At 52.3% G+C, this 48,963-nt stretch carries 48 protein-coding genes, 1 tRNA gene, 1 pseudogene and 1 riboswitch; of the genes and pseudogenes, 38 read left to right on the forward strand and 12 right to left on the reverse strand.

Annotated features, from left to right (window positions below):
* Nucleotides 1–418 precede the first annotated feature (418 nt).
* From DEP07_RS16640 to DEP07_RS16730, 19 genes are all read left to right on the forward strand, one after another.
* The gene (locus DEP07_RS16640; RefSeq protein ID WP_122964690.1) at nt 419–1,864 is read left to right on the forward strand and encodes a YfcC family protein; all 1,446 of its coding nucleotides are present in this window, start codon (nt 419–421) and stop codon (nt 1,862–1,864) included.
* A 15-nt stretch (nt 1,865–1,879) separates the two neighbouring features.
* Complete coding sequence (locus tag DEP07_RS16645; protein ID WP_122964691.1) at nt 1,880–3,031, forward strand: M20 metallopeptidase family protein; 1,152 nt, start codon at nt 1,880–1,882, stop codon at nt 3,029–3,031.
* 175 nt (nt 3,032–3,206) lie between these two features.
* On the forward strand, nt 3,207–3,857 hold the full coding sequence (locus tag DEP07_RS16650; protein WP_122964756.1) for a VOC family protein: 651 nt from the start codon (nt 3,207–3,209) through the stop codon (nt 3,855–3,857).
* 89 nt (nt 3,858–3,946) lie between these two features.
* A complete protein-coding gene (locus tag DEP07_RS16655) occupies nt 3,947–4,816 on the forward strand; it encodes a LysR family transcriptional regulator (protein ID WP_217022282.1) in 870 nt (289 codons plus the stop codon).
* A gap of 249 nt (nt 4,817–5,065) precedes the next feature.
* Nucleotides 5,066–6,061, forward strand: a complete 996-nt coding sequence (locus DEP07_RS16660) for a histidinol phosphate phosphatase domain-containing protein (protein ID WP_287102763.1) — start codon at nt 5,066–5,068, stop codon at nt 6,059–6,061.
* 233 nt (nt 6,062–6,294) lie between these two features.
* The gene (locus DEP07_RS16665; protein ID WP_280648512.1) at nt 6,295–7,350 is read left to right on the forward strand and encodes a putative 2-aminoethylphosphonate ABC transporter substrate-binding protein; all 1,056 of its coding nucleotides are present in this window, start codon (nt 6,295–6,297) and stop codon (nt 7,348–7,350) included.
* Between the two features lie 53 nt (nt 7,351–7,403).
* On the forward strand, nt 7,404–8,462 hold the full coding sequence (locus DEP07_RS16670; RefSeq protein WP_122964695.1) for a putative 2-aminoethylphosphonate ABC transporter ATP-binding protein: 1,059 nt from the start codon (nt 7,404–7,406) through the stop codon (nt 8,460–8,462).
* 1 nt (nt 8,463) lies between these two features.
* Nucleotides 8,464–10,164 (forward strand): putative 2-aminoethylphosphonate ABC transporter permease subunit, encoded by a 1,701-nt coding sequence (locus DEP07_RS16675; protein ID WP_280648511.1) that lies wholly within the window; start codon nt 8,464–8,466, stop codon nt 10,162–10,164.
* Between the two features lie 18 nt (nt 10,165–10,182).
* Nucleotides 10,183–10,977, forward strand: coding sequence for a phosphonoacetaldehyde hydrolase (phnX, locus tag DEP07_RS16680; protein ID WP_122964697.1), 795 nt, complete (start codon nt 10,183–10,185; stop codon nt 10,975–10,977).
* A 3-nt stretch (nt 10,978–10,980) separates the two neighbouring features.
* Nucleotides 10,981–12,093, forward strand: coding sequence for a 2-aminoethylphosphonate--pyruvate transaminase (phnW, locus tag DEP07_RS16685; RefSeq protein ID WP_173599215.1), 1,113 nt, complete (start codon nt 10,981–10,983; stop codon nt 12,091–12,093).
* 9 nt (nt 12,094–12,102) lie between these two features.
* The gene (locus tag DEP07_RS16690; RefSeq protein WP_122964699.1) at nt 12,103–12,888 is read left to right on the forward strand and encodes a DeoR/GlpR family DNA-binding transcription regulator; all 786 of its coding nucleotides are present in this window, start codon (nt 12,103–12,105) and stop codon (nt 12,886–12,888) included.
* Nucleotides 12,889–13,064: 176 nt separating this feature from the next.
* Entirely contained in the window at nt 13,065–13,454 is a 390-nt protein-coding gene (locus DEP07_RS16695) for a BMC domain-containing protein (RefSeq protein WP_122964700.1), read from the forward strand.
* 2 nt (nt 13,455–13,456) lie between these two features.
* Nucleotides 13,457–13,735, forward strand: a complete 279-nt coding sequence (locus DEP07_RS16700; protein WP_122964701.1) for a BMC domain-containing protein — start codon at nt 13,457–13,459, stop codon at nt 13,733–13,735.
* Nucleotides 13,736–13,804: 69 nt separating this feature from the next.
* Nucleotides 13,805–15,283, forward strand: coding sequence for an acetaldehyde dehydrogenase (acetylating) (locus tag DEP07_RS16705; protein WP_217022284.1), 1,479 nt, complete (start codon nt 13,805–13,807; stop codon nt 15,281–15,283).
* A gap of 13 nt (nt 15,284–15,296) precedes the next feature.
* Nucleotides 15,297–15,584, forward strand: coding sequence for a BMC domain-containing protein (locus DEP07_RS16710; protein WP_122964703.1), 288 nt, complete (start codon nt 15,297–15,299; stop codon nt 15,582–15,584).
* 10 nt (nt 15,585–15,594) lie between these two features.
* Nucleotides 15,595–16,380 (forward strand): phosphate propanoyltransferase, encoded by a 786-nt coding sequence (pduL, locus tag DEP07_RS16715; protein WP_122964704.1) that lies wholly within the window; start codon nt 15,595–15,597, stop codon nt 16,378–16,380.
* Between the two features lie 4 nt (nt 16,381–16,384).
* Nucleotides 16,385–17,194 (forward strand): hypothetical protein, encoded by an 810-nt coding sequence (locus DEP07_RS16720; RefSeq protein WP_122964705.1) that lies wholly within the window; start codon nt 16,385–16,387, stop codon nt 17,192–17,194.
* A gap of 12 nt (nt 17,195–17,206) precedes the next feature.
* Nucleotides 17,207–17,482, forward strand: a complete 276-nt coding sequence (locus DEP07_RS16725) for a EutN/CcmL family microcompartment protein (protein WP_122964706.1) — start codon at nt 17,207–17,209, stop codon at nt 17,480–17,482.
* Between the two features lie 70 nt (nt 17,483–17,552).
* A complete protein-coding gene (locus DEP07_RS16730; protein WP_122964707.1) occupies nt 17,553–18,419 on the forward strand; it encodes a DMT family transporter in 867 nt (288 codons plus the stop codon).
* Between the two features lie 65 nt (nt 18,420–18,484).
* Here the strand turns inward: DEP07_RS16730 and DEP07_RS16735 are convergent, their stop codons facing one another.
* Nucleotides 18,485–19,681 (reverse strand): saccharopine dehydrogenase family protein, encoded by a 1,197-nt coding sequence (locus tag DEP07_RS16735; RefSeq protein ID WP_173597604.1) that lies wholly within the window; start codon nt 19,679–19,681, stop codon nt 18,485–18,487.
* A gap of 382 nt (nt 19,682–20,063) precedes the next feature.
* Between DEP07_RS16735 and DEP07_RS16740 the strand changes: the two genes are divergently transcribed.
* The 3 genes from DEP07_RS16740 to DEP07_RS16750 all read left to right on the forward strand — a co-directional run bounded on the left by DEP07_RS16740 (nt 20,064) and on the right by DEP07_RS16750 (nt 22,806).
* Complete coding sequence (locus tag DEP07_RS16740; RefSeq protein WP_063230021.1) at nt 20,064–20,585, forward strand: MgtC/SapB family protein; 522 nt, start codon at nt 20,064–20,066, stop codon at nt 20,583–20,585.
* Nucleotides 20,586–20,714: 129 nt separating this feature from the next.
* Nucleotides 20,715–21,827 carry an aminopeptidase gene (locus DEP07_RS16745; protein ID WP_287102764.1) on the forward strand — a complete coding sequence of 371 codons (1,113 nt, stop codon included), beginning with the start codon at nt 20,715–20,717 and terminating at the stop codon, nt 21,825–21,827.
* Between the two features lie 94 nt (nt 21,828–21,921).
* Nucleotides 21,922–22,806, forward strand: coding sequence for an NAD(P)-dependent oxidoreductase (locus DEP07_RS16750; protein ID WP_173597606.1), 885 nt, complete (start codon nt 21,922–21,924; stop codon nt 22,804–22,806).
* 66 nt (nt 22,807–22,872) lie between these two features.
* Here the strand turns inward: DEP07_RS16750 and DEP07_RS16755 are convergent, their stop codons facing one another.
* Nucleotides 22,873–23,934, reverse strand: a complete 1,062-nt coding sequence (locus DEP07_RS16755; RefSeq protein ID WP_063230024.1) for an AI-2E family transporter — start codon at nt 23,932–23,934, stop codon at nt 22,873–22,875.
* 126 nt (nt 23,935–24,060) lie between these two features.
* Between DEP07_RS16755 and DEP07_RS16760 the strand changes: the two genes are divergently transcribed.
* The 3 genes from DEP07_RS16760 to DEP07_RS16770 are packed head-to-tail and all read left to right on the forward strand — an operon-like array spanning nt 24,061 to nt 29,493.
* Nucleotides 24,061–24,741, forward strand: a complete 681-nt coding sequence (locus DEP07_RS16760; RefSeq protein WP_217022287.1) for a response regulator transcription factor — start codon at nt 24,061–24,063, stop codon at nt 24,739–24,741.
* Nucleotides 24,738–26,522: a sensor histidine kinase gene (locus tag DEP07_RS16765; RefSeq protein ID WP_287102765.1), complete on the forward strand. Its 1,785-nt coding sequence runs from the start codon at nt 24,738–24,740 to the stop codon at nt 26,520–26,522. The genes DEP07_RS16760 and DEP07_RS16765 overlap by 4 nt, the downstream gene beginning before the upstream one ends.
* 52 nt (nt 26,523–26,574) lie before the next feature.
* Complete coding sequence (locus tag DEP07_RS16770; protein ID WP_173597609.1) at nt 26,575–29,493, forward strand: WG repeat-containing protein; 2,919 nt, start codon at nt 26,575–26,577, stop codon at nt 29,491–29,493.
* A gap of 78 nt (nt 29,494–29,571) precedes the next feature.
* Here the strand turns inward: DEP07_RS16770 and DEP07_RS16775 are convergent, their stop codons facing one another.
* The gene (locus tag DEP07_RS16775) at nt 29,572–29,748 is read right to left on the reverse strand and encodes a hypothetical protein (protein ID WP_167470308.1); all 177 of its coding nucleotides are present in this window, start codon (nt 29,746–29,748) and stop codon (nt 29,572–29,574) included.
* Between the two features lie 87 nt (nt 29,749–29,835).
* Between DEP07_RS16775 and DEP07_RS16780 the strand changes: the two genes are divergently transcribed.
* Nucleotides 29,836–30,321, forward strand: a complete 486-nt coding sequence (locus DEP07_RS16780; RefSeq protein ID WP_217022290.1) for a GNAT family N-acetyltransferase — start codon at nt 29,836–29,838, stop codon at nt 30,319–30,321.
* Nucleotides 30,322–30,406: 85 nt separating this feature from the next.
* Nucleotides 30,407–32,026 carry a peptide ABC transporter substrate-binding protein gene (locus DEP07_RS16785; protein ID WP_287102766.1) on the forward strand — a complete coding sequence of 540 codons (1,620 nt, stop codon included), beginning with the start codon at nt 30,407–30,409 and terminating at the stop codon, nt 32,024–32,026.
* Nucleotides 32,027–32,104: 78 nt separating this feature from the next.
* Here the strand turns inward: DEP07_RS16785 and DEP07_RS16790 are convergent, their stop codons facing one another.
* Nucleotides 32,105–32,623, reverse strand: a complete 519-nt coding sequence (locus DEP07_RS16790; protein WP_122964716.1) for an acyl-CoA thioesterase — start codon at nt 32,621–32,623, stop codon at nt 32,105–32,107.
* A 180-nt stretch (nt 32,624–32,803) separates the two neighbouring features.
* On the opposite strand from DEP07_RS16790, the gene DEP07_RS16795 reads away from it, so the two are divergent.
* The 5 genes and pseudogenes from DEP07_RS16795 (at nt 32,804) to DEP07_RS16815 (ending at nt 37,061) form a co-directional block, all read left to right on the forward strand.
* Complete coding sequence (locus DEP07_RS16795; protein WP_173599208.1) at nt 32,804–33,013, forward strand: hypothetical protein; 210 nt, start codon at nt 32,804–32,806, stop codon at nt 33,011–33,013.
* A gap of 118 nt (nt 33,014–33,131) precedes the next feature.
* Nucleotides 33,132–33,260, forward strand: a complete 129-nt coding sequence (locus tag DEP07_RS16800) for a hypothetical protein (RefSeq protein WP_255679161.1) — start codon at nt 33,132–33,134, stop codon at nt 33,258–33,260.
* A gap of 119 nt (nt 33,261–33,379) precedes the next feature.
* Nucleotides 33,380–33,931: pseudogene (locus tag DEP07_RS16805) on the forward strand (GNAT family N-acetyltransferase); the annotation flags it as partial.
* Nucleotides 33,932–34,120: 189 nt separating this feature from the next.
* Nucleotides 34,121–35,866, forward strand: a complete 1,746-nt coding sequence (spoIIP, locus tag DEP07_RS16810; protein WP_122964719.1) for a stage II sporulation protein P — start codon at nt 34,121–34,123, stop codon at nt 35,864–35,866.
* Between the two features lie 328 nt (nt 35,867–36,194).
* On the forward strand, nt 36,195–37,061 hold the full coding sequence (locus DEP07_RS16815) for a pentapeptide repeat-containing protein (protein ID WP_122964720.1): 867 nt from the start codon (nt 36,195–36,197) through the stop codon (nt 37,059–37,061).
* A 104-nt stretch (nt 37,062–37,165) separates the two neighbouring features.
* Here DEP07_RS16815 and DEP07_RS16820 read toward each other — a convergent pair whose 3' ends face one another.
* Complete coding sequence (locus DEP07_RS16820; RefSeq protein WP_287102768.1) at nt 37,166–37,936, reverse strand: ANT(4')-I family aminoglycoside nucleotidyltransferase; 771 nt, start codon at nt 37,934–37,936, stop codon at nt 37,166–37,168.
* Between the two features lie 237 nt (nt 37,937–38,173).
* A complete protein-coding gene (locus tag DEP07_RS16825) occupies nt 38,174–38,581 on the reverse strand; it encodes a DUF6173 family protein (RefSeq protein WP_122964722.1) in 408 nt (135 codons plus the stop codon).
* A gap of 536 nt (nt 38,582–39,117) precedes the next feature.
* Here DEP07_RS16825 and DEP07_RS16830 point away from each other — a divergent pair.
* Entirely contained in the window at nt 39,118–40,140 is a 1,023-nt protein-coding gene (locus tag DEP07_RS16830; protein WP_287102769.1) for a hypothetical protein, read from the forward strand.
* Nucleotides 40,141–40,373: 233 nt separating this feature from the next.
* Here DEP07_RS16830 and queF read toward each other — a convergent pair whose 3' ends face one another.
* From queF to queC, 4 genes are read right to left on the reverse strand one after another with little or no spacing between them, the layout of a single operon-like run.
* The gene (gene queF / locus DEP07_RS16835) at nt 40,374–40,868 is read right to left on the reverse strand and encodes a preQ(1) synthase (RefSeq protein WP_173599202.1); all 495 of its coding nucleotides are present in this window, start codon (nt 40,866–40,868) and stop codon (nt 40,374–40,376) included.
* A gap of 60 nt (nt 40,869–40,928) precedes the next feature.
* A complete protein-coding gene (gene queE / locus DEP07_RS16840) occupies nt 40,929–41,651 on the reverse strand; it encodes a 7-carboxy-7-deazaguanine synthase QueE (protein WP_255679159.1) in 723 nt (240 codons plus the stop codon).
* Nucleotides 41,648–42,136: a 6-carboxytetrahydropterin synthase QueD gene (queD, locus tag DEP07_RS16845; RefSeq protein WP_122964725.1), complete on the reverse strand. Its 489-nt coding sequence runs from the start codon at nt 42,134–42,136 to the stop codon at nt 41,648–41,650. Before queD ends, queE begins: the two co-directional genes overlap by 4 nt.
* Complete coding sequence (gene queC, locus DEP07_RS16850; RefSeq protein ID WP_173597616.1) at nt 42,136–42,804, reverse strand: 7-cyano-7-deazaguanine synthase QueC; 669 nt, start codon at nt 42,802–42,804, stop codon at nt 42,136–42,138. Before queC ends, queD begins: the two co-directional genes overlap by 1 nt.
* A gap of 96 nt (nt 42,805–42,900) precedes the next feature.
* A riboswitch (PreQ1 riboswitch) is annotated at nt 42,901–42,944 on the reverse strand.
* Between the two features lie 279 nt (nt 42,945–43,223).
* Between queC and DEP07_RS16855 the strand changes: the two genes are divergently transcribed.
* Nucleotides 43,224–44,231: an asparaginase gene (locus tag DEP07_RS16855; protein ID WP_287102772.1), complete on the forward strand. Its 1,008-nt coding sequence runs from the start codon at nt 43,224–43,226 to the stop codon at nt 44,229–44,231.
* Between the two features lie 72 nt (nt 44,232–44,303).
* Nucleotides 44,304–44,996: a copper homeostasis protein CutC gene (locus DEP07_RS16860; protein WP_287102773.1), complete on the forward strand. Its 693-nt coding sequence runs from the start codon at nt 44,304–44,306 to the stop codon at nt 44,994–44,996.
* A 28-nt stretch (nt 44,997–45,024) separates the two neighbouring features.
* Here the strand turns inward: DEP07_RS16860 and DEP07_RS16865 are convergent, their stop codons facing one another.
* Nucleotides 45,025–46,137, reverse strand: a complete 1,113-nt coding sequence (locus tag DEP07_RS16865; protein WP_173597619.1) for a GerAB/ArcD/ProY family transporter — start codon at nt 46,135–46,137, stop codon at nt 45,025–45,027.
* A gap of 177 nt (nt 46,138–46,314) precedes the next feature.
* Here DEP07_RS16865 and DEP07_RS16870 point away from each other — a divergent pair, with 177 nt between their 5' ends.
* Complete coding sequence (locus DEP07_RS16870; RefSeq protein ID WP_287102774.1) at nt 46,315–47,115, forward strand: serine hydrolase; 801 nt, start codon at nt 46,315–46,317, stop codon at nt 47,113–47,115.
* A gap of 93 nt (nt 47,116–47,208) precedes the next feature.
* Here DEP07_RS16870 and DEP07_RS16875 read toward each other — a convergent pair whose 3' ends face one another.
* Entirely contained in the window at nt 47,209–47,505 is a 297-nt protein-coding gene (locus tag DEP07_RS16875) for a Fur family transcriptional regulator (protein ID WP_173597621.1), read from the reverse strand.
* Between the two features lie 235 nt (nt 47,506–47,740).
* On the opposite strand from DEP07_RS16875, the gene DEP07_RS16880 reads away from it, so the two are divergent.
* Nucleotides 47,741–48,610 (forward strand): YitT family protein, encoded by an 870-nt coding sequence (locus tag DEP07_RS16880; RefSeq protein WP_122964732.1) that lies wholly within the window; start codon nt 47,741–47,743, stop codon nt 48,608–48,610.
* A 172-nt stretch (nt 48,611–48,782) separates the two neighbouring features.
* A tRNA-Thr gene (locus DEP07_RS16885) sits at nt 48,783–48,858 on the forward strand.
* The last annotated feature ends 105 nt before the right edge of the window (nt 48,859–48,963 follow it).

Consider the following 48,963-nt stretch of genomic DNA (forward strand, 5'->3'; position numbering starts at 1 on the left):
AATCCGCGAAAGCTCTTTGGGATACCGACCGAGGTTCCGAGGAAAAAGCGAAACACGGTTTTAAGCGTCAACGTGCGCCCGCTTTCCGTGAGCTACTGCTTTTGACGCGGTTTTGCTTTTTCCCCGGAGCCGTGCAGTCTAGACCCACAGGGGGTATCCCAAGAAGCTACAGCGATTCGTCTCTTTCCTCGCCACATCTAAAGTATCGATGACGTAAACTGCAAAGCGCTACCCAAGCCAGCTTTTATGTACTTGCCTTTGACACTTTCCTTGAAACCCGCTTCAAAAGTACCGATGAAGCAACCTGCAAAGCGCTACCCAAGCACTTCATTCACTCTCGCCCCGTCTCCTTCCATAATGATTTGAAATGCCATACATATGACTTTGTAATTTTTTCATTATTTCAAATGGTGCTACTATGAAAACGAATACACCATGGCAAGAGACAAAGAGAGGGCAAGGGGGGCGAGCTGTCTTGAAGCAAAAAGCGTTAAGCAGATTGACGGAAATCAATGTATTCGTGCTGTTGCTAGGAATTTTGGCTGTCTGTGTTCTTTTTACCTATTTGATCCCCGCAGGCGAATATGCCCGAATCGACGTGAATGGACGCAGCGTCGTTCAGGCGGATTCTTTTCAGTACACCGCATCATCGCCGATTGGCTTCATGGGCTTTTTGAACAGCATTCATACCGGAATGGTTGATTCCGCCAGCATCATGTTTTTCGTGCTGATTATCGGCGGTTCGTACGGCATTCTCAGTGCGACAGGGGCGATGGAGGCGTTCATTTATTCCTTGACGAAAAAGCTTGGCAACAAGGAAAAATGGCTGATCCCATCGATGATGCTGTTTTTTGCCGCAGGTGGCTCGTTGATCGGGATGTTTGAAGAGACGCTGCCGTACATCGCCATTTTGGTTCCGCTCTGTGTGGCGCTCGGATTCGATGCGATGACAGGTGCTGCCATTGTGCTGGTGGGGGCTTCGGTAGGTTTTACTTCGGCTATCATGAATCCGTTTACGATCGGGATCGCGCAAGGAATTGCCGAGCTGCCGCCTTTTTCGGGGATCGGCTTTCGCATCGGAGTGTTTGTGGTCATGTATGTGGTGGCAGTTATTTTTGTCTACCGCCACGCGATGAAAGTGAAAAAGAATCCGGAGCTTGGCATTTACGGTTTCTACAACCGTGAGAGTGTCCGCGACATGTTTGGCGGAAATGTGGTTTTTGAGCAGCGCCACAAGCTGATCCTGGCTTGCTTTTTGCTCAATCTCGTCACGATTGCCGTAGGCGTGATCGAGTTTGGCTGGTACATCACGGAAATTGCCGGCTTGTTCATCCTGCTCGGGGTCATCGTCGGATTGATTGGCCGTCTGAGCGCCAATGAAATGGTGGACGCTTTCATGAAAGGTGCATCGTCCTTGCTCGCGGGGGCGATGATTATCGGCGTGGCGAGAGCGATTGTCGTCGTGCTGAACGACGGGCAGATCATGGACACGATCCTGTACTATTCGGCAGCGGTCATCCAGGACCTGCCGCCTTCCTTGACAGCTGTTGGTATGCTGGGTTTCCAAACAGTTTTGAGCTTTATTATCCCATCGGGAAGCGGAATGGCTGCTCTCACCATGCCGATCATGACTCCGTTGTCCGAGTTGGTAGGCATCACTCGTCAGACCGCTGTGCTGGCTTTCCAGTTCGGAGACGGCATTTCCAATATCGTGATTCCTGGCATTGCAGTAGCGGGAGTCGGGATGGCGGGCATTTCTTACTTGAGCTGGATCAGATGGCTGTTCCCGCTTTTGCTCATGCAATACGGCATTGCAGTCGTCGCCGTCATATTGGCGCACGCGATTGGCTATGGACCATTTTAAGGAGGAGTGAAACATATGCGGACAATTGTGGAAACAAATCTTACCGAGTGGGCTGTCGCTCACAGACGCCATTTGCATGCTTATCCTGAGCTGTCTGGGGAAGAGTATCAGACTTGCGCCTATATCCGGGGCGTGTTGGAAGAACTGGGCATCGAGATTCTCGATTTTCAGCCGCCGAATCTGGTCGGCTATTTGAAAGGGACAGATGGGCACAAGACGATTGCTCTGCGTGCCGATATTGACGCATTGCCGATTGACGAAGAAGGAGACAAGCCGTATTTGTCGACAGTGCCTGGAGTGGCGCACGTTTGCGGACATGACGGACACACGGCTATTTTGCTTGCTGTAGCAAAGTGGATGGCGGAAAACCGGGACGCGGTCAAGGCGAATATTCTTTTCTTGTTCCAATCGTCAGAGGAGATGTCTCCGAGCGGGGCAAAGGCCTTGGTTGAGCAAGGCGCGATCGAGTCGGCGGATGCCGTATTTGGCCTGCATTTGATGTCAGCTCTGCCAAAAGGGAAGCTCGGTTATTCGCATGGCGCGATGCTCGCTTCCTCCGATGATTTTCGCATCACGATCAAGGGGCAAGGCGGGCACGGCTCATCCCCGCACGAAACAGTCGATCCGACGTATATCGCAGGGCATTTGTTGATTGGTCTGCAATCGATTGTCAGCCGGAAAATCAATCCGGTAGAACCTGCTGTCATTTCAGTCGGACAAGTGACCGCTGGATCGAACTACAACATCATCCCGAATGAAGCGGTGATCACAGGCACGATTCGCACGTTTTCCGAAGAGACGAGGCAGTACATTTTCCGGGAAATGAAAAAGCTGGTAGAAGGAATGTGCCTGACGTTCGGGGGAGCGGGAGAAGTCGACTACATTTTGGGAACACCGCCGCTCATCAATGATAAAAATCTCGGTTTGTTTGCGGAAAAAGTGATTCGCGAAGTGTATGGAGACGAAGTGGCGACGAAAGTAGAGCCAGTTATGGGGGCGGAAGATTTTGCGTTTTACGCGCTGAGCAAGCCGAGTGCGTATTTGCTGGTCGGAATGGGCGGCGCAAAGAGCGCTTTTCCCCATCATCATCCCGAGTTCGACATTGATGAAGAAGAAATCGGGACGGCCATCGACCTGTTCCTGAACTTGGTGAAGCGATTCGCCTGAGGCGACAAAGCACATATGCGGCAAGGCAAGCTATTCTCGTTTGGATAGCTTGCTTTTTTATACAGATAAGAATGTATAAGATGCTTATTCAGTACAAGTGCAGCCAAGTTTTCTAATGCTTGCCGTGGCTTTTATCCGGCATGCTAATATGGAAGGGAAAGGAAGTGAGCTGACAGTGAAATGGCAAAAAGTCACGCTAACGACAACCATGCTGGAAGAGATGCTGGCCTTTTATACAAGCGTCTTGCAAATGCCGCTTTCCGAGCGTTCGGAGCACTCCTTTTCTGTACGGGTGGGCGACGCTCTGCTCGTTTTTGAACAGGTAGCGGAAAAGCCGTTTTACCACTTTGCCTGCGGGATTGCCGAGACGGCCTTTGACGCTTTAGCCAAAGTGATCCAGCAGCGCGGGCTTGTTTTGCGCGGCAAAGACGGGCAAGAGATCATGCAGTCCTACACATGGAAAGGCAAACAGCTCTACTTTTTGGACCCTGAGGGCAACATCCTGGAAATGCTGGCTTTTCCGAGCGAAGCGAAAACTAGCTGGCTGTCGATCCAGGAAATCGGGATGCCTGTACCTGATGTTCCGACGTACACAGCTTTTTTACAATCAATACCCATTCCGAATGCATTCGAGCCGGAATCAACCACTTTTCGTTTCTACGGCGACCAGGATGGGGTTCTCGTGCTTGTCAAAGAAAGCCGTCCATGGTTCCCGACAGACAGGGGAGCTTCCATTCATCCGATCTCGGTGGAGGCGGCAAGCGATCCAGGTCAGCCAAGACATTTTCAGTCGCACCCGCAGCTTCCTTACCGAATCACCTGCTGAGTGCTGACTGGTCGATTCGTTCCAAAAGACAGGAGAGCGGCGCTGTGGTACGATGAGGGAAATCTTTTTCAAGAAAGTGTGTTGGACAGATGGAATTGCGTCACCTCCGAACGTTCCAGGTGGCAGCCGAGCAGTTGAATCTGACGAAAGCGGCTGAGCAGCTCGGGTACAGTCAACCAGGAATCACGCTGCAAATCAAGGCACTGGAAAAAGAGATCGGCCGACCGTTGTTCACACGGGTGGGCAGGCAAAACTACCTCACGCCCGCGGGAAAGCTGCTGAAGCATCATGCGGATCGTCTGCTCGCCGTCATGGGGGAGCTGGATGACGACTTGCGGAAGCTGGATATCCCGTATGGCCCGCTGGTCGTCTCCAGCCCGGAGTTTTACTGTACGCGTTACATGCCCGGCATTATTGGGCGCTACTTGAAAGACTACCCGCAAGTTCGCTTGCAAATGATCTCCTGCAACAGTGTGGAGACGACGAAGCTGGTTTGTGCCCATCAGGCGGATGTGGGAATTATAGCGGGCGACTGCCTCAACCCCGATCTGGAAGTCGTCCCGATCGGAGAGGAAGATTTTGTGCTGCTGGCAGCGCCTGAACTGCTTGCAGGGCGCGATAAGCAAACGCTGCTCCACACCGTTCCGTTCCTCAAAGACGGGATGGTCGAAAAGATCGGCGGCAATCTGTATGCCGAAATCGACTTCAAGCCGACTACGATTATCGAGTTCGGCAGCGAAGCAGGGATCAAGCAAGCCGCTCTGAGCCAGACCGGGTGCTGTGTATTGGGCGAGGCGATTGTCGAAGAAGAAATTGCGGCTGGCAAGCTGGTCGTTCTCCACCGTTTTGCCAAAAAACTGCGCACGTCTTTGATCTATTTGAAGGAACGCAATCAGGAAGCAGCGATTCGGGCGTTTGTCGCCATGACGCAGGAGATGTGGGATGACCCGAAAACGTAGCAACGCAACCGGAACGCCATGGGAGCTTTCCGGTTTTTTGTTTGCCCAGCATTTTACGCGAAAACAATTGTATGGCAGCGGGGCAGATTTTATAATAAAGAAAATCAATGAAAAAGCACAAAAAAACTACTTTTCAAAATAAAAACAAACAAAAACAACAAAGGCGGAACTTTCACCAAAGCGCCAGCAGCAGCTTGCGTGGCAAGCTTGGAGCAGTTCGAGACGCAAAGTTCCCGGGGAGGAAGCCAAATGAAAGTCGATTATCACGTCCATCTGGAAGAAGGGCCGTATTCTTTGAGGTGGCTCACCCGCACAGCAGAAGCGTTGCTATTTTTTCAGCAGCCGGACTCTCCCAGACATTCGCTTGCCTGGATGGAGGAAATGGCAGCGAGAATGGGCAAAAGAGTCGCGCAAGGCGCGTTCTCCCGCGAGTGGCTGGATTTGTATCGCGTGCGGGCCAAGCAGCTCGGCTTGCAGGAAGTCGGCGTGGTCGATCACCTGTATCGTTTTCGAGAGTTCAAGCCGTACTTCGAGCAGCACATGCATCTCGCGGATGACGAGCTGGGCCGATTGCAGCGCGAGTGGCTCGATCAGGTGTGCACTACCTCGATCGACGAGTTTGTCTCGTTTATTCTCTCCCAGCAACCAGTCTGGGCGGAGGACGGGATCGCTCTGCGCCTTGGCATCGAGGCCGACTACTTTTCCGGGGGAGAAGAGGTGCTCGCTCCGCTCGTTGCCAACTATCCGTGGGATCATGTGATTGGCTCGATTCATTTTGCCAGCGGCTGGGGCTTCGACAACCCGCAGACGCAGGAGTGTTTCCTTGCGATGTCTTTGCTTGATTTGTACGAGGAGACGTTTGCGGTGGTCGGGCAGGCGGTAGCCAGCGGACTTTTTGACATCGTGGCGCATTTGGACAACTTGAAAGTGTTCGGTCATCGGCCGCCAGAAGCCGAGCTTGTTCCGCTCTACAGGCGGATCGCCGGGCTGTTGAAACAGCACGATGTCGCAACGGAGATCAACACAGGGCTGTACTATCGCTATCCGGTAAAGGAAATGTGCCCAAGCGAAAGCTTTTTGCGCATTTTGCGAGAGCATGACGTGCCGATTACGACTTCGTCCGATTCGCACTTTCCCGACCACCTGGGCAGCTATCTGGAACAGGCAAGAAATACACTGAAACAGTCAGGATACCAACATATCGCAACCTTTGAGCAACGAAAAAGGACGCTAGTTTCCTTGTAGACAAGCAGAGCAGGCAAGGATGCATATAAAAGAATCGCGCAAAATCGGGCTTTTTGGCTCGATTTTTCTTTTTCAAAAAATATTTGAAATTTTAAGAACATTACATATATAATAAAAACAAAAACAACTAAAAAACGGGAAAACAAACTAATCACACATGGAATTAGTCTTGTCTTTACCGTCAGGCAGCTTGGAAGGGGAGCATGGATCAGAAACAAAGGGGAGGATTCAGGATGAAAAAGTGGATTGGCTCTATGGTAGTGGGGATTCTAGCGGCTGCTTTGCTGGCAGGATGTGGGCAATCCGGAGGTTCGACAGGGGCAAAGTCAGGTTCGTCCGAGCTGACTGTCTATACCGCTCTGGAGGATGACCAGCTGAAAGCGTATGTGGAAGCCTTCAATCGCGCACACCCTGAAATCAAGTTGAACATCGTCAGAGACTCTACTGGTGTCATCGTCGCCAAGCTGATTGCGGAAAAAGACAATCCGAAAGCCGACGTCGTCTGGGGAACCGCGGCGACAGAGCTTTTGGGCGCAGAGTTTCAAGGCGTGCTGGAAGGTTATACGCCAAAAGGAATCGAGCGCATTTCGCCGGAGTTCAAAGATTCCAAAGACCCCGCCCATTGGGTCGGCATCGATGCATTTGAAACCGCTTTTGTCGTCAACACAAAAGAGCTGGAGAAGCGCAATCTGCCCATCCCGAAATCATACGCTGATTTGACCAAGCCTGAATACAAAGGGCTGATCGTCATGCCAAACCCTGCGTCGTCAGGAACCGGATTTTTCACGGTTGCCGCCTGGATCGAGCTGTACGGAGACAAAGAAGCGTGGGGCTATATGGATAAGCTGCACGACAACATCGCGCTGTACACGCACTCCGGCTCCAAGCCTGCGAAGATGGCAGCAGCGGGAGAGTATCCGATCGGCATCTCGTTTGGCTACCGGGGGATTACCGAGAAGAAGAAGGGCGCACCGCTGGAAATCGTCTTCCCGCCAGAGGGGGCAGGCTGGGACGTAGAAGCCAATGCACTCGTGAAAAAAGCCGAGATCAAACCGGAAGCGAAGCTGTTTTTGGATTGGGCGATCTCCGATGAGGCGATGAAGGAGTACAACAAAAACTTCGCGATCATCACGGTCAACAACGCAAGCACGACACTGCCAGAGGGCTACACGAAAGATCCGCTATCCCAACTGATCCACAACGACCTGAACGAGACGGCAAAAGCGCGTCCGGCGATTTTGGAAGAATGGAACAAACGATACAGCACCAAGAGCGAGCCGAAAAGCTGATGAAGGCGTACATGCAACAGCCCATTTCCGACAACAGGCGAAAGGAGGAGCGTATGACAAAGCCATATTTGAGCATCCAAGGCATCCGAAAGACGTTTGGCAAGTTTGTAGCTCTCACATCGATCGATATTGACATCCAAAAGAACGAATTTATTTGCTTGCTCGGCCCAAGCGGCTGCGGGAAAACGACTCTGCTGCGCATACTGGCGGGATTGGAACAGCCAACGGGCGGAAAAATTCTCGTCAATGATCGGGACATTACCACGTTGCCGCCGGCAAAGCGCAACTTCGGGATGATGTTCCAATCGTACGCCCTGTTTCCGAATTTGACGGCGGGACAGAACATCGCATATGGCCTCCAGGCGAAAAAAATGTCTAAAAAAGAGGTGGATGCGAAGGTTCGAGAAGTTTTGGCGCTGATCGATCTGGAGCACATCCGCGACAAATACCCGTCCCAGCTCTCTGGCGGACAACAGCAGCGTGTCGCCCTGGCTCGCGCGATTGCCTTGTCCCCCGACTTTTTGCTTCTGGATGAGCCGTTGTCCGCTCTCGATGCGAAGGTGCGGCTGAAGCTGCGCCGCGAGCTGAGAAGCCTGCATGAAAAGATCGGGATCACGACCATCATGGTGACGCACGATCAGGACGAGGCGCTGACGATGGCTGACCGGATTGTAGTGATGAACAACGCGGAGATCGTTCAGGTAGGCACACCGCAGGAAATATACGAGAAGCCGAACAGCCCGTTTGTGGCGGATTTTGTGGGCGCGATCAATTTTTTGGAGGAATCCGTCGTCAGCGGCAGTGCGCTCGGGCAAGATCGGCTGTTTGCGATTCGGCCGGAAAACATTAACCTGATGGAGCCGCCAGCCGACTACAGCCTGAGAGCGGTCGTCTCCGACATGGAGTTTCGCGGTTCCTTTTACCGTGTGACGATGCAGTTGATCAATCAGCAAAAGGGACTGCATCCGCAGCTGGTGACGATTGATTTGCCCGTATCCCAGACGCATCGCCTTGGACTTAGGCGCGACAAGCAGGTAGCGTTTGAGCTGCCGCTGGAAAATCTGATCTCGTTTGACCAGGCGGCGGTGGCGAAGAAGACGGGGAGTGATTGACATGAGCACGCGAACCGTCAGACAAAAAATGGGCCGGGATGAGTGGTTGCAGCGGCTGTTGATTGCATGCATCGTCCTCGTGCTGTTCATCACCGTGTTGATGCCGCTTGGCGATTTGTTCAGCAAAGCGTTCATCAATGAAACAGGCGAGTACATCGGTCTGGCCAACTTTATCAAATATTTTGAGACTCCGGCCTTGGTGCAGTCTTTTGTCAATACGATGTACGTTTCCGGCGTCACCACGATCCTGTCTGTTACGCTCGCCTTTTTGTACGCCTTTGCCCTGACGCGGACGAATATGAGAGGGAAAGTATTTTTCCGTTATGTGGCATTGCTGCCGCTGTTTGCGCCGACGATGATGCACGGGATTGCCCTGACGTATTTGTTCGGGAATCAGGGAATCATTACGACCGGGTTTTTCGGAGTCTTTCCCGGATTTGAGGTGGAGCTGTACGGGCCGCTCGGGATCATTTTGTCCGAGTTGTTCTACACCTTCCCGCAGGCGTATTTGATCCTCGCGGTGTCGCTTGCTTTTGCCGACTACAACCTGTACGAAGCGGCGGAGACGATGGGGGCAAGCAAGCTGCGCAAGTTTTTGACCGTGACGCTCCCCAACGTGAAATACGGTCTGGTCAGCGCGATTTTCGTCTGCTTTACGCTCAGCTTTACCGATTTCGGGGCGCCAAAAGTGGTCGGCGGACAATTCAACGTTTTGGCGACAGACATCTACAAGCAAGTGATCGGTCAACAAAATACGACCATGGGGGCTACGGTCGGAATTATTTTGATTCTTCCGGCGATTCTCGCCTTCATCGTGGACCGGATCGTGGAGCGGAAGCAAAACTCATCCGTAAATGCGAAGTCCACGCCGTACAAAATCGTGCCGCAGCGCGGACGCGACAACGCTTTTTTCGTCTATTGCTCGCTGATTACCGCGACGATTTTTCTGATGCTCATCACGGTGATTTTTGCCTCGCTCGTCAAGGTTTGGCCGTACGACCTGACGATGACGGTCACGCACTACGACTTTTCCAAGGTAGCCGGGGAAGGGATGCAGCCGTTCTGGAACAGTGTGCTCGTTGCCTTTTACAGTGCGGTGGCAGGGACGGTCGTCACCTTCATCAATGCGTACCTGATCGAAAAGACGCGCTTCATGAAAGGAATGCGGCAGGTCGGCTACTTCCTGTCCATCTTGCCGCTTGCTTTGCCCGGGCTGGTCATCGGTCTTGCCTACATCTTTTTCTTCAACCATCCCGACAATCCGCTTAACTGGATGTACGGTTCCATCGTCATCCTGATTTTGGCGAACGTGATTCACTTTTACGCGGTGCCGTTTATTTCCGCGACGACGGCGCTGAAAAAACTGGACAAGGAATTTGAGCTTGCCTCCGAGTCGATGGGTGTTCCGTTCTACGTCACCTTCTGGCGGGTGACGGTTCCCATGTCCCTGCCTGCTATCTTGGAAAACGCCGTCTACTACTTCATCAACTCCATGGTTACGATTTCTGCCGTCGTCTTTCTTTACTCAGCCGATTTCAAGTTGGCCTCCGTCTCGATTGTCAACATGGATGACGCGGGCGATGTTGCTCCCGCTGCCGCCATGTCTGTCTTGATCGTACTGACCAACGTGCTGGTGCGGATCATTTACGAGATCGGAACGAAGAAGCTGAGGGAGAAAACGGGGGCTTGGCAAAAAAGATAAAAAGGTGGGAGAAGAGACATGATTCAAGCAGTAATCTTTGACTGGGCCGGAACGACCGTCGACTACGGATGCTTCGCGCCGCTGGACGTTTTCCTGGAAGTATTCAAGAAGCGGGGGATCGAGGTTACGCATGCAGAAGCTCGCGAGCCGATGGGGATGCTCAAATGGGACCATATCGACACGATGCTGAAAATGGACCGGGTCGCGGAGCTGTGGAGAGCCAAGTACGGCAGACTGCCGGAGAAAAAAGATGTCGACATGCTGTACGCCGACTTCGAGCCGATGCTGTTTTCCATCCTGAAAAATTACACGACCCCGATCCCCGGTGTGCTGGAGCTGGTGGCGCGGCTGCGGGCGGCAGGAATCAAAATCGGTTCGACGACGGGCTACACAGCCGAAATGATGGCGGTCGTGGCCCCAGAGGCAAAGAAGAAAGGCTACTGGCCCGACTCCATGGTGACGCCGAGCGAGATGCCTGCCGGACGTCCGTTGCCGTGGATGTGCTATCAAAATGCGATCAATCTGGATGTTCACCCGATGAAGCACATCATCAAAGTCGGCGATACGACCAGCGATATAAAAGAGGCAGTGGCAGCGGGAGCATGGGCTGTCGGCGTGATCAAGGGCAGCAGCGAGCTGGGGATGACCGAGCAGCAGGTGAATCAGTGCGACCCGGACGAACTGGCTGACAAAATGGAGGCGGTAGCCAAGCGCTTCAAGTCTGTCGGTGCCGACTACGTCATCGACAGCATTGGCGAACTCGATAAGCTGATTCCGAAAATCAACTTGCGCCTCGCGCAAAAGGAGAGATAAGCGATGAAACTCACACAATTGCCAGATAATCCGTATCTGCTCTTGACTCCCGGACCGCTGTCCACGTCCAAGAGCGTAAAAGCTGCCATGCTGCGCGACTGGTGCACATGGGACAACGAATACAACGATCTGGTGCAGGACATTCGCAAAAAGCTGGTGCGCTTGTCCGGCAACAACCACGACGACTATACAGCGGTGCTGATGCAGGGCAGCGGCAGCTTTTCCGTGGAATCGGTCGTAGGCTCCGCCGTTCCGGCAGACGGCAAACTCGTCGTGCTGACGAACGGTGCCTATGGCAACCGTTTGGCGCAAATGGCCCAAGTGCTCAAGGTCAACACAGTCGTCATCGACTTCGGGGAAGTGGATGAAGCCCAGCCGCACAAGCTGCGGGAACTGCTGGAGCAGGATACAGACGTCACGCACGTAGCCGTGGTGCATTGCGAGACGACGACTGGCATGTTGAACCCGATTGCCGAGGTCGGCAAGGTCGCGAAGGAGTACGGAAAGGTCTTCATCGTCGATGCGATGAGCAGCTTTGGCGGAGTCGCGATGGACGTAGCTGATTTGCAAATCGACTTTTTGATCAGCAGCGCGAACAAGTGCATCCAGGGAGTGCCCGGTTTCGGCTTTATTCTGGCGAAAACCGAGGAGCTGAAAAAGTGCAAGGGGCAGGCGCGTTCGCTCTCGCTCGACTTGTACGATCAGTGGGAGACGATGGAAAAGCACAACGGCAAATGGCGCTACACTTCGCCGACGCATGTGGTGCGCGCCTTTTATCAGGCTCTGTTGGAGCTGGAGGAAGAAGGCGGCGTGGAAAAGCGGCAAGTCCGCTATCGGGAAAATCAGCGGACACTTGTAGAAGGCATGGAAGCGCTTGGCTTCCGCACGCTGCTGCGCCGCGAGCTACAGTCACCGATCATCACTTCGTTCTACTTCCCGGACAGCCCGCAGTTTACGTTTGCCGCTTTTTACGAGCGACTGAAACAGGAAGGCTACGTGATTTATCCGGGCAAAATTTCGGTAGCAGATACGTTTCGGATCGGCAATATCGGGGAGGTCTACCCGCACGACATGAAGCATCTGGTACAGGCGATTGAACGAAACATGTTCTGGTAGGAGCAGGTCATGTCTCTCATAGGGGAAGAGCGCAAGGACACGATCCTGAACATGCTGAACTACGCCGGCAAAGTGCGGACCAACGAGCTGGTGGAGAAGTTGCAAGTATCGTCGGAAACGATCAGAAGGTATCTCGAAGAGCTGGAAAATGAAAATCAGCTCAAGCGCGTGTACGGCGGAGCGATCAAAATCAACTACGACCGCGAGGAGCCGTCTCACCTGATGCGCGAAGTATCGCATGCAGACGAGAAAAGGCGCATCGGCCGAGCGGCGGCAAGCCTCGTGCAGGACAACGATATCATTGTCATAGACGACGGAACGACGACGCTGCACATGCTGCATTTTCTGGTCAATCGCAAAAATTTGAAGCTGATCACGATTTCCGTTCCCGCCCTTAACTTGATGATGGAGTACCACAACAAGGAGATGTTCAGCGGGGAAATCTACTTCATCGGCGGCAGGGTACAGCCGAAGCATTTCCGAACGGCAGGCACGCTGGCTGAAAACATGATGCAAGGCTTTTTCGTCGACAAAGCGTTTATCTCGATTGACGGCATACTGGCCCAGCACGGAATCTCCAGCTATGACTGCGAAAAAGCGATGATTGCCAAGCGGATCATCGAGAACGCCAAGGAAAACATCGTGCTCACCGATCATTCCAAAATCGGGGTAAGCACCTTTTACAAGGTCGCGGATTTGAAGCAAATCGATACGGTCATCAGCAATGTTGCGGCTCCACACGAGTGGTTGCACGAGTTGGACGCAAAAGGGGTCAACTGGATCGTGGCAGATTGAAGCAGGGGCATACACGGAGTGCTCTCTATTTTTTGGACATAGTCGCAACTAAAATCAATTAAAAAAATGTAAATACAGAATATTAACTTGATTGCATTTGCTTTTGCGTGTATTTTCAAAAAGAACAGCCTTATTCAGACAGTTTTGACTCGATTGCGAGGGAGAGTGCGATCCAGATGCTAGAAAACGGCTACGCCCTGGGAATGATTGAAACCGTGGGTTTTCCCGCCCTTGTTGCGGCGACCGATGCGGCTGCGAAAGCCGCAGACGTCCGCTGCGTGACCTATCAGGGTGCGGATGCGGGGATTGTCACCATCTATATCGTCGGGGATGTCGCTTCTGTTACGGCTGCGGTGGCGGTAGGCGAAGCGGAGGCAAGAAGAGTGGGCCAGCTTCGCCACTCCCGCGTCATCCCCCGGCCAGACCGCAGTGTGATGCAGATGGTCTTGCAACAGCTGGAAAAGCAAAAGGCCAAAGACCTGCCAAAGCCAGCGGGAAAACAGGCGACTGACAAGCAAAAAAACGATGCGGCAAAAACAGCTACACCAACCAGTAAGGAGGAATAGTCATGGGTGATGCATTGGGAATGGTAGAGACAAAAGGACTGATCGGAGCGGTAGAAGCTGCTGATGCGATGGTCAAGGCGGCGAATGTGAAGCTCGTAGGCAAGGTGCATGTCGGGGGCGGTTTGGTTACGGTAATGGTTCGCGGAGACGTCGGGGCAGTCAAGGCGTCTACGGATGCGGGAGCAGCGGCGGCGGAAAAAGTGGGCGAGCTGGTTTCGGTACACGTCATTCCGCGGCCGCACTCGGATATTGAACTGATTTTGCCAAAGCTGGAGTCGTAGTCGCAACGGTTTGTTGCTGTACGAAACAATCAGATGAATCGCAATCGGCTGAAATGAGGTGGCGTTATCGTGATGCTAGATGCAGATTTGCAATCCGTGCAGGAAGTGCGACAGTGTTTGCAAACCGCCAAGGAAGCGCAAAAGCGGCTTGCCGGGATGAGCCAGGCCCAGATCGACCAAATCGTCCAGAGCATGGCGGAAGCAGCGAGACAAGAGGCAGGACGCCTGGCAGCAATGGCAGTAGAAGAAACGGGATACGGCAAGGCGGCGGACAAGACGGCGAAAAATTTGTTTGCCGCCCAGGACGTCCATCAATCGATCCAAAACATGAAGACGGTCGGGATTATTAATCGCGATGAGCAAAACCGCGTGTGGGAGGTTGCCCAGGCGGTAGGCGTGATCGCCGGAATCGTTCCTTCAACCAATCCTACCTCGACGGTCATTTTCAAAGCGTTGATCAGTGTGAAGGCAGGAAATGCGATTGTGTTCAGCCCGCATCCGCAGGCGGCAAAGTGTACGAAAGAAGCGGCGAGAGTCGTCCAGGCGGCAGCAGAGCGCGCAGGTGCGCCCGCCGGATTGATTGCCTGCATTACACAGCCGACTTTGGCCGCCTACCGGGAGCTGATGCACCACTCCTTGACCGACCTGATTTTGGCGACAGGCGGGACAGCGATGGTGAAGGCTGCCTACAGCTCCGGAAAGCCCGCCTATGGAGTCGGGCCGGGGAATGTGCCCGTCTATGTGCATGCCAGCGCGGACATCCCGACGGCGATCAGGCAAGTGGTCCAGAGCAAAACGTTTGACTACGGAACGATTTGCGCATCGGAGCAGTCTCTCGTCGTCGATCAATCCATCAAGCGCAAAGTCGTGGCGGAGTTGAAGCGGCAAGGGGCGTACTTTCTGGATGACCATGAGACGCGGCGGGTCGCGGCGGTCATTTTGGCGGGGAAAAGCCTCAATCCGGCGATTGTAGGCAAGTCGCCGCAGGCGCTGGCTGAGCTGGCAGGCATACTCGTCCCGGAAGACGCGACACTGCTGGTCGCGGAAGAAACAGGCGTCGGGCTGGACTATCCGTTTTCCGTGGAAAAGCTCGCCCCGATTCTTGCGCTGTACACCGTGGCAGACACCCGGGAGGCGAGCACGCTTTGCAGCAAGCTGCTTGCTTTTGGCGGGCTGGGGCATACGCTCGGCATTCATTGTCGCGATCAGCAAGTCATCGAATCGTTCGTCGTCGACAAGCCAGCGTCGCGCATCGTGGTCAACAGTGGGACGACCTTTGGCGGCATCGGAGCCACTACAGGCATCGCGCCTTCCCTGACGCTCGGTTGCGGTTCGCTGGGAAACAACGTAACGTCTGACAACATCGGTCCGCAGCATTTGTTCAACATCAAGCGGGTAGCGTTCGGCTTGCGGGACATGCAGCTTGCGCAAACAGAGGCGGCGATACCAGTGGCGGTGGCTGCTGCGGCTGCGCCTGCCATCAGCAGAGATGAGATCGCGGAAATTATTAAAAGCGTCCTGTTGGAACTGCAATCTTCCGGCAGGTAAGGAGGCGTACTAGATGGCAGGAGAAATGGCAGCACTCGGCATGGTTGAGACAAAAGGCTTGATTGGCGCGGTGGAAGCTGCGGACGCCATGGTCAAGGCGGCGAACGTGAAGCTGATCGGGAAAGTGCATGTTGGCGGGGGACTGGTCACGGTCATGGTGCGCGGCGATGTAGGAGCGGTAAAAGCGTCGACGGATGCAGGCGCAGAAGCAGCGCAAAAGGTGGGGGAGCTGAAATCGGTGCACGTCATTCCTCGACCGCACTCCGATATCGAGTCGATTCTTCCCAAGCTGGAAGGATAGTCGCTAACGGATGGCCTTGATCACGGAAACGACGCTGAGGGCCATGCTGAGAACGGGAATCCCCAATCCGTTTTCCGTTCACGTCAACGATAAATTCACCCCAGCTGCATCCGACTTTTTGAAGGGGAGAGGAATCCGCGTGGAGGTCTTGAAGGCGCAGGAGATTCATTCGCAACGGGCGAGCGGGGGCGAGCAGAAGTCAATCCCTGTCGGTGTATCGAACCGCCACATTCATCTGTCGATGGAAGATGTAGAAAAATTGTTCGGCAAAGGCTATCAACTGGCGCCGCTGCGCCCTCTTTCCCAGCCGGGACAGTTTGCCGCTGTGGAAACGCTCACGCTGCTCGGGCCGAAGGGATTGGTGAAAGGCGTGCGCATCCTCGGTCCTGCGCGGGGAGTGAGCCAGGTGGAAATCTCCCGCACGGACGGCTTCCAGCTCGGGCTGCATCCGCCTGTGCGGTTGTCGGGGATGCTGGAGGAGACGCCGGGCATTACGTTGATCGGCCCTGCTGGCTGCGTCGTTCTGGAAAAGGGGGTCATCGTAGCGAAGAGCCATGTGCACATGTCGCCAGAGGATGGCAGGCGTTTTCAGGTGAGCGACCAAGATACGCTGATGCTGCAAACAACGGGCGAACGCCCTGTCATTTTTCCGGAAGTGACAGTCAGGATCAACCCGAGGTACGCCCTCGATTTTCATCTCGATCTGGATGAAGCCAACGCGGCCAGCTTGAAGACGAATGATCAGGTGCTCGTCATCGGAAAAAACGGAAAGCTTGATGGAACGGCAGGGAGGTGAGGACATGGACGTGCGGCAAATGATCGAGTCCATTACTCGCGAGCTTTTGCAATCGATGATTCAGTCCCCCAGGCAGGAGAACAAGCCCAAATGGTTGTATATCTTCTGTGACAGTCGCGCACATGAGTCGTTTGACGACCAGTTCATCGCACTGCAAAATAACGGAGTTTGTCACGACATTCTGTTTTTGGACGGGGAAACGTCGTCCTGGCTCGGCATGCATCGCATCGAATGCGGCGGAGCGGGCAAAATCATCACGGCAGACGAGTACGCACCGCTTCCGCTGGAGGTGCCGAAGGAGTACGACGGCGTCATCATTCCGGAAATCGACCTCGACAACGCGGCGAGAGTGGCGGCAGGGTTGAAGGGAACGATCAAGGCAGAGATCGTCTTTTCCGCACTGGTCCTCGGCAAGCCTGTCTTGATAGGGGAAGATGTGCCGGGACTCAAGCGCTCGGATCGGCGATGCCTGAAGACGCTGACGTTGCCACCAGCGTACCAGAAGCTGTTTTTGCGGCACATCGGCGCCATGAAGGAGCTTGGTGTCGAGTTTTACCCGCAAAAGTCGCTTGCAGAAGCGGCGATTCGCAAAAGCAGGGCAAAAGCTCAGACGCAAGCGCAAACAGGTGAACAGTCAGGTGCAGGTGCTGATGCACAGACGATTGTTTCTGCCAAGCTGTTGACCGCGGAATGGGTTCGGGCACAAGCCGATTTTCCCGACCAGCAGCTTGTGGTGCGCGAAGGAACGATCGTTTCTCCTCTGGCGACGGATTTGCTCAAAGAAAAAGGAATTGTCGTGCACTACGTTCGATAAAGGGGGAGCCTCATGTTTTTGGGAAAAGTGATCGGCAGCGTCTGGTCCACACAAAAAGAAGCGGGCATGGAAAATTTGAAATTGCTGATCGTCCAGCCCATTGACTGGAAAGACAGGGAAGGTGGACAAACGGTGATTGCCGCAGACCGCATCGGTGCGGGAATCGGCGAAAAGGTCATCGTTTCCGGCGGTACGCCTGCGCGGATCGTTTTTCAGAACAGACAGGTTCCGATTGATGCTGTCATCGTAGGAATTGTCGATTCTTATGAAGTAACGCGAGAACAATAAGCAACAAAACGGGTGTAGTCTGCGGATAGACTGCACCTTTTGCCATTTAGAAAAGAGAGCTGGGAAAAACATGTCGACCACGATCTTGCTGATTTTGCTGTTTGCGGCTGTCTGTCATGCGGTCTGGAATGCCCTCTCCAAAAAAATCGAGGAGCGGGACGCCTTTTTTACGCTGATTTTGGGAGCTTCCGTCATCCTGTACTTTCCTTTGGCCCTTTACTTGTGGCAGACGTCGTCTTTTCCGCCGGGGGCGATCAAGTGGCTGTTGCTCAGCACGTGCTCGGAAGTGCTGTACTTCGTCGCTCTGGGCAAAGCATACGAGAAAAATCATTTGAGCTATGCTTACCCGATCTTGCGGGGAACGGCTCCCATCGTGACAACGCTCATCAGTATCGTAGTGATCGGAACGACGATCGCCTGGACGGGGTATTTGGGCATTCTCGTCATTGTCGCAGGCGTTGTGTTCATGAATCAGCGGACGTTTTCGCTGCGCGAGCTGGGGAGCATCGTCAAAGACTGGGGCAATATGAAGTGGGTGTTTCTGGCCGGAAGCTTTTCGGCTTGCAGCAGTGTAGTAGACGGCATGGGCGCAGCGATGATGTCCGGGCTTTTGTTCAAATACGTCGTGTTTTTCGGGATGTTTGCAGGGAAGTGGCTGATTGATCGCAGGGCCGCGAGGAAAGTGTCGTATCTCGCCTTGTTGAAAAAGTATCCGTGGCATACGCTGGCCGGGGGAATTTTTGTGTTTATTTCCAACTCGCTCGCTGTTTACGCCATGCAAACAACGCCTGTCACCTATGTGGCATCCGTGCGTGAAATCAGCATCGTCTTCGCCACCTTGATCGGCATCGTCTGGCTCAAAGAGCAGGTCAGCCTGGTCAAATGGATCTCGATTGGACTGATCCTCGCGGGTGTGGTCATTATTAAGCTAAGCTGAAAAAGAGGGGCCTCCGCATAAAAACGGAAGGCCCCTCTTCTCGTTGCAAGCATGGATGCAAAAGCCTAGCGGGAAGCTTGTACAGACTCGCTCGTTTGCGCATCCAGCTGAGTGATTTCCTCGTGAATATAGATGCCGCGCTTTTCCAGTTCGGCGAACACTTCAGCCGGGTCAAACGCGTCCTCCGGGATGAGCACGCCTGTCTTTTTCACCATGCCTTTGGCGATCATCTCGGTTGCGATGGCCATCGGGATGCCTACGTTTCGCGTGTAGGCACGCAGTTTTTCCCAGCCTTCTACGGAGCCGTCGGAAGCGGGATGCGTGTGGTAAAGAACGTGTTGCACGCGCTGCCCGTCTTTTTCCCCGATGACTTCCACATGCAGCGAATAGCCGTACAGCTCGGTTTCCTGCCCTTCTGTCGAATGAAACAAATACTCGCTGATGCAATCGAGAATCCCGATTTCTTTGCCGTTGACGTTGATCTTGTCGTTGCGCATGAAGCCCCAGTCGTAGAGGGCGCGAACGAGCTGCATATTTTTCGCGGGCCACGTGCCGCGCACTTCGATGAGCTGTACGTGCTTGTCGGCGAGCGCAGTTGCCAATGTTTTTGTCTCCGCGTGCGGGATGATGTACTGAACGGTTTGGCCATATGGCTCAGGCAGCTGGATTTCACGAGGGCGGGCAAACGGAGGCACCTGGATGAACTCGCCGTTTTCAAAGACGACACGGCCAGGCAGGAGCGGATCGTATTCGTACGTAGTCGTCTCGGTGATCGAACGGGAAAAAGCGATCGGGCGAAAAGCGCCGTGGCTGACGCGCACGGACTCCACGCGATCCAGCTGATTCGCGGCATGCATCGCCATCATTTGCGTGACGCCGGGGGTCATTCCGAAGCCAGGCACGCATGTTTTGCCGTTTTGCTTGAAAATGTGGTCGGAGGCTTCTTCAGCGCCAAAGCCGTTCAGATTGACGCCGTGGCAGCCGGCTTCCGCGATGCAGGCAGTGGAAAGCCCGTTCAAAGTAATCGTGGTGCCGTCCATGACGATGTCGTATCCACGCATCTTGTTGACCGTATCCTCGTGATCGTGCACGTTGATCTGGATGAAGTCGACGCGAGGGTCTTGCAAAGATTCCACGATTTTGCGGCCTTCTGTTTCATTGAAGTCGGCTACCGTAATTTTCTCGAAGCTGGAATACTGCACCAAATCGAGAATCGACTCCCGGCAAATCCGGCCCGCGCCGCCAAGACAAAGAACTTTCATGATGAAGCCTCCTTTTGATCTTTTGAATTGTCTAAAAATTCAGCACTTCTATTACTGAATATATCACAAGCTTTGTGCTTTGTCTTGTGTTTTGTTGTAAATTAATTGTGTTTTTAGTTTGAATTACTTATTAAACAAACATTAACACAACTAAAAGCACAATTTTGTTGGATATGAAAATAAAAAACAAATTAAAACAACAAAAAATCAATATGAAGTGTTATAATAAAATAAAAATTAAGAATATTTCATTTAATAAAAGCGCGGCCAAACGCAAGCAGTTCCATCGGCCATCTGGGGGGATTGGGGAAAGCAAAAAGAAAGGGTCTAAATCGCGTGTCGGCACATATCATGTCTCTATCGCTAAAAGAAGGTGGATGGGATGGAAACTCTGAATGTGTTTTACGAGCAGCATGTGATCATGAACCTGGAAATGTACTTGCGGGTAATCGTGAGCGCTGTGCTGGGGATGTTCATCGGTTGGGATCGCTCACACAAAAACAAGCCTGCCGGGCTGAAGACGTACATGTACGTCTCTGTCGCCTGCACGCTGATCACGCTGGTTTCGATTTACAGCACAAAGCTCTACAGCTCGCCGAACAGCGGAACGATGATGGACCCGATGCGGCTGGCAGCCCAGATCGTGACGGGACTTGGCTTTCTGGGAGCGGGCGTCATTTTGAAAGACGGCTTGCAGGTCAAAGGCTTGACCTCTGCCGCGATGATTTTTTTCGCGGGCGGAATCGGCATCGGAATCGGAGCGGGCTTTTACGGGATTGTCATTTTCTCCGTTATGGTGGCCTTCGCGCTGGCCCGAGTCAGCCAGCGATTCGAAGAGGTCACACACAAACGCTCGGAAAACAGTGAAAAAACAAGCGCGATGAAGCAGCAAGGCGTGGGATAGAACGAAAAGCGGTGCGGGCGATGCCTGCATCGCTTTTTTCTTTTTGCGAATGCGTCCTCCCGCTGATATTCCTCTGACAAACATCCGTTACGCTGTAAAAAACAAAACGATTTGAAGGAGTGTTACACGATGAGAGATGAGCGAATCGGCAAAATCGCAGACAACCTGATTTCGTACAGTCTGGATGTTCAGGCAGGCGAGCATATCATGATCCGGGTAGTAGACGAGGGCGAGCCGCTGGCGGCGGAACTGGTCAAGCGTCTGTATGCAAAAGGGGCTTATCCGCACCTGCGCTTCGTCAGACCCAAGCTGGAGCGGGAGTGGCTGCTGGGTCTGACCAAAGAGCACGTAGCACAGGTGATGGCGTGGGAAAACGATCTGTGGAAGGGAATGCACGGGTACATCGGCATTCATGGCGAGACGAATGACAGTGAGCTGAAAGGCGTGCCTGAAGAAAAGCAGCGTTTGTTTGCCGAAGCGTTTCAGGATATTGCCCACTACATCGACAATCAAACAAAAGGCATTCGCATCAATTTCCCGACGGCTGCTCTCGCCCAGAAGGCGAACATGAGCACGGACGCTTTCGAAGACTTTTACTTCGATGTCTGCTCTTTTGATTACCGGAAAATGGCGCAGGCGAGCCAGCCATTGTATGAGTTGATGGACAAGACCGATCGCGTGCGGATTTTGGGGCCGGGAACCGACATTTCTTTTTCGATCAAAGGAATTGGCACGCAACTGGCGGTCGGCAAGCGGAACATGCCGGATGGGGAAGTGTACACATCGCCTGTGCGGAGTTCGGCGCACGGGACGATCAGCTACAATACCCCGAGCCATTACAAAGGAACGACTTTTGACAACGTCACCTTTACCGTGCGCGAAGGCAAAATTGTCGAGGCAACGGCCAACCATGCGCAAAAGCTGAATGAAATTTTGGATACGGACGTGGGGGCGCGTTACTTCGGCGAATTTGCGATTGCGTTTCATCCGCACATTTTGCATCCGATGGGAGATACGCTGTTCGACGAAAAAATTGCCGGCAGCTTTCACCTGACCCCGGGGCGGGCGTACGATTCAGCCGACAACGGCAATCGCAGCACGATTCACTGGGATTTGATCTCCATCCAAAGACCGGATTACGGCGGGGGCGAAATTTGGTTTGACGATGCATTGATTCGCAAAGACGGGAAGTTCGTGCATGAAGCTTTGCTTGGATTGAATCCGGAGCAGTTGATGCGGTAAGGAGGAGCCGCTCCTTGATTTGACAGCAGGAATATTCCGCCTCTTTCAAGAAGTATAGGCGGTGATAGCATAGAGAGAACGAGGAGCTGGTAGCGTGACTTTACGTGCAGAAGAAACCGTCGTCGGTTTTGTGGGAACGGGCGTCATGGGCAAAAGCATGGCGAAGCACTTTTTGCAGGCAGGGTATAGCGTGCTGATTTACACGCGCACGAAGGCAAAAGCACAGGAGCTGCTGGATGCGGGAGCCGTCTGGAAGGAACAGGTAAGCGAGCTTGCCGCACAGGCTGATGTCATCATTACGATGGTCGGATACCCGTCTGATGTGGAAGAGGTGTACCTCGGCGTCGATGGGATCATTGCTCATGCGAAGCCGGGTACTTATTTGGTAGATATGACGACATCGAAGCCGTCCCTCGCGCAAAAAATTTACGAGGAAGCGAAACAGCATTCGCTCCATTCGCTGGATGCCCCTGTATCCGGCGGCGACGTAGGAGCGCGGGAGGCGCGTCTGACGATCATGGTCGGCGGCGATCAGGAAGCGTTTGAAGCGGTCGAGCCGCTGCTTGCGATCATGGGCAAAAACGTGGTTCTCCAAGGGGGACCAGGTGCGGGGCAGCATACGAAAATGTGCAATCAAATTTGCATTGCAACGAATATGATCGGCGTGTGCGAAGCGATTGCCTATGCGAAAAAAGCGGGACTGGACCCTGCGCGCGTGCTGACCAGCATCGAAGCGGGAGCGGCCGGAAGCTGGTCGCTGTCCAATCTGGCTCCGCGGATGATAGCCGAAAATTTCGCGCCAGGCTTTTACATCAAGCACTTTATCAAAGACATGGGGATTGCTTTGGAAGCGGCCGAGGAAATGGGGCTGTTGACTCCCGGGCTTGCCTTGTCGAAATCGCTCTACGAAGAGCTGGCGGAAAAAGGCGAAGCGGACAGCGGGACACAGGCTTTGATCAAATGGTTTGATCGCCAATAAGGAAGTGAGCCGCTTGGCCGAGCGCCAGACGCAAGAAAAGGAGCCCGCTTGAGACGGGCTCCTTTGTTATTTTGCATTGACCCGAACGTCCAAAGCTTCGCTGGGTACAGGTTTGTTTTTAGGTTGTGGCGTTCCCATCTTTTTCACTTCCAAAATGTCGAGCAAGAACACGAACGACGGAATGCCGACGATCAATCCCCACACCCCGAAGAAATGCTCGGAGAAGATCAGGACGACGAACGTGTAGAAGATCGGCAGATGGGTCTTCGACGCCATCAGGCGCGGATTCAGGACGTACGCTTCCATCGCGTGAATCAGCATGATAAACAAAAGCAAGTATATGACGGTAGGTAGCCCACCGATGCTAAAAGCGATCACGCTGAGCGGAATCAAGGAGATGATCACGCCGGCAACCGGGATCAGCCCAAGCACGAACACCATCAGCGACAGTCCGAACAAGTTGGGGAAGCCGAGAATCCACAAGCCGATCAACGTAAACACGGTGTTGAACAAGGCGATCAGCAGCTGGGTTTCGATTACTTTCCCGAAAGTCAGAATAAACTTTTGGCTGAAGTATTCAATTTCGCTATACAGCCAGGACAGCTTGCTGGTGCGGAATTGGGACGTGAACTGGACGACATTGTCTTTTCCCAGCAAGAAAAACAGACTGAGCAAAAGGGCCAAAAACAGATTGAAGCCCATGTTTTTCACGACGGTCAAAAAGTCAAGACTGCTCTTGACCAGACCTTTCATGTCAAGCTTGTCTAAGGTAGACATGACATACGGGGCAAATTCGGAGTGCTGGTTCGCCCGCACGACTTGTTCGATCAGATGAATCAGTTGCCCGGTTTCGTGAATCAAGGCCGGAAAGGCGCGAATCCCGCCCCATACGAGCAAAACAGCGAGCAGCAAGTACAGGAAAATGAGAGTCAGCTTGGGACTTACAGGCACAAGCTTGTGAATGGATTTGGTGAGAAACTGATGCAATCGATCCATCAGGAATGTGACGAGAAAAGTTAGCAAAACAACGTTGATCATGCTTCCGAGCGAATAAAGCAGGAGGCAAAACAACGCCAATATACCGAAACGTCTGAAATCCTTATTTTGCAAGAAGGTGGGCAAATTCATGGGAACATCCTTTCCAATTTCGAGACGCGCTATTTTTCTTCCATAAGCTTACCGCAACGATGTGTATTTCCTGTGTCTTTTTTTGGCGAATGCTGTAAATAACACGTACCAAGGAGGGCACTCAGCATGAAGCGTCAAGTGCTGCTTGTCGAAGATGAGAGTCGCATCCGCGAAATCGTCGCGGACTACTTCGAGCAAGAGCAATGGATTGTGCATGAAGCAGAAAACGGCAAGCAAGCCATACAAATGATGGAAAAGCTCCGGGTCGATCTGGTCATCCTCGACATCATGATGCCGGAAATGGACGGGTGGACCGTTTGCAAGGAAATCCGGGCAGACTCCGACGTGCCGATCATCATTCTCACCGCCAAATCGGAAGAGGATGACAAGATGCAAGGCTTTGAGCTTGGCGCGGACGACTATGTCACCAAGCCGTTCAGTCCGCGAGTCCTGGTAGCCAAGGCGACTTCGCTGATGAAGCGGGTCGAAGGCACCGTTCGGGGAACCGACCATTTGCTTCGCTTTGGCGAAGTCGTCATCAATCGGCATGCCCGGCGCATGAAGATCAAGGGAGAAGAGATCGACCTCGCGCCAAAAGAGTACGAGCTTTTGGTCTATCTGATCAAAAACGCCGGGATCGTGCTGTCGCGAGAAACGATTATGGATCACGTATGGGGCTTCGATTACTTCGGCGACTTGCGCGTAGTCGATACCCACATCAAGAAGCTGCGCAGCAAGCTCGGCAGCGAGGCCAGACACATACGGACTGTCATCAAGGCAGGCTACAGGTTCGAGGAAGAGCGATGAAAAAATGGGGCGTGACACTCAAGCTGTTTGCCATTACCGCATCGTTTTTCCTGTTGTTTTATACGATTATTATGATCGGTCAGTTACTTTTTTTCGAGCAATTTTATCAATCCAAAAAGCTGAACGATCTGGAAAAGAAGCTCGAAGCCTTTTCCCAACAGTATGTATCGCGGGAGTGGGACGCCGAAAGCATGGCCCGGGAGCTGTCGGCGTTCATCAGCCGCAACAAGACGCAGCTGGCGATTGTCAGCACGAACGGGCAAGTCAAGTACGACAATCCGTTTCGCATCGTCATCCGCGATCAGGTTGGAAAAAGTGTAAAAATCTCTTTGTCGCTGTTCCCGGAGGAGGAGCGGAGTGCCCTGTTGAGCGCGAATTTGCAAAAAGGCGACCGGATCGAGGCGATTGGCGTCTTCGAGGAAGGACTGCTCCAGGAGATGTTTTATCCCCGCGTGATCAGAAAAGCGGGTGCAGCCGACATCGGCAGCCTGAAAGCAAGCGACACCGCCCCGTCTTTGGTCAGCGTCAGCGGTGAAATTACCGATTTGTTTTTGCCTGCGCCCAACCAGTGGAATTTGCGGCAAGGCATTTTGTTTCATGTGTTAAAAGACTTGTTCCCGCTGTCGGAGGAACGGAAACGGGCGCTGGAACACGGCAAGGTGCTGGAGGAAGAGTGGGTGGAACCGTGGAGCGGCGTGCGCAGCCTGGTCGCGATTCATCCCGTGATCCGAAACGGGCAGTTGAGCGAGCTGATCGTCGCCCTGACTTCTTTGCAGCAAATCAGCGAGGCAAACGATGCTTTGCGGCTGTTTTACATCTACATCGGAATCGGCGGCTTTGCGCTCATTCTCGTGCTTTCCTTGCTCTTTTCCAAAATCGTCACCAAGCCGCTGCTGTCTTTGAACAAAAGCGCCCTGCGCATGGCGAGGCTGGATTTTTCCGTCAAGTCGCCGCTTGCCCGCAACGACGAGTTCGGCAGCCTCGCGCGCAGCCTGAATACGATGTCGGAAAAGCTGGATGTGACCTTGCGGGAGTTGCAGCAAGCCAATGAGCAACTGCGTCAGGAGATGGATCACAAGCAGCGGATGGAGCTGATCCAGAAAGATTTTGTCTCGAATGCCTCGCATGAGCTGAAGACGCCGCTGAGCATCGTCAAAAGCTTTGCGGAAGGGCTGCGGGACGGCGTAGGGGAGAACAAGCGGGAGCGGTACATCGAAGTCATCCTCGACGAGACGGAAAAAATGGAGGAGCTTGTCCGCGACTTGCTGGAGCTGGCGAAGCTGGAGGCGAAGACGACCAAGCTGAAAAAAAGCTGGTTTTTCCTGAGCGAGCTGACGGAAGAGATCGGAGAGCGGCTCATGCACCATCTGCGCGACAAAGAGCTTCGAATCGTCACGATTTTGGCGAATGAGGAAGCGCAGTTTGCCGACCAGGAAAAAATCGAGCAAGTGCTGTTCAACATCCTGGTCAATGCCATCCGCTACGCCAATCCCGGCAGTGAAATTACCGTGCGGATCGAAGGCGAGCAGCACGCCCAGCGCGTCACGATTGAAAATGAAGGCGAGCCAATCCCCGAGGAGCAGCTTGGCTTCGTCTGGGATCGCTTTTACCGGATCGAACGCTCGCGCAACCGCAAGACAGGCGGGACGGGACTCGGTCTTGCCATCGTGCGGCACATCCTGGAACTGCACGAGGCAGCATACGGAGTGCGCAATACGAAGACAGGCGTCGCTTTTTATTTTTCATTGCCCAGTTATGGGAAAATGAAACCATTTGCCTGATAAAGCGTCTGACTTTTAGCAGAAGAAAACGACGCAGGGAGGCAAGAAACAAATGAAGCGCGTAAGGATTAGCCTGCTGACGGCTGCGATGCTTTTGACCAGCACATGGGTGGCGCCCGTGCAAGCAGCAACGTTTACTACGGTTCAGCCTTACTTGACTGATTACAAGGTTGGGTTTACTGACGGGCATGCTCTGTTGACCAAAGCCCAGTACGATGAGTTTGAGTACGCCGGGCAAACGGTGATTGTGACGAAAGCCGGGAAAAAAGGATTGCTCGACGCCCGCACGGGAAAAGAAATCACGCCTGCCAGCTGGGATCAGATAGAAATTCCCGGGCGCAACAATGTGGCGATCGTCCAAAAGGGCGGCTGGTTTCAATACATCGATCTGACGACGAAAAAGCTGTCTGCTGCCAAATTCGCGGGAGCGCACACGTACTCCTTGTCCGCGGATTACGCTGACGCGATCGTGTTTGTCGGGCAGACGTCCATGCTTTTGGACAGTACAGGCAAAGTGCTCATACCGCCGTTTGCCGGCAAGCTCTCTGTCGTTTCGCTGATTCCCCCGGAAGCGACGGGAGATCGGGAGGCAAAAGAAACGCGTTACTTGGTGGCTTCGACTGCCAAAGGGATCACGCTGTATGATGCCGCTTCGTTCAAGCCGAGATTTTCGTTGGCGAATACGCAGTTGATTCCGAATGAGGGCGGGCCGAAGACTGCTTACCTCAAGGTGAGGTCAGGCGGCATGGAAGGCTTGGTGGACGTAAACGGGAAATACGTTTTGCCAGCGAAGTACAAGGCGATCTACACGTGGAACGAGGGATATTTTCAGGTGCTCGCGCAAAAAGGCACGGGCTTGTGGAAGGACGGACGATTTTTGGCGGAACCGCTCTATCAAGAGGTCGGCTTTGAGTACAATAACCCCGATTTGTACTGGACGCTGGACAAAGGGATCGTCACCTATCATTCCATCGCCAAGGGAACAGAGCATGCGTTGAAACAGGGCGCGACCTATTTGCACGACAGCTACGTGCTGGGGCAAGACCCGAAGACAGGCATGTACGGCGTGCTCCAGGTCGGCGGGGAAGCAGTGATCCCGTTTGTCTATCCGAAAGTGGAAGGGCCGCCGGCTGCTCGACAGCTTGTGCGCAGCGATGGGAAAAAGGCGATGTTGCCCGCTTGGGGAAAGCCGATCAAAGAGCTTGACTTTTGGTTTGACTCCGCCGCGCCAATCGGCGGCAGCTACAGTATGCAACTGATCAAGGACGGAAGTAAAATCGGCCTGTATTCGGAAAATGAAGGTCTGATTTTGTCGCCTGTCGAGAACCGCCGTTTTCGTTATGAGGAAGCTACGGGGCATATCGTAGTGACCGAGCCGGACGGGAAAGTGCTGCGATTCGGCGGGATTAGCGGCAAGCCGGAGAGCGGGCAACATGTCCAGACTTTGTCTGAACAGTTGAATGGGGTATACGAAGCGGGCAAAGGAACCGTGATTGTCAACCGTACGACCAATCAGCCGATCAGCAAGCTGTATCAACAAGTTTATCTGGATGACGTGTCCAAACTGATCGTGGCAGCAGACGGACAGATGGCTGACCTGTACACTCCCGATGGCAAGCTGCTCACCACGCAGCTGAAGATTGCCTTTATGCGTGAAAGAAGCGATGCTCCGCCCGTCACTTTCATCCAGGTGGGCGATTCCTTTTACACGTGGGGAGGCAAGGAAGGCACGAGCAAGCTGGCACTGCTCACCATTGCGGATGGGGAGCTGCAGGCCGCAAGCGATTTGGTGTATCGGGAAGCAGTGTACAAAGTCGTGGGAGAGAAAAAAGTCGCCGTGATGATGCGAACGGACGGCACGCTGGACTTTTGGGGCGAAGAAGGCAACCAGTTGGTGAAAAAGGTGGCGGGCGCAAGCGAATATCAGGCGGATTCTTACTTTGGCGGTCTGCTGATTGCGGAAAGCGATGGCTGGCATGTGTACTCGTCGTCGCTGCAACGATTGACGACAGGGGGCTATCAGGCATTGAAGCTGCTCGGGCTAAGCGACAAAGGAGCGAAAGCCATCGTCTATCGGGATAAAGCGACGGGCTTGCACGGATTGTTGACCCAGGACGGGAAGCAGTTGACCGCTCCTCAGTACGAGTCGATCCGGCTGTCCAGTGAAGCATTTCCCGGTTTGTGGTCTGCGGCGGAAGGACAGCCGCCTTTTGCGTTCAGCAAAAAAGACCAGTTCGGCTACCTCGATCGGGAGGGCAAAGAGTTGTTTGCCAGCAAACTTCTGACGAAAAAGCCCGCGATCAGCTATCTTCCGCTCCAGTTGCCGAGCTTTGCGGCGTATAGCGAACTGATGAAGCAAAACCCGCTGGAGCTGATCGACTTCGGTAAGCCGTACAGCTGGCCAGAGGGCGGCAGCAGCGAGGGCAAGTTCTACGCGAATCTGGCGTTGTATCTGGAACTTCCGCAAGGCGCGGGCAAGAGCGAAGTGCTCGCGGCGCTGACAGGCAAAGCGATCATCAAGCCGGATGAGGGCCGTTCAGACTTGAGTGACGAAGACATGTACAGCCTCGTCTACTATATGGCGACGGGAAAAAGCAGCTTGTCCATGACAGCGGAGCAGCTGACACGGTGGGCCGAACAGCGGGGAATTGTTCTGCAGCGCGGGGGAAACCAATACTATCAGACGATGGATTTGTACCGGGAGTACCACCAGATGTTTTTTTCTGAACTGCTGCGTTCCTTGGCAGGAAAAAAGGTGGCGAAGCCCAAGGTGCTGAAACAAGGGGAGCTGTCCTTTGCCCAAAAGAAAATGATCGAATCGATGCTTTTGGTCAACGGACGTCCTGCGGAGCAATTGCCGATGCCATTGCCGCAAGCAGAGTGGGAACAGGGCGTCCAACCGTTTTTGACAGCTTACCAGAAGCAGGCGGCCCAACTGCTCGCTGCCTATGAAAAGCAAGTCGGGAAGTAAACGAACATAGTCGATGGAAAGCGGCACGGGGAGTCTCTGCAATCACCCGTGCCATTTTGCTGGTCCGGTTCCATTCAGCTAAAAAATCGGCCAATACTTCAGGACGAGCAAGTAAAAGGCGGCATGCACCAAGGCTGTCACCACGAGAGAAACAACGAAAGCAACAAACGAAATCTGATCGAGCTTGTAGGCGACCAGGAAGAAAATCGAAAAGGCGAGATAGGCAACAAAAGTTCCCTCTTCCAAATAAGCCATAAGTGTGATTCCCCCTATCTTCCTCTATTGTAGCCGATTTCGCTGCCAGATGAGGAGAAGGGACGTTTTTTCAAAGGAGTGTTAGAGATGAAGGTCTTGATCGAAGCGTTAAAGCAGGAGGATGCCCGCGCGCTTTTGGCGTTCGAGAGCAAGAACAGGGAGTTTTTTGAACGGACAGTGCCCAGCCGTGGCGAAGCGTACTATCAGGACGAGCATTTTCAAGAAAGCTTGCAGGCTTTGCTTGCAGAACAAGCGGAAGGGACAGCGTTCTTTTCGCTGATCAAAAGTGAGCAAGGCATTATTTTAGGCAGAATGAATTTGGTAGACATCGATCAAAAGCGAGCGAGCGCGGAGCTGGGCTATCGCGTCGGCGAAGAGGCCGCAGGCAAAGGCGTTGCTTCTTCGGCACTCGGACTTTTGCTGGGCGAGTACGTGCAGCAGCTTGGCATCCGGGAAGTGCACGCCAAGACAACTGCGGACAATATCGCTTCGCAAAAAGTGCTGCTAAAAAACGGCTTTGTCTTTCAGCAGGCTGATGCACAAGGCTTTTTGCACTATCATTGGACGCTGTAGGTTTAAACTCAGCGGTTTGTTTCTGATTGGATGTTTTGGTATTATATGTAATGTTTGAATAATCAGGAATAAAAGGAGAAGGACAATGAAGCTACGAAGCAAAAGGGCTTTGACGGTGTTAGTAGCTACGGGAGTGGTTGCCGCAAGCGCAGCGCATGCTGGAGCGAGTGAGGCGAAGACACAGGCCGTCAGTCCAGCCGATTCCGCGAAAGTTTTGCGGCTGAATCTGTCGGATGAGCCGATGTCGATTGATCCGGCAGTGGCAGATGATCAGCATTCGCTCACTTTGGCGCGAGCCTTGTTTGACGGACTGGTTCGGATTGGTCCCGATGGGAAGTTGCAGCTTTCGCTGGCTGATAAAATGGACGTGTCTGCTGATTTGAAGACGTACACCTTCCATTTGCGCGAGGCAAAATGGAGCAACGGCGATCCTGTCACCGCCCACGATTTTGAATACGCCTGGAAGCGCGTGCTCGATCCGAACACGGAAAGCAGCTACGCCTACCAGCTCTTTCCGATCCTGAATGCGGAAAAGGCCAACAGCGGCAAGGAGAAGCTGGATGCGGTAGGGGTAAAAGCGGTAGACGCGAAAACATTGCGCGTCATTTTGGAGCAGCCTACTCCTTACTTCGCGGAGCTGACTGCTTTTCCCGTCTTTTATCCGGTCAATCAAAAAGTAGTGGCTGCCAACCCGGCCTGGGCAGAGGAAGCTTCGACACATGTCGGAAACGGCCCGTACAAGCTCGCTTCCTGGAATCGTGACGACAAGCTGACCTTGAGCAAAAACGCGGGCTATTGGGATCAGGCGGCAGTCAAGCTGGACAAGCTCGACTTTTCCATCAGCAGAGGTGAGGATCAAGCGCTGGCCAAGTTTGATGCAGGCGAGGTGGACATGGCGGGTGCCCCGTTTGGCGAGCTGCCACTGCATGCTTTGCCGATCTTGCAAGAAAAAGGACTCCTGCATACGAAGCCGCTCGCAGCTGTTTACTGGTACAAGTTCAATACAGAGCAAGCGCCTTTTACCAATGCGAAAATTCGCAAAGCGTTCGCCTACGCATTGAATCGTCAGGCGATCGTTGATACGGTGCTCAAAGGAAACCAGGAGCCAGCTTTGACGGCAGTACCTGTCAGCGACAAAAACAAACAGCCAGCGTATTTCAAGGACAACGACCAGAAGTTGGCGAAAACGTTGCTCGCAGAAGGCATGAAAGAGCTGGGCCTGGCCAAGCTGCCGCCGATTGCGATATCGCTGAACCAATCTCCCGTTCACCAAAAGGTCGCTGTCGAGATTCAGCGTCAGTGGAAACAGACGCTAGGTGTGGAAGTCCAGCTGCAAGAGTTGGAGTGGAAAGTTTTTCTGGAAAACTTGCATAACGGCGACTACCAGATCGGGCGTTCCGGTTGGTTTGCGGACTATGCCGATCCAGCGAATTTTTTGGAGCTGTACAAGGAGAAAGACGGCGGTCTGAATGATACGAAATGGGAAAACAAAGCGTATCAGTCGCTGCTTCAGCAGGCGGCGAGCCAAGCCGATCCAGCCAAACGCCAGCAACTGCTCGCGCAGGCCGAGAAGCTCCTGATGGATGAAATGCCCGTCATCCCGATTTATTTTTACACAAACAACTGGGTGCAGGATAAAAAGGTGAAGGGCATCGTTATGGATGACCTTGGCTACCTCGATTTCAAATGGGCCTCGAAGGAATAAAAGCACGAAGGAAAACAGCAAGTCCCCTTTCCGCCGACAGGAAAAGGGGACTTTTTGCTGTGGTTCGCCATGCATTTTTTACGGCTCCCACGGACGTCTTGTGCCGAGCAAATCAGCGAGGTGCTTGCTGCGCTTGCGGCGTTGTTGGCGTGCTTCGGCTCTTTCGGCGGCTCCGTCGTGCAGAAAAATCTCCTCCTGGGTTTCCGCTACGACTTTGGGCACAGGGGTCGGGCGTCCGTCAGGGCCGATGGCGACGAAGGTGAGAAACGAGGTGGCACAGACGGTGCGTTTTCCGCTCAAAAGGTCTTCGGCAACGACTTTGACGAATACTTCCATGGACGTCTGGTGTGTCCAGGTGACGAACGCTTCGAGCGAAACTTCGTTGTCCACGCGGATCGGATGCAAAAAATCGACGGAATCGGTAGAAGCGGTCACGACTGGTCCGCGGGCGTGCTTCATCGCGGAAATGGCGGCGACATCATCAATATGCGCCATCAGCCGTCCGCCAAACAGCGTATTGTGGTTGTTCGTATCGGGAGGCAGAACGTGGCTGGCTTTAAAAGTTCGGGACTCCCGGACAAAGCGCTCGATCGTCATGAGAAAACTTCCTTTCTTTTTGTCCCTGCAATTATGAATCATTGTAATATTCTCATATCTATTGTTCCACAAGTAGGATGGTTTTATCCATAGCAAAATGAGCATGACGAGCGCCTTTCCTGCAAACGATAGCAACTGGGCAGGAAAAACGTGGGTGATCGATACAAGGGAGCGGTTGCTATGGATAAGTACCTACAGGATGTCAATGCTTTCCTCGCTGCGATCTACGAGCTTCCCGACAAGCTGGCAGGGGTGCTTGCCGTGATGCAGGCTCCGATTCGCGGCTTGACGAACACGCTAATCGTGACCAATGTCCTCTTGGGGTGTCTGGTCGTTACTTCGCTTGCGAATGTCTACATGCTGTGGAGGCAGGCAAAAAAGAACAAGTAGCGGACAACAAGCTTGCCAAAGGTGGCAGCGATAGCGTATACTTCTGGCAAAATCAGGATCAGTCGGATGCGCAAGTGTCGTATATTTTCCAGAAACCAGCGGAAGGGAGAGAGTCCAGATGAAAAAAAGATCGTTGCAGTCTTTGGCCAAAGGCATCGGCTACTCCACCGCTGTTTTCTTTGCTGCGGTTAACTGCGGGAGAAGTCTGTCCAAAAACGGATATACGAACGGGGAGCCTGTGAGTTAATCGCGCTTTTGCAGCTGGCAGCGGAGCAAATGCCACACCACAGGGGATGAACCTGTGGTGTTTTTTTATGCAAAAAAATAGCTGGGGCAAACCAGCCCTACAAGGGAGAGAAGAGCACGATGCACATGCATGGAGGCAACATTTACGTCCGCCTGGTCAAAGAGTCGGACGCGCAAGCGCTTTTGGAGCTTGAGGTGCGAAACCGCGAATTTTTTCAACTTTTTACCGGAAAGCGGGACGAACACTTTTATACGTTGCAAGGACAGCTCGAACGCATTCGCCAGTACATGACCTTATGCGCGGAGGATCGCGGGTACGTTTTCCTCGTGTGTTTGCCGCAGACGGATCAGGTGATCGGGGAAGTGATGCTTTCCGAGGTGGTGCGCTACAATCTGCAAAGCGGCTGGATCGGCTATTTCCTCGATCAGGAGCACAACGGAAAAGGCTTTATGACGGAGGCGGTCAAGCTCGTTGTCCGTTATGCGTTTGAGACATTGGACTTGCATCGGCTGGAAGCAGGGGTGATGCCGCACAATCTGGGTTCGATCAAGGTGCTGCTCAAATCGGGCTTTCACAAGGAAGGGCTCGCCCGCAAAAACGTGAAAATCAACGGGCGCTGGGAGGATCACCAGACGCTTGCGATCGTCAGGGAGGAGCCGGAAGAGTCGATCGAGCCATAAGTGCTGGTCCATTCGTCTGGGGAGCGGACGAATCGCTGCGTCATTTTGTCAGCAATCGCGGAAAGCGTGCCGAAAAGATGTCGGAAGATGAAGGAAAATGCAGGCGAATCACGAATTTTACTATCAGGCTAGATTTACCAATCTCGCTAACGATCTCTACACAAAAGGAGAACAAGAATCTTGCTTGCACGCGTAAAAAACAGTGTTATTGCTGCCTGCTGCCTGATTTTCCTGCTGCCGGCTTCCCTCGCGGAAGCAGCCACACATGTCGAGGTAACGGTTGATCAGTTGAATATTCGCGATACCCCGGGAACGACGACCCAGATCGTCGGCACGATATCCAAAGCAACACGTCTGCCCATCGTGCAGGGAACAAAAGACTGGACGCAAGTGAAGCTCACCAACGGCAAGACTGGCTGGGTCAACAACAAGTATGTGAAAATGCTTGAAATTCCCCAAATCAAATACGTAAAAAGCAATGTGGACATGCTGAATGTGCGTACAGAGCCAAACGCCACCTCGCAAATTGTGCAAATCATTGACAAGAACGGAGTTTTCCTGCAAATGAAAAAGCAGGGCGAGTGGGCGCAACTCAAGCTGTCCGACCAAGCGAGCGGTTGGGTGAACGCACGCTTTTTGGTAGAAACGACGGCGCCAGCACCGAAACCAGCGCCAACTCCTGTTCCGACACCGACGCCAGTGCCAACCCCGACGCCTGTCCCGGTTCCCGTTCCGCAGCCGACCCCCGTTCCGACCGTACCAGAAACACCGGGCGGATTGGGAGCAGGGCCGCTCGTTCTGAACGAGAGCTACGAGGTGTACGCAGCTCCTGATATTTTGGGAACGGTGATTGGACAAGTCAATGGCGGCACCACGATTACGCAATACGGTTATGCGGACGGGTGGTACACGATCGACTACTACGGCACCTACGCCTATATTTTCAAACCAGTCGTGCAAGGTGGAACGGGTCAGACGACACAGCCGCCAGTAGTTGCTCCGGTTCCGGCAGAAGCGACGGTTCGCGTGAAAAACGCCGACACCAACCTGCGCAGCGGCCCCGGTACAGAATACGATGTCGTGGGCAACGTTCAGCCTGGTCAAACTTTTCCAATCGTGCGAACCGTAGGGCAATGGTACGCCATTCGCCTGCCAGACAACTCGGTTGCTTACATCGCCGGCTGGATTGTCGATCTGATTCCAGCTGCGGGGACGGGAACACCGACGCCAGGCTCCACAGGACCGACAACGGGAGTAGGGTACAATCAAGGCATGATCGGCAATGAAACGGTCTACATTTACCACACGCACAACCGCGAGTCATGGAGAAATGTAGCGCGCAATACACAGGGCAGCTCTGTGGACGATCCTGAGATCAACATTACGCTGGTAGGCAAGCGACTGGGCGAAATCCTGCAAGGAAAAGGCATCCCGTCGATGGTCAACCAGGACGACTTCGCGCAAAAACTGGCGGAGCAGAAAAAGAGCTACTCGATGTCCTACACCGAATCGTACAAAGCGGTTGCGGCAGCGGCGACGACCAGCCCGAATCTCAAGTACATTTTCGACATTCACCGGGATAGCGACGAGCCGCGCAGCAAAGTCGCCATCACGATCAACGGCAAAACGTATTCGCGCATGCTGTTTGTCATCGGGTCAGCCAACCCGAGCTATCTGGAGAACAAAAAGCTGGCCGATGCCCTTCATGCACGCCTGGAAGCATACTATCCCGGCCTGTCGCGCGGCGTCATTTTAAAAAGCAAAAACGAAGGAAACGGCGTGTACAACCAGTCTGTCTCGACGGGAAGTCTGCTTCTGGAGTTTGGCGGAACGAACAATACGCTGGAAGAATGCTACAATACGGCAGAGGCTTTTGCCGATGTGCTGGTCAACTACATGCTGGAGTCGCAAGTCGCCTTCAAGTAACTTGCAAGAAACCAAATGGTCGCGCCGTTTTTCGCTTACTGCGGCAGACAGGTTGGCGGGAAGCAGGCACATCCGTTTTCGCAAAAACGCCGATACTTGTTTCCCATTTTCACAAAAAGCAAGCACGATCCTTTTGCCAGCGGTGCAAGGCGGATCGTGCTTTTTTGTGCGATAGAACAGAGACAATCAGGCAGGAAGCGACAATGGATTGACGAGATACGGTCGGCGTACTACGATGGTAATTATTTGTTAGCCCGCTTGACCTTATCGCCTCTTTTGACAGTTGAGTGCTGATACGACGAAGCGGCTATTTTTCAGGAGGATAAGTATGGATGATCAGCAGGGCAATCATGCGCCGAGCCTGGCGGGGTTGCGCGATGATTTGCGAGCGGACTGTGAAAAATGTTTCGGACTGTGCTGTGTGGCGCTGCCTTTTGCCGCTTCTTCGGATTTTGCAATCAACAAAGACGCAGGTACCCCCTGTCGCAACTTGCAGGCCGATTTTCGCTGCGGGGTTCATCAAAGCTTGCGGCAGATCGGCTTTCGCGGCTGTACAGTCTACGATTGCTTCGGCGCAGGGCAAAAGCTTTCCCAAGAGACATACGGAGGGCGTGACTGGAGACGAGCGCCTGAGCTGGCAAGCCAGATGTACGGAGTTTTTCCGATCATGTGGCAGTTGCATGAGCTGCTTTGGTATTTGACGGAAGCGCTGACTTTTCATGCTGCCCGTTCCCTTCACGCGAAGCTGGACGATGTGTTGCAGGAGACGAAGCGGTTCACGGAGCTTGCTCCGGCAGAGCTTTTGCGGGTAGATGTACCTGCACATCGGGCAAAAGTAGGCGAGTTGTTGCGGGAGGCGAGCGAACTGGTGCGGACGGAAGCCTGTCGCAAGCAGAAAGGCGCACGCATCAAAGCGAGAAACGTGGGGCGGGGAGCCGATCTGATTGGCGCGAAGCTCAAAGGAGCCGATTTGCTGGGAGCGAACCTGCGCGGAGCCTACTTGATCGCGGCTGATTTGCGCGGCGCAAACTTGAGATGGGCCGACCTGATTGGCGCTGATCTGCGCGATACCGATTTGCGCGGCGCCGATCTGACGGACAGTCTGTTTCTCACCCAGGCCCAGCTCAACGCAGCGAAGGGCGATGCTGCCACGAAAATACCGCCCTCGTTTACGCGGCCCGAGCATTGGGCGTAAGCTTCTGGCACAACTTCATGATTGCAGGAGAAGGAGAAAAGCCCCGCATACAGCGAGGCTTTTTCCAAACAGGCAAACTGGCAATAAACCGATTTTTGCTTGCATTAAAATGGGATTCGCTTGGTGTGAATCACATACTGATGCTTGGCTGCCCATGCGTGGAGTCCGTTCCAAAACCGCTCGCAGGCCGCGACGATTTTGCCCGAATCCGCCAAATCTCCAGCCATCACCATTGTCGCTATCTGGTCGTAGCCATCGGGACGATCTGGCAGTTCCAACGATTCAGGCAGTACCTTGGCTCCTGTCGAATAGAACGTCTGCTGGTGCAGCCCGATCAGCATAGCGCCGTATTGGGCAAATTGCATGGCCAGGTAAGGGAGGTAAGTGCGGGGGCCTTCCAGGCTGATATTCCTCAGCTTCCCGATGAACTCGTACATTTCACCTACAAGCACGCCGTTGATTGCCTGCGTGAACGCTTCTTTGGCAGGAGAGTGCGCCGCTTCTTTCAACGTTTGAAAAAAGCCTTTCGGATCATACAGACTCAGCGGGGCGAAAAAAGGGCCATGGGTCAGCGGCCAGTCATCTTCGACAGTAGCAGCCATGTCCAAAAGCACATGTGCACTGATGACATTCACTTCGGCTTTCCATGGTCCGGCAGACCATTCGTGGCTGAAATCTGTTTCTTCGCCTGACTCTTCTAGGACGCACAACATCTCTATATCAGAGAACGGGCCGTCCGTTCCGCGCGATACCGAGCCATAGACGCCGATCGCCAAGACTTTTTCGCCGTAAACCTCGTGCAATCGGGCGGCAATTTCCTTGCAGGTTTGCAGTCTTTCGGTGCGAGATATTTTTGTTGGTCCATTCATGCTCATTTGTATGCATCTCCCTTGAGTTTAATTGGGGGGAATGGGACAAATGCTCACGAATGGAGGGCCGCGGGCTTAACGAGGGATGTTTTTGGGATGCATGAGCAGTCTCCTCCAACAACAGAAAAGGTAGGTTCCTATTTATACGCTACTTTAACTTGGTTACCATGTTTTTACAATATATTTTGCCCAGGCGTATCCAGGAAAGACCGAATGCCCTGACCATGCAAAAAGAAGACGCTGTTACACGTCTTCTTCTTTTGTTTCTTCGGAAGCGCTGAACCCGATCCGCTTGGGCGGGTTTGCCGGGTCTGCTTTGTTGACTGCCATCAAGAGAAAACTGATTTGCGAGATGTGCTGGATGAGTTCGACTGGGGCGCCTGCTTCTGTTGTTCCGAAAAAACGAATCAGACTGGGATTGAAATAGCCGATCCCTTCTACGCGCAAGGTGATATTTTGGCCGAACGATACCAGCCGCATCCCGACTTCATGCTGTTCATCCAGGGATATCTCAAATTCGGCAATCATTTGAATTAAGCGCTTGTGAAATTCGCTCGCAAGATTTTGATCGGGCTGGACCTCAAATACAGGAAGCTCTTTCGTTTTCACAGCATTTGGGGATGTAGGTAAGCTATACTCGTTGGCTGCCATAGCAATACCCCCTTTTTACAAACATTATAATCTATGAAAATAATTTGAAAAAGGTTAAATTTTGCTCGGATAAAAAAAGGGAAACTCCTTGTCAGGAAAGGAGTTTCCCTCGATTCTAGCGATTGTCGACTTTTTCCGGTTACAAACTATATGCCTTAAACCAGTGATGTATAAGGGTTTCGTACTTGTCGAAACGTGAGTTGTTGACGGATTGTTGACGGATTGTTGACGAAACTTGGTTGCCGCTTTTTTTATGGACTATGCGTCCGGGGAGGGCAATTGATTCATTTGTCATATAGTTTAAGTAAAATAAATATTAAAGCCCAAAATATACCTCCAAGTAATATATTGCTATCTCCTCCAAAGAATAACCCAGTAAAAAATCCCAAAACTATAATTATCAAAAATTCTAATAATTTGAACATTTTTGTTTTTATTCCTTTTTTTGGATTTTATGTATATAATAACATAGAAAAATTAAAAGGTAAAAGGTGGTATTAATATGAAAAAGTTATCATCTTTTTTGTGTTGTCTGTTTGGCTACGACATTAGTGTTAACTCCTGGATTTAGTGACAACCTATTAGCAAAAGAACGACAAAAAAAGATGGATATAGTTGAAATCTCATTAGATGAGTCTCGTTCCTCAAAATCGTTAAAAACATTAAGTAATAATGATAGCGAAGAAACTTATTACTTCATCCATAATGAAGGTGAAGAAATAGATCCCAAAGATATAAAGGATTATATTAAGACTGAACTCAAAATAAATCGTTCGTCTGAAGATGAAGGAGTGCCACCAAAACTGATGGGGGTAGGTGTCTATAAACAAGATGGTACTAGACACGTTGATTATATCTTTGATCAACTAGATGAAGTCCCTTTAGAAGAAATTCGTGAAGAAATTCAAGAAAAAGTTGAACTTGCTGAAAATAAAGGCGCAAGGAATATGAATTCATTAAAAGCCTCAGCAAGTTCTGATGATGATACTTATTCCGATTCTTACACATACAGAGTGAGAGATAATAACCGAAACACATTAGCGGGTGTTTATACTAGCAACGTAGATTATACAAGAAGAGGTATATCAACATTAAGTGGCAAGAAAGTATCTGTTTGGGATGTTAAGTTTTTCAATCAAACAGAGCCTATGAATGATTATCAAACTCGTGAATTAGCAATGAGATACAGACATCTTGGTGATGAAATTGACGAACAAACAATCCGCTCATATGGACCATATACCACTGACACAGACACTTCGGTTATTGTTGGATTGTCAGGGTTAGTTCCCTCGGTGAGTTGGACTTTCAACAGGAAATCAGCAAATATTATTGATGAATCAAGCCTTTCATCTCACTATACTAAGTGGGTTGTTGATTTTGCTTTAGGTACTCAGACTGCAAAGAAAAACTATGTTTATGAACCAGGTGTTCGTGTGACCAATAACGATGCAGGAATAGTTTTTAGACATAACCATTATATTAATTATTATAGAAATCTTGATTCTCAAGCGAAACTAAACAGTGGGACCATTGAATTGATTTTGACAGATTTATAAGAAAATTTGCTAGAAGGATATTAGTGCTACATTTATTTGATGACGATTTGACTTAGTTATAACGGAATCCCTACTATTTAGTAGGGATTTTTTGTAGTTGTCTTACCTAGTCAAAACTAAAAATAGTCCTCACTGCTTGGGGCATTTTCTATCTAAATATATACCTCGGCAGCGACGGTCAAAGAAAAACCCTTGCATATCAAGGGTTTTCTCACTCTAACCAACATCAACCTCTACCGATTATCCACTTTCTCCGGGTACATATCATGGTTCATCAAGCGATAGCTGGCCATCTCTTCGTACTTTGTTCCCGGCTTGCCGTAGTTGCAGTACGGGTCGATCGAGATGCCGCCGCGCGGAGTGAATTTGCCCCACACCTCGATGTATTTCGGGTCCATCAGCTTGATCAGGTCGTTCATGATCACGTTCACGCAATCCTCGTGAAAATCGCCGTGGTTGCGGAAGCTGAACAGGTACAGCTTGAGCGATTTGCTCTCGACCATTTTAATATCCGGGATGTAGCTGATGTAGATCGTAGCAAAATCCGGCTGTCCGGTGATCGGACACAGACTGGTGAACTCCGGGCAGTTGAACTTGACGAAGTAGTCGCGGTACGGGTGCTTGTTGTCAAAAGATTCCAGTACACTCGGGTCGTATGAATAGTTGTAGGCCGTTCCCTGGTTGCCCAGCAGGGTGAGGGAAGACAGATCGCGTTGTTGTTCGTTCATTGGTTTCTCATCCTCGCTTTTTTTCATCTATAATCCAATCCTGGCTTTTCATTTACACGCCTACACGCCGCGCTTGTTTCCCCAGACCAGGGCGTGGAGCTGCGGCAGCACTTTCGCGTCGTTCAAATCGGGGGCGGCCATCGCCTGGTCGATCAGCCATTCAAAGCTTTCCAATAGCTTTTCTCTCAGTTCGTGCGTGTCCGCGCTGACGAGATCGCTATTTCCCGGCTGGAGGAAAAAAGGAACCGCCGGATACCGCCGATGGATGTCGCGCGCATATGCGAAGTCGGCGTCGTCAAACACGACGACCTTCAGGCTCAGCCCCGGATGCTTTTGCTCCGTCAGAGCGCCCACGATGCGATCGAGCACGGCGTAATCCGTGTTCATGCCAGAGCTGGGCGGCTTCGGAGAAATCGTGATGTCGTCGATCAGCGGCAGCCATTCCTGCCAGCGGCTTCCTTGTGTCTCCAGCGCCGTGCGAATGCCGCGTTCCTTTAAAAACGAGACAAGCTCGCCCATGCCTGCGAGAAGCGCCGGGTTGCCGCCAGAGATGGTGACATGGGAAAAACGGTCTTGGCCCAGACGCGTTAGCTCTGCCCAGACTTCCTCGACGGACAACTGCTTGATTTCATCGCGCGCCGAGCCGTCCCACGTAAAGGCGGAGTCACACCAGCTACAGCGGTAGTCGCAGCCAGCGGTGCGGACGAACATCGTCTTTTGCCCGATGACCATGCCTTCCCCTTGAATCGTCGGGCCGAAAATTTCCAGAACGGGAATGCTCACTCCATCATCCACTCCCGTCTCGCCTCGGCGTAGCTCGTCGGCGTTTCAAACAGGCGGACAAATTCGACGCGAGCGCCGCGGTAGCGGTCGCGATAGACGTCAGATTGAAGCTGCTGCTCCATTTGTTCAAACAGCCAGACGACCATGTTTTCTGCCGTGGTGTTCATCGGCGGCAGCATTTCATTCAGGTAGCGGTGATCCAAGTAAATCTCGATATGTTCCTTCCAGATTTGCTTGATGTCGCCGAAGTCGATGACCAGCCCGATTTCATCCGGGTAGCCGCTGATGCCAAACACGACGTGGTACGTGTGTCCGTGCAAGTTTTTGCATTTGCCTTCGTAGGCGTGCAGATGGTGGGCGGCGTCAAACGTAAACTCCTTGCTCACCAGCACGCGCTTGTTATGGTAGCGCAGCTGCGATTGTTGAATATGGGTGCCAAGTGTCTGCATGCGGTCGACGATGCGAAAGTCAAAGTTTGCGCTCATCAGACGTTGGCCCCGGATTGAGTTTTTTCGGAAAGATACTTGTCCAGTCCGGCTTTTCGCAGGTGGCAGGCAGGGCATTCGCCGCAGCCGTCGCCTTTGATGCCGTTGTAGCAGGTGAGGGTTTTTTCGCGGATATAGGTGAAGGCACCCAGTTCATCCGCCAGCTTCCACGTTTGCGCCTTGTCGAGCCACATGAGCGGCGTATGGATCACAAACGGATAATCCATGGACAGGTTAAGCGTCACATTGAGCGATTTGACAAACGCATCGCGGCAATCGGGATAGCCGCTAAAATCCGTTTCGCAAACGCCAGTAACCAAATGCCGCGCTCCTTTTTGCTTGGCAAAAACGCCTGCAAAAGACAGGAACAACAGATTGCGCCCATCGACAAATGTGGATGGAAGCTGGCCTTCCTCCTGGGTGATGTTGATGTCTGTGCGGGTTAGTGCATTGGGAGCGAGTTGATTCAACAGGCTCATGTCCAATACGGTGTTGGCTACGCCCAACTCCCGGGCGATCTCTTTGGCACACTCGATTTCCAGCTTGTGCCGCTGCCCGTAGTCAAACGTAATCGTTTCTAGTTCGCCGAATTGCTGCTTGGCCCAGAACAGGCAAGTGGTGCTGTCCTGACCTCCACTGAACACAACGACGGCTTTTTCCTTTTTCATGCTCTCCATCTCCTTCAGTATCGTAATGGAAGAAAGAGAGTTCTTGAACTTGCTCCTGCAAAAAAACAAAACAATACCAAGGGATCGGTACTGTTGTCCACCTTAGTTTTTTATAGAGGGAGTTCGCGAACCTCTCCCGCGCCAGTCGCGCGGATTTCGTATGCGATTGATGGCGGTTGCCATCCTGAGCCATTATACTATAGATTGGCCTGCCGTGGGCAATCGGCAACGAAAAAACGATTGACGGAATATGGTGTCACTGCTAGTATTTTTTAATAACACCAATGGAGAAAATCAGCGTATAAAAAGACGGATAATTCTGGTTTTAATACTTTAAATGAATGAATTTTTACCTTTATTACAATCAATTATCCTGCGAATGGAATAATTAGAAAAATAGAACAGAACGGGTGAGAATAATGCGGGATGTCCCATTAGTAGAAGAGTATCGCGGAGGTATATTGGAAAATGTTCATTCAGGCATCGTTTGCGGCGTGGATGAGCACGGCCAGGTCATTTATTCGGCAGGAGAAGTGATGCATGTTGTCTTGCTGCGTTCCGCTGCCAAACCGTTTCAGGCGATTCCGGTAGCGAGGCAAAAAATTGACGAAAGATTCGGGCTGACAAGTCGGGAAGCGGCGCTGTTCGCGGCATCTCATCGCGGTGAAGCCTATCATCTGGAAGGACTGGAATCGATTTTGGCCAAAACGGGCATTCGCGAAGACGAACTTTTAACCTGCCCGACGTATCCATTAAATGAAGCGCCCAAGTTCGCCTGCTTGTCCCAAGGTGTAGCCAAGCGCAGACTTTTTCACAACTGCGCAGGAAAGCATCTGGGCTTTTTGGCGTTGTCCAAGGAACGCGGCTATACGACCAGCGATTACTACAAGCAGGAGCATCCGGCCCAGCAGGAGGCTCTGGAAGCTTTTGCCAGTCTCGCCGAGTACCCGCAGGAGCACATTGGCCTTGCTGTCGACGGTTGCGGCTTTCCTGTTTATGCCCTGCCACTCAAGCATTTGGCGATCGCTTATTTGAAGCTGGCCTGTCCCGACCTGATTGCGGAACAAGAAAATCGCCAGGCGGTTGAAAAAGTGACGGGCTGGATGACGGCCCACCCGGAAATCATCGCCAGCCACCAATTCATCTGCACAACTCTGCTGACCGATCCAAACATTATTGCCAAAGGCGGCGCGATGGGCGTATACGGTTTTGCCCTGAAAAAGGAGCGAATCAGCTTCTCGCTGAAGGTACTGGACGGTTCAGAGCTGGTTTGGCCGCTCGTCATCGCCAGCATTTTGGAGCAGATCGATTACAGCAACAAGGAGACCATCACTAGGTTGCATGCGTTGGCCCCGAAAGAAATCGTCAATGACAACCAGTTGATCGTCGGGGAAAAGCGGCCCGTGTTCGTTCTGGAAAAATGCTAGGCGCGCACTTGCGCAACGGTGGCGACGCTCAGTACAATGTCCATAAAAGCTACGGACGAGAGGAGAAATCACATGCTGGTGGAAGTGATTGCGACTTCGGTTGAGGATGCAAAACGCGCAGAGCGAGGCGGCGCGGATCGGCTAGAGCTGATTTCCGGCATTTTGGAAGGAGGGCTTACGCCAAGCTGGGGCTTGATCGAAGCGGCGGTCAAGGCTGTCTCCATTCCTGTCAATGTCATGGTGCGGCCGCACAGCCAATCTTTTTGCTATACCAAAGACGAGCTGCGTGTCATGAAAGAAGATGTGCGCGTCGTCCGCGAGCTAGGGGCGGCAGGTGTTGTTTTTGGCATGTTGACGCCAGACAAGCAATTGGATCGTGACGGACTGGAGCTGTTGCTGGAAGAAGCAAACGGCCTGAACGTGACTTTTCACCGGGCTTTTGACGAAGCGGTGAGCCAGCTTGGAGCTTTGGACATCTTGTTGCAATATCCGCAAGTAAAGACGATCCTGACTTCCGGGGGAAAACGTACAGCCATGGAAGGCGCAGATTGCATCGCGGAGCTGGTGCGCAAAACGGAAAACTCGACTCTGTCCATTTTGGCAGGGAGCGGGCTGGCCGCGACGAATGCGCCTGGGCTGATCGGGCTGACTGGCGTCCGAGAGGTTCATTTCGGTACCGCAGCCAGGGAAGAGGGGCAAGCTTTGCGCTATGTGGACAGCGAGCGAGTCGCTGCGATCAAGCGAGCATGCCTGCCAAAAGAATAGAAGAAAGACATGAAAACAAGCCGCCCCCTCACTTTTGCAGAGGAGTCGGCTTGTTTTGCAGTCGCTGCCTGATGTGGTACCAGACGACGAGTAGCAACGGATAGGCAACCGCCACAGAAAAATCAAAGAGCGGCCAAAATGTGTAGGCTTGAAGCAAAAATGTTTCATTCGGCAAAAGGATGATGGCACCTACAACAAACAACAGACAGGTAGGGTAAGTGAGTAGCTGGTATTCCTTCAGTTTCAAAAGCTGCTGAATGCCTACGCAAAAGCCGTACATGTACAAGACGACCTTGAAATAAATCGAGACGAACCACATCAGTGCCATCATGGCTTCCTGCCGCTGAAAAAACTCGCCGACATGAACCCGCTTCGCCAGCGAGTAACTGGGGAAATTGTCTGTAGCAGTCAACACCGGACCGAGCACCAAAAGCGTCATCAAAATGATCGTGATCAGGCAGATTCCGCCGTAGATCGCTCCCCGCAAAAAAGCAGAAGTGAGCTTTTGCGGAACATCGACGAAAGGGGTAATCATTAAAAAGACGATCAGCTCTGTATACGGGTAGGCGATCACAGAAAAAGAGCCGCTGATGACAGGGGCAAGCCCGTTTTCCAGAACGGGCTGCAAGTTGCGAAGGGAAAACTGTGGTACCAACAAGAAAAAAAACGAGAGAAAAGTAAAGACGAACCAGAGGTAAAAAATCTCGCTCGTCCGCGCGAAAGTCTCCAAGCCGAGACGCACACCGAACAGGGAGCACGCCACGAGAAGGATGACGACGGCAACGCTCGGTGTTTCCTTCAAAATTTGTGCGGTCATGAAATCGCCGATGGCACGCACGTAAACAGAGCCGTTGATCAGGAGTGTGAAAAGGAACATGATGGATAAAGCCGTACCGAGCCAACGCCCGAAAATGAGTATGTTTTTCCCGATCAGCGTGTGCTCCTGGTGCAAACGGCTGATTATGCAATACAGATAGATGACAGCCAGGCCAACCAATACACCAATGATGCTGGAAAGCCAACTGTCGTAGGAGGCCTCTTTCGCTACGGCTGCCGGCAAGATCAGAATCGAATCTCCGACCGTAATCAGGGTAACCAGAATGGTGAATTGGCGCGTGCCGATCGTTCCGGGCTTCTGCATGAGGTTTCACCTTCAGTGGAGTGATCTCCCTATTATTTCCAAGTGGGTAGCGGGACAAACGACCGCGTCCCGGAAGATCAGCTGAACCCGTTCTTGTAACTTGTAAGGAATGTTTTTGGAATTGTATGATAATAGAAAGGCGATTGTGTTCGACTTTTACAGGAGGGATGGAGAGCGGTGGAGCTGGAGAAACGTTTGTCAAAGATCGTGCAGGAAGCGGCAGGGACATGGGGAGTCGTAGTAAAAGAGCTGGCGGTGCCGCAGGGAATCTGTTTTGAGCACCAACCGGACGAGCTGTTTATTGCCGAAAGTGTCATCAAGGTTCCGATTATGGCAGCGGTTTACGCGGCCTGTGAGCAGGGCAAAGCCCGGATCGAGGATCAGCTCCCTTTGCGCAAAGAGGATTTGGTAGGCGGATCAGGCTTTTTGTACGCGCTCTCGCCAGGCTTGAAGCTGTCCATACGCGATCTGGTCACGCTGATGATTATTCAGAGCGACAACACAGCGACGAATATGCTGATCGATTTTGTGGGAAAAGAGCTGATTGATCAGATGATGCGTGAGCTGGGAATGGAGCGAAGTTACTATTCGCGCAAGGTGATGATCTATCCGCAGGACGTGACGGCCAACAACATGATTACGGCAGGGGATGTGGCGCGGATGCTGGAGCATATCGTTTCTGGCAGCGGATTTTCCCGGGCGGCGCGTACAGAAATGATTGCGATTATGAACAAGCAGCAAGTGCTGAACGGTTTGCCGTCCCAACTGCCGTCCGCGAGCAATCAGGATGGCTTGCCTGGCTGGGAATTGGCGTGCAAATCCGGTTGGGACACAGGCAGGCAGCACGACGTCGGGATACTTTTCGTACAGGGTCGACAGTTTGCGATTGCCGCCTTGTCGCAGGATGTAACGCCCGAGGCAGCTTTGCACACGCTTGGCTTGCTGGGCAGGGCTGTGTACGATTATGCCGTGGCTTAAACCGATGATAAGGTTGCAGCAGTTGTTTGGTTAATAAAAAGGGAGCCCTTTTAGCGGGTTCCCTTTTTTATTGCTAGTTTCCGTTATGCTTGCTCACATGACTTCTTTTAACTGAACAGGATCGATTTTGACCAGCGTTTCAAAACGGTTGGGGGTATCAGCGTGCACATGCTCTTTAACGATCCCCATTTTCGCCAGGAGTCGCAAGCTGGTGTAAACCGTTGAGAGTGTGATGCTGGGCATTTCGTTTTTCAAGGCATGGTAAACGTCTTTGGCTGTAGGGTGTTGCTGGGACATCAGCATATAGCGCAAGACGGCGCGTCTTTGAATCGTCAGGCGTTTTCCGAAGTGTTTGATCTGGTTTGTGACACTGGCCAGTTGTTCATCCATCACAGGTCACCTCTTTTTTGATAATAATTATTACTTGATTATAATTATCGATTTGTTTGTGCGGCTAGTCAATCTCTTTTTTCTAGAAAGAAGCCCAACTCTCGTGCATGTTTGCTGTGCTTCAGCAAATGTTACTGAGAAGGAAGGAGCGGAAATGGGGGTTTTCTTTTCGACCAAAACATGGTAGTGTATGTGCGGATTTTGCTTACGCGAAAAATGTCAGGAGTGAAACCGTGTGGCGCGAAAAAAACGAACAGCAATCCAGTTGAACAGCCCGCAGAGAAAAGCAATGGAGTACGGGATGCTGATCCTCGGTTCTCTGGTGCTTGCAACCAGCTTTAACCTTTTTTTGAACCCCAATCAGATTGCTTCTGGAGGAGTCTCAGGCTTGTCCACCATTTTGCATAATCTGTTTGGACTTCCCCCGGCTATCGTCCAGTGGGCATGCAATATCCCGTTGTTCCTGTTGGGATTGAAGCTGCTGGATCGGCAATACAGTATGAAAGCCGCGATCGGATCGGTCGTTTTGCCGTTGTGCGTCATGCTGACGAGTCATTTGCATCCGTTGACGACCAATCCGCTGCTTGCCAGTATTTATGGAGGAATCGGCGTAGGGCTTGGAATCGGGATTGTGTTTCGGGGCAGAGGATCAACAGGGGGCTTCGCGATTGCCTCGCAAATTCTTCATAAGTATACGGGATTTAGTCTAGGAGCCTGCGTCGCGGTATTTGATGGATTTGTTATTTTGTTCGCAGGAATTGTGTTCGACCCGGAAAAAGCTTTGTATGCACTTATTGCCTTATTTGTTACGAGCAAGACGATTGATATTGTTCAAATGGGGTGGAATACCTCCAAAGTTGCCTATATCATCTCGAACGAAACGGATTCGCTGCGAGAAACGATCTTGTATGACCTGGACAGGGGCGTGACTTTGTTGGACGGCTCTGGGGGATACACGGGGGATGCGCGCAAGGTGCTGATGGCTGTTGTGAGCCAAAGCGAGGTTAGCAAGCTGAAAATCATGGTGCGTTCTGTCGATCCCGATGCGTTTATCATATTATGCCCGGCGAATGAAGTGCTTGGTGAAGGCTTCCGAGCAGGGTAAACAGGAGAGTGGCGGCTTTGGTTCCGCCACTTTTCTCGTTTATTTTGGCGTTTTTTTAAATTCTGATGAAAAAGTTTTCGATTTTCTATTGCATTTAAAAAAGGGACATGCTATATTAAATCTCGTGAGCGGGACACACACGAAACGCTCGCAGCGAGAAAACAAAAAACACGCCGGTATAGCTCAATTGGTAGAGCACCTGACTTGTAATCAGGGGGTTGTGGGTTCAAGTCCTATTGCCGGCACCACTACATATCACAAGTTTGGTTGGCTGGAAAGTTAACGAGAAACGCATAAGTGAATGTAGACAAAACTTTTAGCGCTGATGCGCAAAATGCTCTTTGAAAACTGAA

The organism is Brevibacillus sp., assembly GCF_003521185.1.
Lineage (GTDB): Bacteria > Bacillota > Bacilli > Brevibacillales > Brevibacillaceae > Brevibacillus > Brevibacillus parabrevis.

Excerpts from the sequence above, each read along its gene's own strand:
- DEP07_RS16640 (WP_122964690.1), top strand. The coding sequence starts at position 419 with ATGAAAACGAATACACCATGGCAAGAGACAAAGAGAGGGCAAGGGGGG.
- DEP07_RS16645 (WP_122964691.1), top strand. The coding sequence starts at position 1,880 with ATGCGGACAATTGTGGAAACAAATCTTACCGAGTGGGCTGTCGCTCAC.
- DEP07_RS16655 (WP_217022282.1), top strand. The coding sequence starts at position 3,947 with ATGGAATTGCGTCACCTCCGAACGTTCCAGGTGGCAGCCGAGCAGTTG.
- DEP07_RS16660 (WP_287102763.1), top strand. The coding sequence starts at position 5,066 with ATGAAAGTCGATTATCACGTCCATCTGGAAGAAGGGCCGTATTCTTTG.
- DEP07_RS16665 (WP_280648512.1), top strand. The coding sequence starts at position 6,295 with ATGAAAAAGTGGATTGGCTCTATGGTAGTGGGGATTCTAGCGGCTGCT.
- DEP07_RS16670 (WP_122964695.1), top strand. The coding sequence starts at position 7,404 with ATGACAAAGCCATATTTGAGCATCCAAGGCATCCGAAAGACGTTTGGC.
- DEP07_RS16675 (WP_280648511.1), top strand. The coding sequence starts at position 8,464 with ATGAGCACGCGAACCGTCAGACAAAAAATGGGCCGGGATGAGTGGTTG.
- phnX (WP_122964697.1), top strand. The coding sequence starts at position 10,183 with ATGATTCAAGCAGTAATCTTTGACTGGGCCGGAACGACCGTCGACTAC.
- phnW (WP_173599215.1), top strand. The coding sequence starts at position 10,981 with ATGAAACTCACACAATTGCCAGATAATCCGTATCTGCTCTTGACTCCC.
- DEP07_RS16690 (WP_122964699.1), top strand. The coding sequence starts at position 12,103 with ATGTCTCTCATAGGGGAAGAGCGCAAGGACACGATCCTGAACATGCTG.
- DEP07_RS16695 (WP_122964700.1), top strand. The coding sequence starts at position 13,065 with ATGCTAGAAAACGGCTACGCCCTGGGAATGATTGAAACCGTGGGTTTT.
- DEP07_RS16700 (WP_122964701.1), top strand. The coding sequence starts at position 13,457 with ATGGGTGATGCATTGGGAATGGTAGAGACAAAAGGACTGATCGGAGCG.
- DEP07_RS16710 (WP_122964703.1), top strand. The coding sequence starts at position 15,297 with ATGGCAGGAGAAATGGCAGCACTCGGCATGGTTGAGACAAAAGGCTTG.
- pduL (WP_122964704.1), top strand. The coding sequence starts at position 15,595 with ATGGCCTTGATCACGGAAACGACGCTGAGGGCCATGCTGAGAACGGGA.
- DEP07_RS16720 (WP_122964705.1), top strand. The coding sequence starts at position 16,385 with ATGGACGTGCGGCAAATGATCGAGTCCATTACTCGCGAGCTTTTGCAA.
- DEP07_RS16725 (WP_122964706.1), top strand. The coding sequence starts at position 17,207 with ATGTTTTTGGGAAAAGTGATCGGCAGCGTCTGGTCCACACAAAAAGAA.
- DEP07_RS16730 (WP_122964707.1), top strand. The coding sequence starts at position 17,553 with ATGTCGACCACGATCTTGCTGATTTTGCTGTTTGCGGCTGTCTGTCAT.
- DEP07_RS16735 (WP_173597604.1), bottom strand. The coding sequence starts at position 19,681 with ATGAAAGTTCTTTGTCTTGGCGGCGCGGGCCGGATTTGCCGGGAGTCG.
- DEP07_RS16740 (WP_063230021.1), top strand. The coding sequence starts at position 20,064 with ATGGAAACTCTGAATGTGTTTTACGAGCAGCATGTGATCATGAACCTG.
- DEP07_RS16745 (WP_287102764.1), top strand. The coding sequence starts at position 20,715 with ATGAGAGATGAGCGAATCGGCAAAATCGCAGACAACCTGATTTCGTAC.
- DEP07_RS16755 (WP_063230024.1), bottom strand. The coding sequence starts at position 23,934 with ATGAATTTGCCCACCTTCTTGCAAAATAAGGATTTCAGACGTTTCGGT.
- DEP07_RS16760 (WP_217022287.1), top strand. The coding sequence starts at position 24,061 with ATGAAGCGTCAAGTGCTGCTTGTCGAAGATGAGAGTCGCATCCGCGAA.
- DEP07_RS16765 (WP_287102765.1), top strand. The coding sequence starts at position 24,738 with ATGAAAAAATGGGGCGTGACACTCAAGCTGTTTGCCATTACCGCATCG.
- DEP07_RS16770 (WP_173597609.1), top strand. The coding sequence starts at position 26,575 with ATGAAGCGCGTAAGGATTAGCCTGCTGACGGCTGCGATGCTTTTGACC.
- DEP07_RS16775 (WP_167470308.1), bottom strand. The coding sequence starts at position 29,748 with ATGGCTTATTTGGAAGAGGGAACTTTTGTTGCCTATCTCGCCTTTTCG.
- DEP07_RS16780 (WP_217022290.1), top strand. The coding sequence starts at position 29,836 with ATGAAGGTCTTGATCGAAGCGTTAAAGCAGGAGGATGCCCGCGCGCTT.
- DEP07_RS16785 (WP_287102766.1), top strand. The coding sequence starts at position 30,407 with ATGAAGCTACGAAGCAAAAGGGCTTTGACGGTGTTAGTAGCTACGGGA.
- DEP07_RS16790 (WP_122964716.1), bottom strand. The coding sequence starts at position 32,623 with ATGACGATCGAGCGCTTTGTCCGGGAGTCCCGAACTTTTAAAGCCAGC.
- DEP07_RS16795 (WP_173599208.1), top strand. The coding sequence starts at position 32,804 with ATGGATAAGTACCTACAGGATGTCAATGCTTTCCTCGCTGCGATCTAC.
- DEP07_RS16800 (WP_255679161.1), top strand. The coding sequence starts at position 33,132 with ATGAAAAAAAGATCGTTGCAGTCTTTGGCCAAAGGCATCGGCTACTCC.
- DEP07_RS16815 (WP_122964720.1), top strand. The coding sequence starts at position 36,195 with ATGGATGATCAGCAGGGCAATCATGCGCCGAGCCTGGCGGGGTTGCGC.
- DEP07_RS16820 (WP_287102768.1), bottom strand. The coding sequence starts at position 37,936 with ATGAGCATGAATGGACCAACAAAAATATCTCGCACCGAAAGACTGCAA.
- DEP07_RS16825 (WP_122964722.1), bottom strand. The coding sequence starts at position 38,581 with ATGGCAGCCAACGAGTATAGCTTACCTACATCCCCAAATGCTGTGAAA.
- queF (WP_173599202.1), bottom strand. The coding sequence starts at position 40,868 with ATGAACGAACAACAACGCGATCTGTCTTCCCTCACCCTGCTGGGCAAC.
- queD (WP_122964725.1), bottom strand. The coding sequence starts at position 42,136 with ATGAGCGCAAACTTTGACTTTCGCATCGTCGACCGCATGCAGACACTT.
- queC (WP_173597616.1), bottom strand. The coding sequence starts at position 42,804 with ATGAAAAAGGAAAAAGCCGTCGTTGTGTTCAGTGGAGGTCAGGACAGC.
- DEP07_RS16855 (WP_287102772.1), top strand. The coding sequence starts at position 43,224 with ATGCGGGATGTCCCATTAGTAGAAGAGTATCGCGGAGGTATATTGGAA.
- DEP07_RS16860 (WP_287102773.1), top strand. The coding sequence starts at position 44,304 with ATGCTGGTGGAAGTGATTGCGACTTCGGTTGAGGATGCAAAACGCGCA.
- DEP07_RS16865 (WP_173597619.1), bottom strand. The coding sequence starts at position 46,137 with ATGCAGAAGCCCGGAACGATCGGCACGCGCCAATTCACCATTCTGGTT.
- DEP07_RS16875 (WP_173597621.1), bottom strand. The coding sequence starts at position 47,505 with ATGGATGAACAACTGGCCAGTGTCACAAACCAGATCAAACACTTCGGA.